Source organism: Pedosphaera parvula Ellin514 (genome assembly GCF_000172555.1).
In the GTDB taxonomy this organism is placed as follows: Bacteria; Verrucomicrobiota; Verrucomicrobiia; order Limisphaerales; family Pedosphaeraceae; genus Pedosphaera.
The window spans coordinates 1-57,671 of sequence record NZ_ABOX02000037.1 but is presented as its reverse complement, the minus strand read 5'-3'; the positions used below and the strand labels follow the sequence as shown (position 1 = coordinate 57,671).

Here is a 57,671-nt window from a genome sequence, read left to right as displayed (position 1 = left end):
GGACGTATGATCACTGGGCAGGCGAATGATCTGCAGGCGAGGCATGTTGCCTTCGGCATCAAAGCGTTTAAGCTCCGAAATAAACCGGTCGGCGCGTTTTTGATCCGAGTAATCCATATCAAAGCCGCGATACCAAAGGTCAAAATGATCTTTCAGTGCTGGGACTCGACAGATGTTGGGAGAATCAGGAGTCGGGCCGTCCAAAATAAATTCGCCAAAAGTGCGATAGGTAATGCCAGCTTCGCGTGCGCGGTCCCAGATGTAGCCATTGACTGGCTCGGCGATGGGGAACCGGCCTTCGGAGGGGTAGGTAAATTTTTTGATGCCACCGGGGCGATAGTGAAGTGGCCAGGTCTTTTCAACGAAGTCGGTGGCATAAGCTGCCATGGACCACTCGTGACCATCGGCACTCACCTCGGCATCAGCGTAGAAATTATCCAGCAGCACGAAGTCGCGGACAAGTCGGTGATGGTTGGGTGAATTCTTTTCGGGAAAGAGGCAGAGTTTCGGATCGCCGTTTCCTTGTGGCAGATCGCCGAAGACCTGGTCGTAGGTGCGGTTCTCCTTTACGATGTAAAAGACATATTTGATCGGGCTGGGATCTCCTACTCTGATGGGAATGGGATTGCCGGACTCGGGAGCGGCCTGGCTCACGCTTTTCTGCGGAGTGCAGAGAAAGGCTTGCTGCGTCCAATCCGCCAACTGGTTCTTGAACTGTTTTCCTTTCGGCAGATCGATGATGCTCAAGGAGCCTTTGAGGAATTCCGAGATTGTTTGAGTTTCAGATGTCGTTTTTTTACCTGGTCCAGGACCCTTGGGATTGGCCTTGGATCTGGTTCCTTTCGCACTGGCCACCAGCAGATGTTTGCCATCGGGGGTGACGCGGACCGAAGTGGGATACCAACCCACCGGGATGAAACCGAGCGAATGACTCTTGCGAACAACACTTACATCAAAGACCGCGATGTTGTTGTTATCCGCATTGGCGACGAACAAAAAGTTTTCGTCCGGGGACAAAGCCAGGCTGTTGGGCGTGGAGCCAGGGAGTTGATTGGGAGTGAAGGAAGAAGACAATGTTTGCAGAGTCTTGCCATCATCCGTATCGATGACGGTCACAGTATTGCGGTTGGCATTCGCGACGAAGAGGAACTTGCCGTTTTTGGTGAGCAACATTTCGTTCGGATGCTCGTCGGTGAACCATTTGGTAATGACTTCGTTATTGCGGGTATCGATGACAGCAATGCAGGCCTGGGCCCATTCGCTGACATAAAGGCGGTGACGGCGGTCATCAATGCGGCAGGCGTATGGAAAAGCTGCCTCCAGATTTTCCGGTTCCAGGAGTCCGTGATAGCGTTTGACAATCGCGGAGAAATCGGGGTCAAGCAGGCCTTTATCTTCGGGCTTAATACTGCGGTCCTGGGCGAAGGTCTTGTCCGGAGCCAGCACTATCTCAAGCAGATTTGTGCGTTTGGAAAGGTCGACTCTGGAAACGGTTTGTCCCCAGAGATTGGCCGCATAAAGTGTTTGCGCATCTCCAGAAATTGCGAGGCCGCTGGGAACCCCGCGACGACTTGGTTTGCGGAGGGGTATCGCCGGTCCTTGCTTTAACGCGCCATCGGTAAAGTCATAGACATGAACCGTTTCATCACGCGAGCCACTGCAATAAAGACGGCTGCCGGAGTGGGAAAATTCCAAACCATAGAAGGCGTCATTTACCAGCTGGCGAGAGGTGATCTTTTCCGTTTTGAGATCGACAATTACAATTTCCTGATCCTTGGTGCCACAATGCAGGATGGCAATGTAACGGCCATCCGGATGCATAGCCATGTTGACCGGAGTGTTGCCGAGTTCGATTTGCCGCCCAACTGGACGCAGTGACCATTGATTTGGCAGGAGGATTGAACCGTCCGGCTTGGGTCCGGGAAGGTCGGTGGTTTTGGACATCGGCTGCAACGCGAAGTTGGGCCATGTCGTCACACACAGGACACCGAGAAAAATGCTCGTAAAAATACTTCTCATAAACGGCAGATATTTGCGATCTGCTCCAGATTAATAAGATTGGGCAAATGAAGCCACCTCAATCGTCGTCGTCCTGCCTGGGATGAGCAAAAACAAACGAGGCCCGGACGGGAGCGGGCATGGGATTGGCCTCTCCCATGACGGCCTGCCAGATCACTTGATTGAGGAGAAGGTCATCCACTGCATCTTCCTTGTTGAAATTCATGTTGCGGGAGAGCCTGGCGGCCTTGCCGAACGGGAGATTATGTTCATGCAGCTTCACTTGAGCTGGCAGTGAGGTATAGGGTTGCAGGTCTGGTTCCGTTTGAAATGCGTTATAGAGCGGCGCGGCTGCGGCATCAAATTGGCTCATCGGCTGGAGGCCAAGTATCAGCTCCATGGTTCGCAGCATGCTGCTGGTTGAGTACATGGTGGAGTCCGTTTTGTGATGTTTGGTGTAGGGGCTGATGACGTAGACGGTGCTGCGATGAGCATCGACGTGGTCGGGACCGTTTTGGGCGTCATCTTCCACCACGAAGATGGCGGTCTGTGGCCAGAATTTTGAATGGCTGATTCCTTCCACGAGAATGCCGAGGCCAAGATCATTGTCGGCAACATAGGACGTTGGAGTCAGCGAACCGACGGTGCCGCCATGGGTGTGATCGTTGGGCAGTCGCACGACCTGGAGGCGTGGCATGTCACCTTGCGCCTCGAAACGTTTTAGTTCCTGAAGAAACCGGGCGGCGCGTTTCGTATCCGGATAATCGAGATCGAAACTGCGATATTCAGGATCGAAATGGCCTTCGAGCGCCTTGACTCGGGCGCGAGCCGGGTGACCGTCTTTGGCATTGGCGATAAACTCGCCGTAGCTACGGTAACTCACGCCGGCTTCGCGGGCGCGATCCCAGAGGTAGCCGTTGGCGGGAAAGGCGGCTGGAAAATTGCCTTCGGATGGATAGGGATATTTTCCACGGCGATTGTGGCCATAAGTCAGCGGCCAGAATTTCTCAACAAAATCCGTTGCGTAAGCGCCCATGCTCCATTCATGACCGTCGGCACTGACTTCGCTATCCACATAAAAATTGTCGAGCAGGACAAATTCACGCACCAGCTTATGTTCATTGGGTGTGACCTTTTCAGGGAAGAGGCAGAGTTTGGGATCTCCATTGCCTTCCTTTATGTCGCCCAGCACCTGGTCATAGGTTCGATTTTCCTTGATGACGTAAATGCAATATTTGATGGGAGAAGGGTCGCCAGGTTTAAGCGGGATCGGGCTGTCAGCGGGACGACTTGCGCTGACGCTGGAGTCTGATTTTAGTGGGCTGCAATGATAGGCCTGGGCGGTGTAGGCGGCGAGTTGTTCGGCGAATTTATCCCGCGATGAAGGAATTTCGATAATGCTTAAAGTTCCCGTGAGAAGCCTGGCGATGTATTGGGGATTGCCGGAGGATTTGACGCCGGGGTTTGGACCACCGGGATTCGCTTTGGGCAGGATGCCCTTGCCATTGGCGACGAGCAGGTAACGGCCATCCGGTGTGACCCGGACAGAGGTGGGATACCAGCCGACGGGGATGAAGCCGAGCGAATGACTCCTGCCCGGGTCGCTGACATCGATTACTGCCACCATGTTGTTATCGGCGTTGGCAATGAAGAGGGTTTTTTCATCCGGGGAGAGCGCGAGACTGTTGGGTGTTGAGCCGGGAGGAGTGTTGGGATAGAGGGCGGCCCAGATGGTTTCGATTGGTTGACCGGTTTCAGTATCAATAACGCTTACGGAATTGCGGGCGGAGTTGGCCACGAACAGCAGCCTGCCTGATCTGGTCAGTAACATTTCGTTGGGATGTTCCTCCGTCGGCCAGTTGGCGATGATCCTGTTTGATGCCAGGTCGATCACGGCGACTTTGGCCTGAGCCCAGAGGCTGACGTAGAGTCGATGGCGTTTTGTGTCCACGCGACAGGCGTAGGGAAATGGGTCAGTGGAAAGGACTTTATAGAGATCGGCTTCGTCGCGCTTGGTGGCGGCGGCAGTTTCGAAATCGGTGGAAGGTCGGATCTTTGGATACGCAGTCGATGCGGCGTTCGTGGTCAGTGCGAAATCGGTAACAGTGGCTTTGCCGATGAGATTGACCTGACTGACGCGCTGGCCCCAGATGTTGGCGACATAAAGGCGTTTGGCGTTGTCATCGATGGCGATGCCCGCGGGCACGCCGCGATCGCTTGAATTGCGAATGCGGATATGGTGATGATTGGAAAGATCGCCGTTGTTGAAATTAAAACAATGGATGACTTCATCACCCGCGCCGCTACTGAAAAGTTGCCGGCCATCCCTGGAAAACTCGATGCCATAGAAGGCTTCATCGAGTTTTGTGTGCGAGACGATTTTGCCATCAGGGATTTGGACAATGATGATTTCGTGGGTGCTGTAACCGGTGTTCAAAACCGCGGCGAAACGGCCGCCGGGGTGAACGGCGATGTTGATGGGCAAATCGCCGACATCCACCTGATGACCGGTGGGATGCAACAGCCATTGATTGGGCAACTGGACGAAGCCGTCGCTGCGCGAGCCGGGAAGGGGACCATGGACGGAGAGCGGAGCGATGGATTGTGCGGGTGGCATGTGAGTGGAAGGCCCACTGCAAGCCACAAGCAACAAGGGCAGAAACCAGACTGCGATTTTCAAACTACTTTGCATAAAAAACAAATTTTGACTATTCCACAGACGTCATTGCCATTTATTTATTTAAATTGCACGTGACAATTTGGTGACGGGGAGAAAGAAAGAGGTTTCTTGAGTGGGCCAATCTTGAACGTCGGGGAATTGTTTATCGAGTGGTTGGTAAAATTTTCACTGGGCCGATTTCGAAATACTGGTTCTTTCAGTAAAGGGGGGCTAAACCAGCGTATTACTGATTCAATTTAACTTCTTTCCATCGCAAAAAGGATACTCTTCTTTGAATTTCTCAAGATTCCTATCACCAGAATAGAGCAGTTCTGTGGCACGTTCAGCCATAGGAATGTTATTGTGATTTCCAATGGCCTTGGGTTTGCTAGAATCCGGTAATTCCATCCACCAAGCAATACAAGTTGCGATGGCAGGGGATTTAAGAGAAAGAAAATGTGCCGAGGAATACTAGAAGAGCTTTCGGATCAACCCTAACCTTGGAGCTATCAAATTCAAAATTATGAAAAACAACCATCGTTGTTGCCTTGTTAATACCAATTCGACTCGCCGCCTGGATTACAGATTCGGTGTAAGAATCCGACCAGGAAAAACCGTTAACCAGATTTTGAATACTTTCTGAACTTTCTTCGACGGTTGATTCAGGCAGATTGAGCTCATCCAGCAAGAAACCAAAATCCAATTCAAACTGTCCGCCTATGCTGAGATATGAATCAAAATCATCATAAGTAGCAAAATCTCCAATCCATACCGATACTTTACCGCCCTTTTGAAAGGATTTGTAATTGAGCATAAGTTATCTGTGAAAGCTACCAAAAACTGGTGTCCTCGAATCTATGGATTTCATTCCTGGATTGCAACTCAGGTGCATAAATTTATCTGGATCTTTGCTTTCAGCATATGCACTTGCAGCCGGTCAAGCGATGTTGATGACCTCGATCTTGCCATCCAAAGCGCGGCGGAAGGCATGGAGGCATTGTCCCTCACTGTTCATGAACTGAACGGTGACTGCTTTTTTGCCTACGTGCAGGTGGGTGAAGCCGAGAATTTTTTCGGTATATCCACGGCTGGATTCTTTCACATCGTAAAGCCCCGCTCCACCGGCGCCCGTGACAATGAAACTCGTCTGATAACCTTCCACCTGCAGGTGCTGCAGATTGTGATCGTGGCCTGAGAGGTAAAACGAAATGTTGTTCGACTCGAAGTAGCCGGCCCACTCCTGGATCAAGCGCTCGTTATCCGTCCGTTTGGCGGTCTCCGTGAACAGTGGATAATGACTGATGACCCAGCGCCAGGGCGCTTTGGTTTCCTTTTGGATTTCCGTCTTCAAGAATTTGCGTTGATCCAATTTCTCCTGCGGCGTCAATCCCCACTCGACCATGTTGCCGTCGAGGAAAATGATCTTCACCAATGGGTTTGCCGGGCTTGGCAGTTCCACGGAGTACCAACGATTTGGCATTTTCCACCGGGAGGCGGGATTTTGCGCTGCGTAGTCCAATTGAATCTGTGTCTTGGCGCGGCCTTGTTTGGAATCGTATTGTGGGCCGTAGTCATGATTGCCCAGGCAGGCGTAAAACGGGCAGTTCAAGTATTCCTTGGAATACATGTCTTCGAAATGGCGGCCGAAGCGTTCCGCTTCCAGCTTGCCATAGAAATTGTCGCCCAGGGCGAGGACGCCGTTCAGCGGCTTATTCAGTTTTTGCGCGAAGGTGGCCATCTGCTTTGCCACGGCCGTCTGGTTGGCATTGCCGGTGCCGTAATCTCCCAAGGCAAGCAGATCAAGACCTTCGTCGGCAAATGAAGTGGCGGGCGCAGTGGCCGCCAGGGCGGGCAGGCTGCGGATCGTCAATAGACTGCTGGCGCTGAAAAGGATCGTGCGGCGAATTGCCTCGCGTCGGGAAATGAGTGAGTTGTTCATGAGTATCAGTTACGCGATCGCCAACGCCTGGCGCGCCAGACATAATGACGTTTCTGCGGGCGTCGAGATTACAAAAGATTTCACCAGAAGGCTGCGATGTGAATCAAATATATTTTGTTGGCCAAGGCCAACCAAATGTGAAATAGGTGTTCACGGAGCATTGGAGTCGTTGGTCGCCTACGCTGGAGTGGGTGAGGGTTGAATTGGATCGCGGGCATTTTTAGGGAGCGAGCAGCAGCTCATCCTTACCCAAAACGATGGCTGGCGCATAGGATAGGTTGCCTTGGCCGCGTCCGCGGATTGGCTCGATGGACTGTGCGTAATCAGCGATGGTGTTAGAATTCCAGGTCCTTCCGCACGGGCACCAGCGTCATTCCACCAATGAATTGATTGCTGGCGCACGGAACTGGAGGCTCATTTGGAAAATGGCGCAATTCTTCTCTTTTGGTAATCTAACTGAGTGTGCCGCCTTGCCTTATGGCCTTGGGTGGGGCAGGATGAGAGCGGCTGTGGCGGAAAACCAGCCAAATTTGGTGAGTTAAAACCGCATGAATCATAACACTACATTTTCAGATTACGTCGTGCGACTGCGCGGCTTCATTCGTTATTGTGCAACGGCGGATGAGGCATTGGAATCGCTTGGAGGGGAGTTGGAAGCATCTTTTCAGCAGTTTGCGATGGAACTGTTTGCGCTTCAGTTTGTGCAGGTTCCGGCCTACCGCAAGTTTTGTGAGGCACGGAAGGTTACGCCGGAGATTGTGCGGCAATGGCAGGATATTCCTGCGATGCCAACTGCAGGGTTCAAGGAATTGGAATTAACCAGCATCCCTTCAGAGGAGCGGGTGCGCGTATTCCATTCCAGTGGCACAACGGAGCAGAGGCCAAGCCGGCATTTCCATAGTGAGGAGTCCATCTCCGGCTATGAGAGTTCTTTAATTCCGGCATTTAAGGCGCACCTGCTGCCGGAGGAGGATGGCGCAGAGCTCGAATTGATTGTGCTGACGCCACCGCCGCATTTGGTGCCGAATTCGTCGTTGGTGCATATGTTTGAAACAGTGGGGCGTGAATTTGGATTCCGCAGTTCATATTTTACCGGAGAGATTGGATTGGATGGCGCGTGGAGCCTGGAGGTGGAGAAGACGCGGGGTTTATTGAATGAGGCAATCATGGCAAATCGCCCGGTGCTGCTGCTGGGAACGGCGTTTAGCTTTGTGCACCTGGTGGATGGGTTGGGAGAGAGGAACATTACGTTGAAGCTGCCGGTGGGATCGCGAGTGATGGAGACGGGCGGGTATAAGGGGCGGTCGCGCAGCATGCCGAAGGAAGAGCTGCATCGATTGATTTCAAAATACCTCCATGTACCGGCTGAACGCATTGTGTGCGAGTATGGCATGAGTGAATTGAGTTCCCAGGCGTATGATTTGAGAGTTCCGGGGGCAAAGTCCCAGGTCCAAAGTTTACGGCGTGTCTTTCATTTTCCACCGTGGACGCGAGTGCAGATTGTTTCACCTGAGACCGGTCGCGAGGTGAAGGAGGGTGAAACAGGATTGATTCGTATTTTTGATTTGGCGAATGTTCGTTCTGTGATGGCGATACAAGCAGAAGACTTGGGCGTTCGACGCGGCGACGGTTTTGAACTGATCGGCCGCGCCGCCATGGCTGAATCACGCGGTTGTTCCTTGATGAGCCTGTAATCATGAAAAATAAATCCTTTTTAGCATTATTGCTCCTGTTCCCTTTGATAACGCTCGTAATTTGGGTGGCTTGGGGAATTTTTCATTTTCCGAAGTTGAAGCCGGGACAGATTGAATCAGCGAGTCCAACGAATGGCATTACCACAACCAACGCACCCACTGAAAAGGCACCAGGGAAATAGATGGGCGCGCAAAGGAGTCATAAAGTCAGGACGCTCTGGTTGTCGGGTGTGTTGCACGCGTTTACGCATCTGTACCAGATGGCATTGATTCCGTTGTATCTATTGATCCAACGCGATTTGAAATTGAGCGGGGTGGAGCAGGCGACACTATTGGTGACGGTGATGGGAATTTCTTATTTTCTGCCGAGTTATCCGATGGGGGTCATGGCGGACAAATTCAGCCGCAAGAAACTGATGGCGATTGGGCTGGCGATCAATGGGCTGGGATTCGTTTGTCTGGGATTGTCGCCAAATTATGCATGGGCGCTGGCGAGTGTGGTCATCGCGGGATTTGGGGGAAGTTTTTACCATCCGGCGGCGACGGCGTTGGTGGCACGATTATATCCGGAGAAGACCGGGAAGGCGTTGGGGTTGGTGGCGATTGGAGCAAGTGTGGGGTTTTTCGTGGCCCCGATTTATTCGGGTTGGCGCGCAGAGATGACGGGGAGCTGGCGGCATCCGGTGGTGGAGCTTGGGGTAATGGGCATTATTTGCTCGGGTATTTTTTATTGGTTGGCTCAGGAGGAGCAGGGTGGCGGGGTGGAGTTGGTAACGAACCGCGCGCCGCGGACAAAACTCTTTCCGACTGGAGCGTTGTGGGCATTTTTTTTGGTGATGGCGTTTGCGTTCAGCTTGCGTGATTTCGCAGGTGCGGGTATGGGCAGCCTGGGTTCGTTATTCTTGCAGAAGGCGCATGGGATGAATCCTGGAAGCACAGGCTTCATGCTATCCGGCATTTACCTGGCATCGGCGATCAGTAATCCGTTATTTGGGCATTTGAGCGATAAAGGGCGGGTGCGTTGGGGAACTGCATTGCTATTGCTGGCCATGGTGTGCATAGCTTCCTTCCCTCATGTGCCTCGTGCCTTTATGTTTGTCATGTTGAGCGCGTATGGATTTTTCTTCATGGCTTCCTATCCGGTGATCGAAGCAGCGTTGATGGAGTCGGTTCCTGACCACGTGCGCGGGCGTGTGTTTGGATTGTTCATCACTTTTGGCGGGTTGTTTGGGAACATTTCTCACTGGGCTGTGGGTGTGATGGTAAAGCATTTAGGGCCGAGAGGATCAGAGGTAAGCTCCTACTTTCCGATTTATAACTTGCTGGCGTTTATGGTGCTGGCATCCCTGGTCGGGCTGCCCTGCCTACATGCCATTCGAAAGAGGGAAGGACGGGAAAAGCAGCATGAAGTCAAGACGGCGCCAATCCTGAATCCGGAATCTCCAGTCACATGAACTTGCCAAATTATTTTTTAGCTGATCTGCCGCCCGAGGCGACCTTCAGTCACCAAATGATTGAGGACGCGTGCCGGACGTTGAAGCGGAATCGCGAGCAGTATCTGACGAATCGCAACACGGCAAGTTTGGTTCGATTGATTGCGAGTGTTTGTGATAACTGGCTGGACCCGGAATATCCGTTTCGCAAATACGCATTGCACCATGGGCCGAAGGAGACGGGGTTTTCAGCGGCAATATTGGCGGCTGGTTTGGACGGATTTTTCAAACAAGTTACGGCAGAAAGTTTGAATGCGCTGATGGTGCAGGAGTTGGGACACGCACGGCGTTTGGATGAACCGTGCGCCACGAATGAAGAATTGAAAGCGCAACGGGCGGCGATGGTGACCGGGCCGGAGCTTTTGGTGCATATCACGGGTGGATGCCTGCCGAATCCAGTGTTGACGAGCATCATCCTAGGCTTGCTGGTGCGTTCGGCACAGTTTGTAAAATGTGCGAGCGGGACTTCCTTCCTGCCGCGATTGTTTGCGCATTCGTTGTATGAAGCGGATGGAAAGCTGGGATCGTGTTTGGAGATTGCCGAGTGGAAGGGTGGGAACGCGCATCTGGAGAAAGCATTGTTTCATGAAGCGGATTGTGTGACGGCGACGGGGAACGACGAGACTTTGGCGGAGATCAAAAAACATGTGCCATCCAGGACACGTTTCCTAGGCTATGGGCATCGCGTGAGTTTTGGATATGTGACACACCAAGTGCTGTCCAGCTTTAGCTTTAAGAAAGTCGTGGCCCGGGCGGCGAATGATGTGGTGGCGTGGAACCAATTGGGTTGTTTGTCACCGCATGTGATTTATGTTGAGACTGGTGGGAGCATGTCGCCCGAAGGTTTTGCGGAGATGCTGGCCGAGGAACTGGCGAAGCGGGAGCAATCCGAGCCGAGGGGAGATTTGCCGCCGGAGTCGGCCGCGACGATTTCATCGCGGCGCGCGTTCTACGAAGTGAGAGCGGCGCATTCGCCGGAGACACGACATTGGTGCAGCGAGAATTCAACGGCCTGGACGGTGATTTATGAAGCTGAACCGAGGTTTCAGTTGTCCTGTTTGAACCGTTTTATTTATGTAAAAAGTATCACGGGATTAACGGAGGCGTTACAAAATGCCGATACGGTCCGGGGCAAGGTTTCGACGGTGGGACTGGCGGCGACGGAGGAGCGGATGCAGGAGATGGTGACGCAGTTGGCGAACTGGGGAGTGACGCGGGTGTGTCCATTGGGGAAGATGCAAGAGCCGCCTTTTTTGTGGCGTCACGATGGCCGGCCGGCGTTGGGAGACTTGGTAACGTGGACGGATTGGGAGCAGACGTGAAATTGCGAATTACAATTTTCGAATTGCGAATGAAAGGCAGGGGCGCGCGGGTTTGAAGATTTTGGTAATGATTTTTGCAGTGATAGGAAATTGATTTTGAATTTATGAAGATGGAATTGAGAAAAACTTTTCAGTTTGAAGCGGCGCATTTGTTGCCGGGATTGCCGAAGACGCACAAATGTCGCCGTCTCCATGGACACAGCTTCAAGGCGGAAATCGTGGTGTCAGGTGAAGTGGATCCGAAGCTGGGCTGGGTGATGGATTACGCGGAAATTTCAGCGGCTTTCAAGCCGATCTGGGAGAAACTGGATCATCATTATTTAAACGAAATTCCCGGATTAGAGAACCCGACGAGCGAAATTTTGGCAATCTGGATTTGGAAGAAACTGAAGCCAAAGCTGCCGCAGTTGAGTGAAGTCGTGGTGGCGGAGACGTGCACGGCGAGATGTGTTTATAGAGGGGAATAAAGGGAGTTCCAAGGTTTGATCTCAGATCGTGAAGGCGGAATTTTTAACCGCGTCAATGACCACATAGAACTACCAATTGCCGTAATAATAACCGGCATAGCTGGCGGCTTGGTTGGTTCTCATTTGGTCAATTTTCTTCCAGGCTACCGAGCCATCCAAGTAACCAATGTTTCCGCCGACGGCGCCAAGGTCCTTCGCGTTTTGGCCCACAGCAGTGTAAACAAATGCGGAACCATTGATTACCAGGGCTCCGTTTTTCCGGTGGGCAATCACATGAAAACCATCTGCAGGAGACCAATGGTTTGCATCGGCGATGATTATGTTCGTGCCAGACTCAGTAGTTTTCACAGGGGAATGCCAGGGATAATCTGCAGCACCAGGGGGAACAGCATCGCCTAAATACTGATAACCGATCAGATAACCATAATTGGCATTGTAGCGATTTAGGACGTTGGTATTGAAGACAATGTTTGGGCAATCCATTATCTGAATATTGCCGGAGTATTCAACAAGGTTGGTCCAGCCAAGAAGGGACATGCGCACGGCATGCCATGCATTTGCGTTCTTCGGTTCCCGGCCGGAAGGCACCTTGTCCTGGAAATCATTTCCGTACATGTGCAGGGCGAGAAGTGCCTGGTGCAGGTTACTCTGACACGCAGCGCGTTTGCCTTTTTCCTTGGCAGTGGCGAGCGCGGGAAGGAACAGGGAAGCCAAAATGGCAATGATGGCAATGACGACCAGCAGTTCGATCAACGTGAAGGCGACGGTCTCTAATCTGCTCTGCTTACGAATGGATCTCGAGGGCATATGGGTAAGGAGTCGAAATCTTTCGTTAATACAATCTGATTTTAAATGTTTTGAATCAACTAAAATGTGCGCCTGGCTATCACGTCAGAGTAAGATGGAGTGGACACCACGGAGGCACAGGAGGCTTGGAAGAAAAGACATGGAAACGCGGTTCCCGTATGCAGCGTCGTTTCCGCAAAAGTCTTCTGGACGAGAAGTTTACATGAATTACACTGCTTTTCAGGTAATATTATGGTTTAGACAAAGTCGTGCATGTCATAATTCTGAATGCAATATCATGGAGTTGTTATGGAGTCACTGAAGACAATTGAAATGATTCTTTGGTTTAATATTGTGGTGGCTGTTCTCTTTGGAACCCTGCTCATATTGCTGATCCGACGTCGCGACCTCTGGCTTCGCTATACTGCCTCCGAGGCAGCATTCAACCTTCGTCTTCGGTCTCCTCAACGACTCGTGGACGCAATTCGCCGTTTTGAAGAGAGCCGCGCATTCATTTGCTGCATTGGAGTCGTGCTTGCCTTCAGCCTGTTCGGTGCGGTAGTGAGCGGACGCGTCTACAAGCATACCAGCGACAGAATAAAACTTTTGCGACCAGCAAGCCGAAAGGTTTCGATGCACCAGGATGAACATTGGTTTCAAGTTGGACAGAGCAACCCCGGAGTTCGAATTTCATGAGGCTGGTTTCCTCGCCAAAGCGTGCATGTAACTCAATGTGGCATCTGTGTGCCGAATGGACACGCTTTGTCGAACCATGCATTTCATTGTCACGAGTATAAGGTAGGAAATCTCGCTGGTTGTTTTATCGCGGAGGGAAAGGGCGCATGGGACCGCGTTGGAGTTGGCTGTGGATTTTGTAGAAAGAATTGCGAATTTCCGTGATGGAGCCGACGCGGAGGTAGACGTCGTAGTCGAGAGTCATTCCTGGAGTAATGGGAAGCGTTTTGATCGGGGCGAGATAGGCGGAACCGGATTTCTTGTCTCCGACGAAATAGAAGGTTAGACGCGAGACGCCGGGCGTGTAGACACCGACACCCCAGTTATTTTCGTTGAGATAGGCGGCCCAGTTTTCGGGGATGTCGTCGTATTGGTTGATGGGGGCGGGCTTGATTCGCGTCAGCGGTGCAGCGGTCCAAGGTGCGGGGCCTTTGTAGTAGGTGAGTGTTTCGAGGCGGTGATCGAGGAAGGCGGCGGGCATTTCCTGGTCGGCAGGAGGATGAACGATGCGGCCTGTGTAATGCATTCGATAGTGGACGCGGACGATCTGGTTATCGAGACTGATCCATTCCTCCATGATCAAGTCGGGAATATCCGCGCCAGTGGCCCAATGTTTCGGGAGAGTTTTGGCGTAGAGGAAGCGGCCATAGTTTTTGAAGTCGAGGAGTTTTGAGGGTTGGCCAGTGGCGGAGCCGGCCTGGACAGGATTCCAGGACCAGGGTTTGCCGTTCCAGGTGGAACCGTCAGGACCACCGTAGAAGGATTGTTGGATGTACCGGCCGAGGTCGTAAGTGTTAACGAGGGTGTGAACCGATCCTTTGGGGGCAAGAAAGCTGATGGCTCCGCCGGCACTTGGATTGATGCCGACCTCAACGAAATTATTTTGCAGGTAATAGGCAAGCTGCGGTTGGGGAGCGGAAAAGCCCGAGGTTTGATAGCAAAACAGGAACGTAATTATTGCCAGCACCCTGATAAACATACATTTTAATATTGATATTACTTGCGAGGGTAAACTGGAATATCGTGGCGAGGTAAGCAAGTCGGGTGAATGCCCAGTAAGTGAGAGGAGATTTGCTCAACGATAAGCATGTAAATAGTTTGAATTTCGAAGTTTCGGAAAAAGTCAAAGGGAATTGGATGTAGATTCCTGAAAAAGCTCTGGAAATCAGCCGCGGCATCCTGAAAACTAGCATTATGCAGCCACCCATATTCAAACTCAGCGCGCTCATTGCGCTTGGAGGAGTTTTATTTGTTTGTCTGATGAGTTCGGCGGTGGCTGCGGAGAGAAAAGTTGATTTCGCGCATGACATCCAACCGCTTTTTGCGAAGCACTGCTATGAGTGCCACGGAGAAAGCAAACAAAAGTCGGGGCTTCGATTCGATAGCAAGGAAAGTGCTCTTCGCGGCGGTGAATCGGGCAAACCGGCCATTGTGGCGGGCAAGAGTGCTGAGAGTGACCTGATCAAGCGAGTTACTTCGAAGGATCCTGATGAAGTAATGCCAGCCAAAGGCGAGAAGTTGACGGCGGAGCAGGTGGCCCTGCTGCGAAACTGGATTGATCAAGGCGCGAACTGGCCGGAGGAGTTGAGCAAGAAAGTTGCAAACAAGCAGAAGCATTGGGCGTTCGTGCCGCCTGTGAAGCATGAGTTACCGAAGGTTTCTGACACGAAGTGGGGACGAGGTCCGGTGGATGCGTTCATTTTGGCGCGATTGGAGAAGGAGAAACTGAGGCCGTCGCCGGAAGCGGACAAGGCGACGTTGCTGCGACGGTTGAGTCTGGATTTGATTGGCTTGCCGCCAACGATTGAGGAGATCGATAACTTTGTTGCCGACAAAAGCAAGGATGCTTATGAAAAGCAGGTGGAACGATTGCTGGCCTCGCCACATTATGGCGAGAGGTGGGGACGGCTTTGGTTGGATGCAGCGCGCTACGCAGATTCGGATGGTTTTGAAAAGGATAAGCCGCGGTTCATCTGGAATTATCGTGATTGGGTGGTCAACGCATTCAATCACAATTTGCCATATAGCGAATTTGTCATGGAGCAAATCGCGGGCGACCAATTACCAAATCCAACACAGGACCAGATCGTTGCCACTGGTTTTCTACGTAATTCAATGCTCAACGAAGAGGGTGGGGTGGATCCAGAGCAGTTTCGGATGGATGCGATGTTTGATCGAATGGATGCGATTGGCAAAAGCGTTCTCGGTTTGACGATTCAATGTGCGCAATGTCACAACCACAAGTTTGATCCGTTGACGCAGGAGGAGTATTACCGGTTGTTCGCATTCCTGAACAATGACCATGAGGCATCGACGGTGGCTTACACAGCAGAACAACAGCAGCAGCGGGCCAATTTGCTGAGGCAGATACGTGATCTGGAAGAAGGGTTGCGGCATACAACGGCTGATTGGAAAGAGCGCATGGCGAAGTGGGAGGATTCGGTCAGAAATGATCAACCAGATTGGGAGGTGGTGGAGTGCCGCAATTCTTCGGGCGACAACGGTGAACGATTTTATTATTACACGGATGGGTCTATTCGCGCGGCGAGTTATGCTCCGACCAAGTGGACGGCGCATTTCAAAGGAACCAATAATCTTCCACTCATCGGAGCGTTTCGCCTTGAGCAACTGACCGACGCCGACCTGCCATGCAATGGGCCCGGTCGATCCATCAAAGGCATGTCGGCTCTAAGTGAATTCCACGTGGAAGCGGTTGATGCAAAAAACCCAACCAACAAGATGAATGTGAAGTTTGTCAAAGCCACGGCTGATTTTGCAAATGCAGAGAAGGATTTGGAATCTGAGTTTGATGATCGTTCGGGAGCAAAACGCATTTATGGTCCTGTTGAATACGCGATAGACGGCAAAGATAATACGGCTTGGGGAATCGATGCCGGGCCTGGCCGTCGCAATCAACCGCGCAAAGCGGTGTTCATTCCTGATAAGCCGATTACGTTCACAAACGGGACGATTCTAACCTTCGCGCTTAAGCAAAACCATGGTGGGTGGAATTCCGACGATAATCAGAACCATAATCTCGGCCGATTCCGATTGAGTGTTAGCAGCGCAACAAATGCGGTGGCTGACCCGATTCCAAGTGGAGTGCGGGAAATTTTTAATGTGCCGAGAGAGCAACGCACACCCACGCAGGTGGCGGCAATCTTTAGTTATTGGCGAACCACGGTTGCGGAGTTCAAAGCGGCCAACGATAAAATCGAAACGCTTTGGAAGGAATGGCCGGAAGGCACTCCAACGCTGGCTCTGGTGGCGCGCACGGGCGTTGGGAGTGATGAGAAGCGTGATACACACATATTAAAGAGGGGTGATTGGCTTAAACCTGATCGACAAGTAAACACAGGGGTTCCAGCTTTCCTGCACCCGCTGCCAGCCGATTCAGATAACAGTCGCCTGACCTTGGCGAAATGGCTCGTGGATCGTAAATCACCAACTACTGCCCGTGTATTTGTGAATCGACTGTGGCAATCTTACTTCGGGGTGGGGTTGGTCGAGACACCGGAAGATTTCGGGCTTCGAACCCCTGAGGTTTCACATCCGGAATTGCTGGACTGGCTTGCCGTGGAATTCATGGAACCTTCAATGCTGTTGGCTGCGGAGAAGTCGCGTCCTGTCGCATGGGATATCAAACACATGCATCGGCTCATCGTAAACAGTTCCACATACCGGGAGTCTTCGCGCGTTACACCCGCGCTTTACGAAAGGGATCAGTATAACCGTTTGCTGGCCCGTGGCCCTCGTGTTCGCGTCGATGCGGAAATTGTAAGGGACATCTCTCTGGCTGCTTCCGATTTGCTCAATGAGAATCTGGGCGGGCCAGGCGTTATGCCGCCAGCCCCGGCGTTCCTGTTCCAGCCCCCAGCGAGTTATGGGCCGAAAGTTTGGAATGAGGAGACAGGCTCGAACCGGTACCGACGCGCCATTTACACTTTCCGGTTTCGTTCGGTGCCCTATCCGGTGCTCCAGACATTCGATGCGCCCAATGGAGATTTTTCCTGCGTTCGCAGACTCCGTTCCAACACACCTTTGCAGGCGCTTGCTTCACTGAATGAGATTGTCTTCATGGAATGTGCGCAGGCTCTGGCATTGCGTTCGCTTGAGCATGCTAGGGATGAGCAGGAACGGATCAGCTATGCCTTTCGCCGTTGTCTCGGGCGCAAACCCAATGCTGATGAATTAAAGGAATTGCAGGCTTTGCTGCAGCGGGAGAAAGTTCATATTGGCGAGGGGTGGGTGGACATTCCGACACTGGTAACGGGAAAGAGCGAGCCGATTAAAAATTTGCCGAAAGGAACAACACCGACGGAACTTGCGGCTTATACTGTCATGTCACGAGTGTTGCTGAACCTGGACGAAACCATTACCAAGGAATGAGTTCGAGTTTCAAAGAAAGCCATTAACCATGAATTGCCAGACAAATCTATATCCCAAAGAACATCCGGTGGCGGTGTCGCGCCGTTGGTTTTTTAAACAATGCGGGGTGGGACTTGGAGCCATCGCATTGCACAATTTGCTGGGTGATTACGCCTCGGCGGCGCAGACAAGTTCTGCGTCGAACAATCCACTCGCACCGAAGCAACCGCATTTTCCCGCGAAAGCAAAAAATGTCATCTATCTTTTCATGGCAGGCGCTCCCAGTCATTTGGAGTTGTTCGATTACAAACCGCAGTTGGCAAAATTCAACGGTACCCTTCCGCCTGCCGAGTTGTTGAAGGGATACCGGGCTGCATTTATCAATCCGAGTTCGAAATTGCTCGGACCGAAATTCAGTTTTGCCAGGCATGGCCAATCTGGGGCCGAGCTTTCAGAACTGCTGCCCCATCTGGCGGAGGTGGCCGATGACATTGCCATTGTGAAGTCGATGTCCACGGATGCTTTCAATCACGCGCCAGCTCAGATCATGATGCACACGGGATCGCAGCAGTTTGGTCGTCCAAGCGTTGGGGCATGGTCGTTGTATGGGCTTGGCAGTGAGTCGAAGGATCTGCCTGGATTCGTCGTGTTCAGTTCCGGAGCGAAAGGGCCGAGCGGCGGAGCATCGAATTGGGGTTCGGGTTTTCTGCCGACCGTTTACAACGGCGTGATGTTCCGCAGCCAGGGCGATCCAATTCTCTACCTATCCAATCCAAAGGGGGTGGATGACCAGATTCAGCGTGATACTTTGGATTCAGTTCGGAATCTGAATCAAAAACATTTGGACGTGGTTGGGGATCCGGAAATTAGCACGCGGATTAACTCCTACGAAATGGCTTACCGGATGCAAACCAGCGCACCGGATCTCATGGATCTCTCAAAGGAACCGAAACATGTCCTCGAGATGTACGGGGTCGAGCCAGGCAAGCCATCGTTCGCGATGAATTGTCTGCTCGCACGACGATTGATTGAGCGAGGTGTCCGGTTCGTTGAGCTGTTTCATGAGTCATGGGACCAACATGGAAATCTTAAGGCGGACTTGACAAAAAACTGCAAGCATACCGACCAGGCTTCGGCAGCTTTGGTGAAGGATTTGAAACAGCGCGGCCTGCTTGATGACACCTTGGTTATCTGGGGCGGCGAGTTTGGACGAACACCGATGGTGCAGGGCGGCGACGACGGGCGCGACCATCATCCGAATTGCTTCACCATGTGGATGGCCGGCGGTGGGATAAAGCCCGGTATCACCTTGGGCGAATCTGATGATTTCGGGTTTAACGTGACGAAAGACAAGGTTCATGTGCATGACCTGAATGCCACAATTCTGCACCTGCTCGGTTTTGATCATACCAAATTAACCTATAGGTTTCAGGGACGTGATTTCCGCTTAACGGATGTGCATGGCGAACTGGTGACCAAGTTGCTTGCATGATTTGAGGTCGGAGTTTGAAATGAAAAACGCAGAGCATCGGGTGACGCTCTGCGCTTTGTGAACAAGATTAGCTTTTAGAACTTATTCTTGCGATAGGCTCCCAATCCGGGTGCCTCAGGGTTCACTTCTGGTCCGAAGTAACGCAGTACCACGAGCGGTTCGACGTCCGAGGTGTTTTCGAAGGTGACACCGGCTTTGGCGGCATCCTCGGTGCAGAACACTTCATCTTCAGTCAGTTCATGGAAACGAATCAGTTTTGGGCAATCCAGGTTGAGCTTGTTCATCTTGCCTTTGCCCTGGACAGTGATAAGACCATAAGCCCCATTGTCCTTGATCGTGCATTTGGCACCGGGTTCAACAGTTAATTCCTTGGCTGTGAAGAGTTGCTCGTCATGCACTTTCCCGTAAACAATCCAACGATCCACGTAACCCTCGCTACGGGTATCAGCCACAGGAACCGGTTCGAGATAGTGATTATCTTTAAACTTGGGATCTACGTTGGCTTCCCAGTCGAGTTGATCAACAATGAAGTCCAAGTCCTTGTGCTTGCTCTTGGGCATGTCCTTAACTAGGAGAGACCAGGGAACTTCGCGTCCTTCAACCAAGGATTGGTACATGCCGAAAACATCAGAGCCCCATTGCGGCTCATAGGTGCAAAGGGAACCAGGCGCGTGTAGAATGCAAGGCCCGATCAACCAACCGGTGCCGGGCTTCAACCGATAAGCGCGTGAGAGGTCGAGTATTCCGTTGTCACCCTTGTTCCAATTCTCAAGGCACTTGCGAACCTGTGCCTTTGTGGTGCCGAGCTCAAGTCCCATGAAAGTGTAAGGGAAATTGTTGCCAACGTTGTTGTGCTGGGGCGGGAAGTAGTAGGATTCCGGTTTGCCTTCCTGTCCGACCAGACGCGCTTGCTTTTGGCTCTGGTGCATGTGGTGTGGAATCGGTCCCATGTTGTCGAAAAACTTCGAGTAAACGGGCCAGCGCTTGTATTTGTTCCAGATCTTCCTACCAATGAGTTCAGCACCGCATTCAGCAACCGCTGCCTGCAGGGTGAAGCGGCTCCTTCCAGCAACGACGTAGCTCAACCCTTCATCTGGTGTACGGTTCTCGTTTGCCGCCGGTGTGGTGGAGGCAAACCAACGTTCATCGATGCCACCGCGGTTCAAGCCAAATGCATAGAGGTCGTCGGGATGAAGCTTGAGGCGTTTACCGGGTTGCAGGAAGGAACGAGGAACCCAGCAAGGTGCCAGACGGAGCAGGCCGCCGCTTTCCTCCAGGGCGCTTTCTACCAGATTGCGGACTTTTTTGTTTACTGTTTTCAGATTCTTGACTGATTTCATGCTCATAGTTGTTTATTTCAAATCCCGTGATCTACACGTGTGCAGATTACAGGTCTGTGATGCCAAATGGATTACTTCGTCTCAAAAGCAGCTGTGGTTTGCTTTCCGCCGGATTCGATGTAGGCCAGCAAATCAAGAATTTCATCCCTGGTCAAAATATTTACAAGGCCTTCCGGCATGGGCGAAAGCTTTGAGGCATCGCGTTTTTGGATGTCCGCTTTCAAGACTTCAACTTTAGTTTGTGTCAGCGGGTTGGTGACAACGACGATCTTCGTATCGTTCTCTTCAATGATCCGACCGGTCACATCATCGCCATCCTTCTTGGTGACAGTTGTATTTTGATACTGTTCGGACACCACTTTTGATGGCAGGAGAATCGACTCCAGAACATCTTTGCGGGCAAAGCGGCTTGAAACCGCAGTCAGTTCAGGGCCAACCGCGCCACCTTCATTGTTGAAACGATGGCATTGGATGCACTGAGCCGCAGTGAACGCCTCCCGGCCTTTGGCGAAAGACCGGCCTTTGGAGGCCTTATCAAGATCGGCCAAAAGATCTTCCATTTTCCAGTCTTGAACGAACTTGTGTTCAACAGTTGGCTTCTTGGGCTCGGCTTTCTTTTCGGTGATGAGCGATGCCAGTTCCACACGTTCCTGGTCGTTCAGTGATGCCACTGCGTCCTTCCGGAAGTTTATCATGAATTTTGGAAAACTCGAACCGTCGCCGTAATCGCGCTCGGCATCGGTGAACCATTTAAGCAACTCGGCAGAGTGCTGAGGTTTGTAACCCGCGCGTTTCGACCAGGGATAATACCCTGCGCCCTTGTGATAGGTCGGGTCTCCGGGCTCGCCTTCATGCTCACGATTAAACCAGCTGAAGTAGTGTTCACGCTGTTCCATCGTCCAACCCGTCTTCAGTGCGCGCAACTGGAAGATGTAATAAATTTGTTCCTCTTGCGTAGTGGCTGCATCGAGTAATGCCAGGGTTTTAGCAACCACATCAGGGGCTTGCAGATAAACCAGGAGCTGGCAGAGCTCACGGTTGAGCGCCTGAGATTTGGCCGGATATTGGCGGTCCAACTTTTCGATCGCCATTTTGGCAATCTGCTGATCTGGTTTGCCTTGTCGAATGAAGCTCAGTTCGATCACGCGCAACTTCTCAAGTTTCTGAGATTCGCTTAAACCATCGATCGGGAACTTTGCCAGGGCACGCAGCAGTGGCCCCTGAGTGTCTTTAGCACCGAGACGAGCGAGCGCGAGCAGACCATTGATGCCCGCATTAGTGTGAGTCTCTGACAATGCACGATCCTTCCATGATTCGACGGGTTGGCTTTCAATCGCAATCCGAGCCGCATAGCGAAGGAATCGGTCGTCGCTGTTCAAGTAAGGCCAGGCAAATTCGACAGCCTTGGCATCCGTATGGCCGTGGAAGCTCTCCAATTTATGACGCACTTCACGTGCGGTCTTGGCAGCTTTTTCCTGTGCAACTTCGTCCCTGGATTTTTTGGGTTCCTTTTGGGGTTCGCCAACGTAGCTTACGCGATATAGTCCGGACTGGGTTCCACGCCCACCAGTGAGAAAGTACATCGCGCCATCCTTGCCAAATTCCAGATCGGTAACATTAAGCGGCTTGCCTTTGACGAAGTTTTCGAAGGTCGCATCATAACTCGCTCCGTTAGGAGTTAAATGAACGGCGAAAATGCGGCCGTAGGACCAATCCATGGCAAACAAGGCATTTTTATATTTCTCCGGATAGTTGCTGGCAGTACCAAATTTCAGGCCAGTTGGCGAGCCGATACCTACGTCTACCGTGCTGGGCAGGCTGTCCGGATAATATTTTGGCCATTTGCCGGTACCTTCGCGAAAACCATAATCCCCACCGGAGACCAAATGGCAGATACGAATCGGGCGATACCACGGCATGCCCCAGTCCCATTCCATATCGCTGTCAAAACCAAATATCTCGCCCTGCGGACTGAAAGCGAAGTCGTAGGTGTTACGCATTCCGGCGCAATACAATTCCCATTTCTTGCCGTCTTCATCAGTGCGCAAAACAAAACCACCCGGAGGTTCAATGCCATTTCCGAAGCCGTTGCCATCCTGACCACGGGGAAGAAGCTGATCTTCGGCGTAATGCTTGTGCTGGGAATCCGGAGCGATGTCTTTCGGCACCTTCGTGAAATTGCCGCTGATAATGTAAATATGATTGTCCGGCCCCAGAATTAGCCCATGGCTGCCATGCTCGCCGGAGGCCCCTTCAATTTTTTTGATTAACTTTACGGAATCATATTGGTCATCGTGATTGGTATCACGCAGGCGATAGAGGCCCAGGCCTTCAGGGCCGGTGCCATTTACGTAAAGACTGTCGAAGGCATAAAGCAGGCCCATGGCTGAGCCGACTGGCAGGTTGATTTTCTCGATCTTTTCAACCTGTCCCGTTTTGGTCAAAGTGATCCGTAGGAGGTTCCTGGTGCCTTCCTGAGGAGAAACAATCAGCCGTCCCTTTGCATCCACGGCCATCGAAACCCATGAACCTTCACCGGGTTCAGCCGAACGAAGCAGTTCAGCTTTAAAGCCGGGGAGCAAAGTCAAATCGGAGGCTGGAGTAGCTTTGGGCAAGCTTAGAACATCGCCCCAAGGTTGAACCCCCAGCTTTCCCAAGCTTACAGGCTTGGTCCAATTGCTGTCGTTATAGTTCGTGGTATACCAATTATCGACTCCGGTATCGGATGAAAGCCAGCTCTTGTCCGTGAGCAGGTATTGTTTTTGACGTTTGGGAAGCTGCATTTCCACCATGGCAATCACTGCCGCCGGACCAGAGACGTTGCGTCCACGAATGGCAATCAGGTTTTCACCGGGATGAATGTGCTTGGTTACATCGGCATGGGAGCCCTTGCTCCAACCGCTCCCTTCCAGAACCATGTTTCCGTTGATAAAGACCTGGATTTCGTCATCCGCTGCTGCGGAAAGCGTGGCGTTGCTCACCTTCCCGGTCACGTTAAAGGTCTTGCGGAAGTAGCGTATTTCTCCATTGGCAGGCTCCTTGCCTTTGTTGTCATGCCATATCCAGTCCGGTGCATCAGCACGAACGACGTTCATGAACAGTGAAACCCAGAGCAAAAGGGCCAGACGAAGTAGATTCGATCGATTCATTAGCATTCAGTTATTACCTACGGATTAGGCCGCAGGGTTATTCATTTAAGTATTGTTGTGCAAACGGAAAGAGCAAGGAGTTTTTCCTATGCTTTACCACTGAACCTCCTCGTCACTTTGAGACGTAAGGCTTATTATTTGCAATGGCCTGAACGTGCAAACCGAAGGCTTCATGGACTGGTTGCTTGCCGGTTGATGCTCGAGTAGTAAAGCAATCTCTGGTAATGTCGGTGGGCATGCCGACCTGGTAATCCTCTGATGCCTGGTAGGAATAAGCAGGCAGGCAAGTGGCTTGCGATTTGGGGAAGATTGAGCTAAGCATTGCTCGTGAGCAAAGCTGATTTCTCGGATGCGGCGCTGGTGCTGGTGGGACATGGATCGACGTTGAACGCCGAATCCAGCGCGCCGACGTACCAGCACGCCGATGAAATTCGCCGACGACACCTTTTTGGACAGGTGGTGGAATGTTTTTGGAAACTGGAACCGGGCATTGCCGGTGTTTTGCGGGGTGTCTTCGCTCCGAGAGTATTCATTGTTCCTTTGTTCATCAGCGAAGGCTATTTTACCGAGCAGGTGGTTCCGCGCGAACTTGGTTTTTGCAGCAATGATCAGAAGGATTTTCCGCGCATCCAAAAGCGGGGAAATCAAACGCTTTATTATTGTGGACCCGTCGGCACGCATGAAAGCATGACCGAAGTGCTGCTTGCCCGAGCCCGGGAAATTGTAGAGAAATTTCCTTTTCCACGCCTGCCCAAGCCAAAAGACACCGCCCTCTTCATCGCCGGGCATGGCACGGGAAATAATGAGAATTCGCGCAAGGCCATCGAACGACAGGTGGAGATCATTCAAAAGCGCAATCTATATGCCGAGGTTTATCCTTTGTTTATGGAAGAAGAGCCGCGCGTGGGTGACTGCTATAAGATGGCTTCAGTTAAGAATATCGTAATGGTACCTTTTTTCATCAGCGACGGCCTGCATTCCTACGAAGACATTCCCGAAATGCTGGGTGAACCGAAGCAAGTCGTGCAGGAACGGTTGAAAAGCGGCCAGCCAACCTGGCGAAATCCGACAGAGCGTCAGGGCAAGCTGCTTTGGTATAGCCCAAGCATCGGCAATGAACCGCATATTGCGGATGTCATTTTAGAGCGGGTGCAAGAGATTTCACTGAAGGCAGATTAACCGCTTGTAACTTGTTTTTTCTTTAAGATTTCCAGCTTTACGCCGGTCTCCTCCTGAAGTCCCGCAGTGCGGGACGGAAAATCAAAAGGAAAGTCCATATATGCGGAAATTTATTCTACTGGCTGCTTGCTCCCTGATAGTGTCACAACTTCGTGCTGACCCTGAATTGAAAGGAACTCCCAACGAACTTACCCAATTTCTTACCCGGGTTCCAAAGGCTGCCCAGGTAACAGGCGAGGGCGAGCTGAAGGTTCAAGCCGACCGGGCGATCATCACGCTGAAAATCACCACTGAGAGTAAATCATTACAGGGAGCCCTGCGGTTAAATCAAGAGATGCGAAGCAAGCTGATTAACTATTTGAAGGGGCAGGATGTACCGGTCGACAGGGTGCAAGCTTCAAGATTTTCTTCGACCCCGAAATATGGAATGTTCAGCGACAATGCAAAGAGTTATCGGGTGGAAAATTTTATAAAGATAACGGCCCAAGGTGAGAAGGAATTTCAGGCCGCCAGCGGAGCAGTGGATTCGTGGCCCGAAGTGCAATACCAGGGCATTGAGGTCGAACAGGACAACAAAGAAGAACTGAAGAGGCAGGTGATTGCCAAAGCTTGCGATAACGCAAATGAACGGCGAAAGATTTATGAGGAGAAATTTGGCGTTCGACTCGTTCCAAAATGGTTTTCTCCGGGTCTGACGGGGCTGAAATCTCCTCAACAGGCATCCGACAAGCAGTATGACAGAAGCTATTCATCGTCCCCAACAGGGGCATCACTGCCTGTTGGAGGATTGGTGGAAGTTCAGGAAACGGGCTCATCCTTCGGTGAACTGACGTTCACAGCGCAAGTAACCGTTGAATACTCAGTTGAAGCAAAGTAACCCGCCCTTCCTTTCTAACAGGGTCAGGGAGATGGCACGGCTGCCCTCATGGGTGACTGGGATGCAAGCAGGAAAAAGCCGTATTTGGCAACTTGCCACTTGAAACCTGAAACTTGAAGCCCGAAACTCACACTCGTGCATTGGCAGAAAGTCACTCTGGTTGGTGTTGGCTTGCTGGGCGGCTCCTTGGGGCTGGCCCTCAGGCAGCGTCGACTGGCGACCAAGGTGGATGGTTACGTCCGCCGCTCCGCCAGCATTGGTGAATGTGAAAAGATCGGCGCAGTGGATCACGCCACTCGTGACCTAAACCGTGCCGTTGAGAACGCGGATTTGGTCGTTCTCTGCACACCATTGGGCCAGATGCGGGAAATGACCGAGAAAATGCTGCCCGCACTTAAAAAAGGAGCCATTGTCACGGATGTGGGGAGTGTCAAGGAGACAGTTGTTGAAGAACTGGAGCCTTTGGTGGCGGGAGCGGGAGCTTTTTTCGTTGGCAGTCATCCCATGGCAGGAGGAGAAAAAATGGGGGTTGCTGCTGCGCGTGAAGATTTATTCAATAATGCTATTTGCATAGTAACACCCACGCAGAATTCTGATAAAGATGCTGTCCGAAGGGTCGAAGAGCTTTGGAAGTCGGTTGGATCAAGACCGGTTACCATTTCTCCCGTCGCGCATGATGACCTGGTCAGCCGTTCCAGTCATTTGCCACATGTGGTGGCTGCCGAACTCGCCAATTATGTTTTAAGCCCGGCTCATCCAAAGGAGCAATCGCTGGTTTGTGCGAATGGTTTTCGCGATACCACCCGAATTGCCTCGGGTTCGCCTGAAATGTGGCGGGACATTTCCATGGCCAATAGAAAAAACCTGAGCCGCGTGCTTGGCGTGTTCATTGAAGACCTGACTGAGTTCCAACTTGCGCTGGATAATGGCGACGTAAAAGCCATTGAAGAATTTTTTGAGAAGGCCAAACAGCGACGTGATGCCTGGACAGATCAGAAAGGTGCATCGTCCGAGTAAACTATGAGCGCACCATCAGAATTCACTGAAAGCGGCAATCCTGTTTACAGGCACAAGCCGCGCGAGAAGCCTTTCGAGATGGCGTTTGGTGAGGCGGGACATATAAAATTGCTGGAACAACATTATGAGAAGCATCTGGGCAAAGTGGACTGGGTTTTTCACGAATTAGTTTCCGACTTGGTCCATATCGATATTCATATCATTGCACCAGGTCCCGACCGGAATTTTTACACGCTGCTCACCACGGGGATGAGCGCTCGCTCCATGAAAACGCCGGAAGGCGCGGAGGATTATTCGTATGGGGAACTGATGCTCTGTCTGCCGCCGGATTGGCCTCTTAAGCAAGAGGACTTCAAGAACGAGAAGAATTATTGGCCGGTAAGGTTGTTGAAAGTCCTGGCGAGAATGCCGCACGAATACGATACATGGCTTTCATTCGCGCATACAATCCCGAATGGCGATCCAGCCGAGCCGTATGCTCCGGGAACGAAATTTTGTTGTGCGATGTTGGCAGCACCTCTCACCGCAAAACAGGAGTTCTGGGAATTCAAGGTAACTCCGGAGATGACGATTCACATTTATTCTGTGCTGCCGCTGTACCAGGAGGAGGCAGATTTAAAATTAAAAATGGGAGCCAAGGAAATATTTGATCGCTTTGATAAGCAGAAGTTCACCGAGTTGGTGATAATGGGAAGAAAGAATGTGGCTAAAAAGTTATTCGGAATTTTCTGATGTTACCTGACACAATAGAAATAGTGCCACTGGAAGGAGGCGTGCGTGCTGAGATTACAGTGCCAGGATCCAAGAGCATCACCAACCGTGCGTTGATTCTCGCCGCCTTGGCCGATGGCAGGACTATATTGCACGGAGCACTTTGGAGTGAAGACACGCAGGCGATGGTTGATTGCCTACAACGTCTCGGTTTTGACGTTGAAGTTGGGATCGATCCTGAAGAAAGCTCCGACCGCACCATTGCTGTTCAGGGTCTGGGCGGGAAAATTCCAAGTGCTGGTTCGGCCAATGAACCTTTGGATCTTTTTGTTGGCAATGCTGGCACGGCAGCTCGATTTTTGTCGGCCTTCGTTTGTCTGGGGCAGGGAACCTACCGATTGCACGGTGTCAAGCGAATGCATGAGCGTCCGCAAGCGGCTTTGTTTCAAGCCTTGCGGGAACTCGGCTATCAGGTTGATTCGCCCAATAACAAGTTACCGGTAATCATCCATGGAACCGGGCCAAAAAAGGGCACGTGCAGTGTAAGCATAGGGGAAAGTTCTCAATTTGCCTCGGCATTGTTGCTTTGCGCTGGCAAAGGGAGATGGAGCGTCAAGATAGTTGGCGAGAACACCGAGGAATCGCCATATGTGGTCATGACTTCGCGCCTTGTCGAATCCTTCCCACAGCACGGCAGCGAATTTCATATCGAGCCAGATGCCTCCAGTGGCAGTTATTTCTGGGCCGCGGGTAAAATTTTGAGCCCCGACGCAAAGAACCCCACCGTGTCCGTCAAGGAATGGCCGACCAGCGGTTGGCAAATAGACGCTGAATTCTCAAAATGTTTGGATTTGCCTGAAACTATTTCGCGCGAGGGACAACTCGGCGATAGTATAATGACAGGAATTGTTATGGCACCCTTAACTTCCACGCACCCGGTCCGCTTTACTGATCTCGGCCGTCTGCGCGTACAGGAATGCGAACGTGTCCATGCTTTACGCACCGAACTGGCCAGGTGCGGCGCCAAAGCGATTGAGACGGGCGACACGCTGGAGGTTTTCCCGGGAACACTTCACGGCGCGGAGATTGAGACGTACAATGACCATCGCATGGCAATGTGTTTTGCAATTCTGGGATTGAAAGTTTCCGGGATAAAAATCAAAAATCCGGCGTGCGTGAAAAAGACATTTCCAGATTTTTTTCAAAAACTCGCTGCGCCTGCGCCCCATGGACTGGGGGTGACGATTCTTCACGGCCGCACGCACAAGCCTTTGAACGGAGAGGAACTATTTGCAGACTAAACTAATAAACCTGGAGTCCGGAAAAGTGAATTCATCCATTGTCATCGCGATTGATGGCACCAGCGCCAGCGGCAAGAGCACCAATGCCAAAATGGTTGCCAAGGCACTCGGCTATATCTACGTGGATACCGGTGCCATGTATCGCACCTTTGGCTGGCATTGCCTAAAAAACAAAGTCAACTTGGATGACGAAAAGGCCATTGCGTCGGCCTGTAAAAAGTGGAAAACGTCGCTGGAACGCGTGGACAATCATGTTCACCTGCTCGTCGATGGATACTATCCGGCGAGGGAGATTCGCACGGCCGAAGTCAGCAGCGCCACTTCACTTATCGCAGCGGTTCCCAAGGTTCGGGAATGGATGAAGAAAAAGCAGCGTGAATGCATCCAGTTCGGCAACCTGGTCATGGAAGGTCGCGATATTGGTACCAATGTTTTTCCGGAAACCGACTTCAAATTTTATCTCGATGCCTGCCTCAACGAACGTTCGAAACGTCGACTGGCGGAAGGTGTGCAGGAAAACCTGGCCGCCCGTGATCAACGTGACAGCCAGCGTGCAGCTGCGCCTTTGATGGTCGCGCTGGGAGCCAAGGTGATTAACAATTCGGGCATGACTGCGGAGGAGACGAGCAAGCTCATCATCGAAGAGATACAAAGGCGCCTGGCTCATTCAAAATGAACCGATCGTAAGGTCTTTGTCGCATGAACCCGGTTTATTTTATTGGTTGGACTTTTTATCGAACGCTTTTCGCGACGTATTTTCGCTGGCGCGTTTATAATCCTGAACATGTCCCATTAAAAGGCGCGGTCATTTTGGCCTCCAACCACGCCAGCTTTCTCGATCCGCCACTGGTCGGTTCCGGTGTGAAACGGGACATCAACTATCTTGCGCGTAAATCGCTCTTTCGTTACCCGGGTGTGGGCTGGATTCTTCGCACGGTAAATGCCGTGCCGGTGGACCGCGAAGGCGGAGGTGCGGCTGGATTGAAAGCCATCATGGATCGGCTCCATAATGGCGGTGCCATCATTTTGTTTCCCGAAGGCACGCGGTCCACGGACGGCAATTTTCTTCCCGCCCGCTCGGGCATTGGCCTTACCGTTATCAAATCAGATGCACCTGTCGTGCCCGTTCGCGTATTTGGCACCTACGATGCCTGGGGGCGACATGTTAAAATTCCCAAACCCCGGCACGTCGCCATCAAATACGGCACCCCCATGCATTTCGAGCAACTGCGAGCCGAAGCCAGGACTTGTACCAAGGAACGGCTCAAGCAAATTTATCAACAAGTAGCCGATGAAATCATGGATGCCATTGCCAGGCTCGAGGCAAAGGCCGATTAATCATTTTCGATCCGCTCTGCAGATTTCCTGAAACTCCCAGAGTGGATTTATGCGAGAAATTCTGGGGAGAAAAAAGCCGACACCTTTGGAGATGTCGGCTGGTTGTAAAACTAAGTTGCGCGGACTCGACTAGCTGGAAAGGTCTTTCGTGACCTGGCTTTCCAACTGGCTGGCGGCTTTGTCATCAAGGCCGGTCGAAGTCCAGACGATGTTGTTCTTTTGGCGCGCGTAGTAAATGGTGCGGCTTACACCTTTGACATCATAGGCTTTGTCCCAATCCTTTTCCACCGCTACAACGACGGGGAATTTGATGCCGTGCTTTTCGGCAGCGGCCTGGATGGCCTTGCTGTCCTTGGAATCAATCACCTGCGCAAAGACGCCGAGCTTGGGATTATTGTCGGCGATGGTCTGAAGTTTCTTGAGGTCGGACCAGAAGGCTTCGTCGCCGAGCTTGCCGAAAGAGACGATCTTGCCGGACTTGGTTCCATAAGCGCAGACCTGGCAGTATTCCTTGCCACTGGAGACGTTATGGATGGTGTATGGGCTCAGGCTGTCACCGGGCTTGAGGGCAGCCTGGCTGAGTGTGGCAAATGAAAGTGCAGCTAGAAGCAATGCGATCTTTTTCATATATGATTTAATTTTCGTTACGATTGTCGCTACTTTAATACAGACCTCTGCCAAAGGCAAACCGTTACATGAATCATTGAATTGGAAATACTTTCTTCAAGGCGGGAACCCAATCGCCAGTTTGATCGCGGCATACTCAGGATGCACATGGCCATTTCTCTGCCGAATAATCAACGCAGGTTCGACCCACGTTTGTTTGCGAAATGAAGGTGGTAGATGATCCGAACGCATCATGCCAAACAGTGTAAGGAGGGGTTCATTGCCCTCGAGAAGTATAATGGGGCGCCGACGAACGATGGTTAACTCAGCATTCTTCGCCGCAGCCTCAACACGTTCCAGTTGTTCAGTAGGGAAGACACAGGCAAAGAATCCTCCCGGAGCAAGATGCTTCGTCGCCATGGCACAATAATGGGAAATGTCACCCCGGACTTCAAAGCGGCAGGCAATCTTTTGCGGATGATCGCCTTCAATCCCGGACCCCAATGGAAAGTAAGGCGGGCTGCCGAGAACCAGATCGAACAATTCATCGTCCCGTAGGATATTAGGATCACGGAAATCGCCATGACGGATCTCATATCGTGCTTCGAGACCGTTGAAGCGGGCAGATTTGCGGGCAAGTCGAACGCTTTCATCCTGCGCTTCGATGGTGACAAACTGCGCGCCAGGCAGTCGCCAGGCCGCAATCATGCCGACGGAACCAATTCCACTGCCGAGGTCAAGAGCCTTGCACGCAGTCGGACACCATGAAGTGCCATACCAGGCAGTCAGCACGTCATCGGTGGAGAAGCGATGGCCGTTCTTCAGTTGGTAAAGCCGAAAATAACCACTGATGGCATCGAGCGTTTCCCCATCTGGAACTTCGACAACATCATGTCGGGCACCAGGCGGAATGGGACCGGGTTTGGCCCACCCCTTAAAGCATGGATCGCAGAAATTGTTAGCGGCCTTGGAAGGATCGCTCATGTTGTGAGTGTCGGGAGAAAGTTGCGAAAAACCAAATCTACTCTATCCTGAGCAGAATCAGAACCGGCTCTGCCGGAATAGGTTGATTTATTATTTAAGTAGTTCAACTTTGTAGTGGATACATTAACAGAAAGATGTCTCATGGATAAGAAGAAATTCCCGCCGTTCAGTCTCACTCGTTTGCTCAACACGGTTTTCGCTCCCAAAGCAGGTGAAAGCGTGGCGATTTTAATTGATCTGCCGAATCCCAGGGACATCAAGGATTTCAAGTTTCTGAAAGAAGAGACCCTCACCATCCAACGCTATGCCTATACTGTGTTCTATGAAGGCTTAAAGGCTGGGGGCCTGGCTGAATTAAAGCTGAGTGGGGGAGAAATGTTCGCGTATCAGATTACTGGTGGCAGCAACCTCGATCTGCCTGCCACTGGTTACGATTCGGATGGGCGCGAAGTGCTCTTGGAATCAGAAGTTTATACTCAATATGACATTATTCTTTGCATCTCGACTTATTCGGCTACTGCGCCACTAACCGCTTTTGCAAAGCAATTTGGCTTTCGCGGGGCGACGCTGCATGGTTTGAACGAAATCATTTTAAACACCGGTCTCTCTGTGGATTACAACGAAGTCAGTCGTAATGGCGAGAAGTTGCGGCTGGGTTTGACCAAAGCGGATTTCTTCGACATTGATTACGAAGTGGACGGAAAGAAATACACATTGAAGTTGCTCACCAACAAGCAGGAAGCGCAGAAGAGTCATGGATTGTGTCGCGGCGAGAAGCCTGACGTCGCCAACCTTCCAGCCGGTGAAATCTATTTTGTTCCGGAAAGCGCAGAAGGCGTGTTTCCCATGCGTTATGAAGATGGAACCCTGGGCCTCATGGATGTATCAAAGGGCAGGGTGCAGCGAGCGAAATTGCTGCGGGGAAAACAGACCACAATTGATGAGCACAACCGAAAGCTGGCATCTGATCCAGTGACGGGAGAAATTGGAGAGTTGGGATTTGGCACACAGGAACTGCCACCATCGGGACGTGATATTCAGGACGAAAAAATATTAGGAACGTTGCATGTGGCTACCGGCCGCAGCGATCATCTCGGGGGACATCTGACACCGGAGAAGTTTGCAAACGCGAAGAATGCCACTCACGATGATATTTTGTTTTCACCGACAAAAACTCCGGAAATTCACGTGACTCAGGTGCGCATGCATCGGGATGGCAAACAGGAGGTTGTCATTGAGCATTATCAACCTTCAGAATATCTCCGACAGTTGCTGGCTCGGTAAAAGCGAGTAAGTTTATAGGAAAATATGGCTGGCAACTTTTATGAATCCGACCGGGCGCTGGTGGAATATTTGCTTTTTCACTATGGTGCGCCCGACGAGTTGTTGCCGGAAGGTTTTCCGAGGGAGAATATCCTCCATTTCCCCGTTCGTTGTGTAACCGAATGTCTTGACGTAAAACGTATTCCGGAAAAAGCCCGGGCTTTGGACCTGGGCTGCGCGGTTGGTCGCGCCACATTTGAACTGGCTCGTTGGTGTTCCTCGGTCATCGGTATCGATTATTCTGAGCGCTTCGTCACCATTGCCGGTCATTTGAAGAAGAATGGTTCGTTTCTGTTCGGCTGCATTGAAGAGGGAGATTTGACTCATCCTTGCCAGGCGGTTGTGCCTCCGGATATCGATCGCAGTCGCGTCGTATTTGAGCGTGGTGATGCACTTAACCTGCGAAAGGATTTAGGCAGGTTTGATGTCGTGTTGATGGCGAACCTGATCGATCGCTTGAGTAATCCTCGTTACTGCCTGGAAAAAGCCGCCGATCTGGTTAACCCCGGTGGCCATCTCATTCTCACCTCGCCTTACACATGGTCAACGGACTACACCCCACGGGAGAACTGGTTGGGCGGATTTGAACGGGATGGCGCTCGTATAAGGTCCTTCAACGTCATCAAGGAAATTCTTTCACCCAACTTTGATCTGGCTACCCGCAAGGACCTTCCTTTTCTCATTCGGGAACATGCCCGGAAGTTTCAACTCGGCGTATCGGATGCGACTGTGTGGATTCGCAAGTGAATTCGTTCGACATTTCTGTTTGAATTTTCGAAACTTCCCCGCAATGCAGGCCATCATAGCTCTTTGCTTAATGGTCTGGCAGAAGATGCAACACGCCACGAAAAACGCCTTCATAATTTGCCTTGCGGTCATATGCTTCATAACTGCCGGTTGCTCGCAGAAAGCTCATGACAAGCTCATTGTGGGAATGGAACTTTCCTACCCGCCATTTGAAATGACCGATGAGAAAGGAAATCCTGCGGGCATCAGCGTCGATTTGGCACAAACTCTGGGCAAGTATCTCAATCGTGAAGTTGAAATCCAGAATACTCCCTTTGACGGTCTCATTCCGGCACTAAAGACAGGGAAGATTGATTTGATTATCTCTTCGATGACCGCCACCCCAGAGCGCGCCCAATCGATTGACTTCTCTGATCCGTACCTCAGGACCGGTCTCTGTTTGTTGGTTAACAAGAACTCATCCATTCAATCGATTCAGGATCTGGATCAGCCCGGAAAAACCGTCGCAGTCAAGAAGGGAACCACGGGACATACCTACGCGACTGGTAACATGAAGCAAGCCAAGGTCCTGGTGCTGGACAAGGAATCTGCATGCGTGTTGGAGGTCGTTCAGGGCAAGGCGGACGCTTTTATTTACGACCAAATGTCTACCTACCAAAATTGGAAGCACAATGAAGAAACGACTCGCCCCATTTTGAAACCATTCAAGGAAGAGTCGTGGGCTGTTGGCATTCAAAAGGGAAACACCGAACTCCAGAGCAAGGTGAACCAATTTTTGAAAGACTTTAAGAACAGGGGCGGCTTCGAAGAACTGGGTGACAAGTATTTGAAGGACCAAAAAGAGGCTTTCAGAAAACTGGGTTTTCCCTTCTACTTCTAGACGTGAGTTTGGCCAAATTCTTCACTGCTTCGAATATTCCGGGGGCAACACCACCACCAGTGTGGGTGCGTGCGCTCAACTTTTTCATAGCATTTCTCCTGGTGGCTTTGATTTTCTTCTTCTCGTTTCATCAGGTGAATTATCACTGGAACTGGAGTTCGATCTACAAATACCGTCAGAAGTTCTTCCAAGGCTGGGTGACTACCATCCTTATTTCGTTGGCATCGCTCGGCCTGAGCACGTGCATCGGTTTCATCTTTGCCCTGGGCCAGCGAACCCGCTTCCTGCCATTCCGCTATTTCAGCAAGCTCTATATTGAGATTGTCCGCGGCACACCTTTGCTCGTTCAGATTCTTATTTTCTTTTATGTGGTGGCGAATGCCTTCCGGGTTGAAAATCGTTATTTGGTGGGAATCCTGACGCTTTCGTTCTTCAGCGGAGCCTACATTTCGGAAGTGATTCGCGCCGGAATTGAAAGCGTTGGAAAATCCCAAATCGAATCAGCCAGAGCGATCGGCTTGACGCGCGCTCAGACCTATCGTTACGTCATTGTTCCGCAGGCAATCCGCCAATCCTTGCCTCCACTGGCGGGACAATTTGTATCGCTCATTAAAGATTCCTCACTGCTTTCCATCATTTCCATCAGCGAATTCACGCTGAACGCGCAGGAGGTTAATTCCTATACTTTCAGTACTTTGGAAAGCTATATTCCACTTGCAGTCGGCTATCTGGTTCTAACGCTGCCGATTTCGATCTGGACCCGTCATTTGGAACAGAAGCATCGATATGAGACTTAGGATCGATCAGCTCTCCAAAAGCTTCGCTGGCCATGCCGTGCTGAACCAGGTATCACTCCATCTGGAGAAAGTCCATACGCTCTCCCTGATTGGTCCATCCGGTGGTGGAAAGTCCACACTGTTGCGCATTATCGCTGGACTGGAGTATCCGAACTCCGGTGAAGTGGAGATAAACGGAGAGCGCATTTCTTTTCAGGACGAACAGGCGCTCCTAACGCACCGCCGCACCGTCGGCACGGTCTTCCAGGCGTTTAATCTTTTTCCACATCTGACTGCACTTCAAAATATCACACTGCCCCTGGAAAAAGTTCATCATTACGCCCCGGCTGAAGCTTCCGAGATCGCGCAACAATTCCTGACCCGTTTCAAGCTGGAAAAGCATTCTTTCAAAAAGCCGGCTGAACTCTCCGGTGGACAACGCCAGCGGATCGCAATCGCCCGCGCCGTTGCCATTAAACCCAAACTCCTGCTTCTCGACGAGCCGACATCCGCCCTCGATCCCGAAATGACTGCTGAAGTGCTCGACATGATTGAGGAACTGCGCGAAGAAGGCCGTGACTTTGTCCTCGTAACGCACGAAATGGGTTTTGCCCGGAAGGTAGCTGACCAGGTGGCTCTGATCGCCGAAGGTCGGATCGCCGAATGCGGACCCGCTGAGCAGATATTCGAACATCCCGAAAGCCAGCAAACGCAGGACTTTCTGGCCAGGATTCTGAAATACTAATCAGTGGGTCTGTTGTTCAAGATGCAACCGGGTTTCTGCCAAATCCAGGTCTCGTTCAATCCTGCGCATGACTTCATCGTTGATGACGCGTTGATTTCTTAGGTTCAGGATAACCTGCCTTTCCACCTTGAGGGCTTCATCTTGCAAACGCAGATAGGGTGACAGGCCTGAAGTTGGTCGTTCTTCAGGTGCTTCCAGGCTGCACACATGCAATTCTTTGATCCTATCCTCATACTCCCTATGCAAACGATCCACCAATTCATTCGGCACGGAGTCCTCCTTCCCCAATTCCTTCAGTCGCGTCATGGCCGCCTGGTTGGCTTTTAACCGGGCCTCTCTTTCCTCCTGCTCGGCCAAGTTGTCACTGCTTACCTTCAACGCGCGTATCAAGGCAGGAAGGGTTAATCCTTGAAACACCAGCGTCGCCACTATCACACAGAAGGTAAAAAAGATAATTGAGTCCCGCCCCGGAAATGGTTTCCCATTCGCTAACGTAAAAGGCAACCCAAGTGCTGCAGCCAGCGAAACAACCCCGCGCATCCCCGTCCATGCAACGATAGACACATTTCTCCAGCCTGGATAAGGGTCTCGTTGCCTTAAAGCCTGACTGAAGTAACGGGGCAGATAAGTTGCCGGAAACACCCAGACGATACGCACGAGAATTACCGCCAGGCTTAGTAGTGCGGCCTGCCCACAGAGTTTCAGCATCGACTGTCCTTCCAGAGTCTGGAGCACCTCGGGAAGTTGAAGGCCAATCAAAAGGAAAATTATTCCGTTCAGCAGGAAAACGACCATCTCCCAAAACGGATAGGCCAGCAACCGGGTCTTCGCGTCGCTGATTTCCGGCATATGCCAGCCTACATAAAGTCCAGCTGTAACCACTCCAAGCACACCCGACACTCCCAAACGTTCTGCCGACAGATACGCAGCAAATGGAGTTAATAAGGAGATAATGATTTGCACGGGCGGATCATCAATCCACTTGGAAATTTTTACCGACACCCATCCAATGCCCAACCCGATTGCTATCCCACCCATGCTCACCAGTACAAAGGCCCCGCCAGCCTGAACAAGTGAAAACGAACCGCTGACCATGGCGGCGACGGCGAAGCGTAACGCCACAAGCGCAGAAGCATCATTGACCAGACTTTCGCCTTCCAGAACAGTAACAATCCTTCGCGGCATCCCGAGTCTTTGTGCAATAGCGGTGGCTGCGACCGCATCAGGAGGAGAAACGATCGCGCCAAATGCGAATGCTGCCCCCAGAGGCAAACCTTCCACTAAATAATGTGCAAGAAAGCCGACCACCACAGTGGTGAAAATCACCAACCCGACCGCCAGAAGACTGATCGAGCGTATGTTCGCATAAAAATCACGCCATGAGGTGAACAGCGCGGCGGGAAATAACAGAGGCGGTAGGAAAAGAAAAAACACCAGATCGGGTCGCAATTTCACTCTGGGCAAACCTGGTATTAATGCCAGCAGCAACCCGCCAATAACGAACAGGATGGGAAAGGGGACTTTGATTTTGCGGGCGAGCACTGTCAATGCTGCCACCGCAACCAACAATCCTAATAGCAAATCAACGTGCTCCATGCTGCGCCCAATGTAGTTGTATCAATGCTTTTTACAAATCAACCAGGTTCAAACAAATTGTCCGGCTGCGAAGCCAGATGCCCAAGCCCATTGAAAATTATAGCCACCCAGCCAACCTGTCACATCTACAATCTCTCCGATGAAATAAAGCCCGGGCAATTTGCGCGCTTCCATGGTTTTTGAAGAGAGTTCTCCAGTGTCCACCCCGCCAAGTGTAACTTCCGCCTTGGCATAACCTTCAGTGCCGGATGGAAGAATTTCCCAATGCTGAAGGCGTTGAGCAATGGCCTCGAGTTCCACATTGGAATAGCGGTGCATCGGTTTTGAAGGTGCGAACCGGGTGCACCATTCCTGTGTAAACCGCTGTGGCAGGTGTTCAGCTAATAAATTTTTCAATTCCTTGGCTGATTGTCGACTCCTTAACAGCAGTTCTTTCACATTCACCTCGGGAAAAAGGTTGATCGCGATTCCACCTTTTTCCTGTTGATAACTCGACACCTGTAGAATGGCCGGTCCGCTAAGCCCGCGATGCGTGAAGAGAATATTCTCGCGAAAGCTCACGTCTTCAGCGATGGCAATGGCATCAATGGATATGCCGCTTAACTGACCAAAGACAGATTGTTCGTCACCTTGGAAAGTCAGCGGCACCAGTCCGGGACGCGCGGGCACCAAATTAATTCCAAACTGTTTTGCGATGCGATATCCAAAATCCGTTGCTCCAATTTTCGGAAACGAAAGTCCCCCCGTCGCGATGACTAATGCATCTGAACTGAATGATCCTTGATTGGTGGCCAGTTGGAATTCCGCATCTTTCGCAACCTGCTCAACCCGGCAATTAAGGCGGATTTGAACACCAGCCTTTTTGCACTCTGCGTCCAGCATCTCAACTATCTGGCGTGAACTAAAATCACAAAAGAGCTGGCCTAGTTTTTTTTCGTGATAGGCAATCCCATGCTTCTCCACCAAGGCAATAAAATCGGCAGGCCGATATCGGGCAAAGGCCGACTTGCAGAAATTTGGATTGTTGGAGAGATAGTTTTGCGGGGTTGCATTGACATTGGTGAAGTTGCATCGCCCTCCGCCCGAGATAAGTATCTTTTTCCCTAGTCTCTCTGCATGGTCCAAAACAACAACGGAACGGCCTCGTTTGCCTGCCTCGATGGCACACATCAGTCCCGCGGCTCCTCCTCCGATTACAATTACGTCAAACTTCATCGGGCAGGGTTCGCTTCTGGAGGCCTGGCTTGCTTGCCGTTCGACACCGAAGGTTCTTTTCGTTCATCGGAGGCTAGTTTAGAGGAAGGCTCTGCTTTTTCAATTCCCCAAACTTTTCCGAGAATTTCATATATCCTGGGATCCTGTTGTTTCAGTTCGGAACGAACAAAAGGATAAAAATCATTCACTCCAAAATAGGCTTCAGTAGATTCGGCAAAATATTCCTGATCATTGCTCAAAGCATAGTGTCGTAGGATCTGTCCATTGATATGCATTATGCTTTCATACTTTCTGGAGGCAACGGCTGCGTCAAATGCTGACTTGATTTCCGCGTTGTCATAACCCAGTACGCGGTGATGGTAGCTGTGAGCCATTTCATGTAACACCATCCATGGCTGCTCCTTCGTCCACGTTAGGAAGTTTTTGGCATTGGCAATTTCAACCCCGCAAGCTTTCTCAGGATTCATATCGTGCTCTCGCAGCCAATCTGGTGAAGGGTGATAACACATACATGGAAACTTCGGGTCATTCAATTCGATCCATATGGGGACTTCGCGAAGCTTCGTGAGCGCCGGGGATGGCACTGCTCTCGTTATTTGATACAGCTGAAATTCCAACAGCCGAACAACCTGTTGTGACAAATTAGTATTCAGCAATAAGTCTTTATGGATGCGTAAGCCCCAACCCTCCAACTTTCGAACCTCGTATTTGTCAGTTGTATCGTAAGCTTCGGCCTTTGATGATGTAAGGAGCAGTAGGAAACCGCATGCCAGCAGGATACTGAAAGAGATGGCTCTTTTCATAAATGCTTCAACCAGCAGCATTGGAATTTCCTGTCGCTTGTTCGATTTATCAGGAAACTTAAGGTCATTCCAGTTGCTGGCCTTGCGAGCGATTAATCGCCTGAGACTGATATTCTTCTATCAGTTCCTTGATGCGTTGCGCATCAGCCTTCCGATGGCCATGACTGGCCAGTGGATCGCTCCCTCCGGAAGACTCTATCAAAATGTTCGACCAGACCATCCCGGTTTGAATATGAACAGAAGCCACTTTATAAATACTTATACTGATCTCATCACTGCGAAACCATGATCGCTTGTGACGGATTACCGCCCTGTCCGTCACCTCAATGATGGTGGGGAAGAGCAAGTTTCCACTGGTCCAACGACTGGCCTTAAATACCTCAGATGGCATAATATGAAGTTTGTTATCCGATGCTTCGAAAAAGCAATCTATTTTCCCTCCTGCATGACCAAAACTGCCGCACCTTTGATCTTTCCATGCTTTAGCTGGTCCAACGCTTCATTTGCTTGTTCCAGTGGAAAAGGTTGTATCCTGGTAATTATCGGAACCTTGGGAGCCAAAGGTAGGAACTCCTCCGCATCCTGCCGCGTGAGATTGGCTACGGAGCAAACGGCTCTTTCCTCCCACAGCAGATCATAAGGGAATGAGGGGATGTCGCTCATATGAATTCCACCACAAACCACGATGCCGCCTCGGTCCAGTGCCTTGAGCGCCAATGGCACCAATGGTCCAGCCGGCGCAAAAATGATTGCCGCATCCAAAGGCTCGGGCGGAATTGTTTCAGAATCTCCCGCCCACACTGCGCCCAGCGAGAGGGCAAACCTTTGTCCCTCAAGATCTCCTTTCCGGGTGAATGCGTAAACTTTGCGTCGCTGGTATATTGCGACCTGGGTAATGAGATGAGCTGCCGCGCCAAAACCATAGATTCCCAATCGCTCAGCATCTCTTGTCATTCGCAGTGAACGATACCCAATCAGACCAGCGCAGAGCAGGGGGGATGCTTCGGCATCGGCGTAAAGTGATGGAATTGGGAAGCAGAATCTCTGGTCAGCCACGGTATATTCCGCATATCCGCCATCAATCGTATATCCGGTGAACCTGGCATTTTCGCAGAGATTCTCGCGGCCAGAGCGACAATACTTGCAAACTCCATCCGTCCAGCCAAGCCAGGGGATGCCGACCCGGTCACCTATTTGAAATCGTGTTGCTCCTTCGCCTCTATCCGCAATGGTCCCCACGATCTGGTGCCCGGGTATGACAGGCAGCTTTGGATGGGGTAATTCCCCGTCGATCAAATGCAAATCGGTGCGGCACACAGCACAGGCATGAATTCGCACGAGCACTTGCCCAGCGTCTGGCTTGGGTATTGGCAAATCTACCGCCACCAGAGCCTGCCGCGGTTTTTCCAGTAACATGGCACGCATAGAATAATTGACTCTTCGCAACGATACTGGTCAAGGGCGCGGATTCCCTATTGCTTCGAACTGGCATAGTTCAGCAGGACGTGTCATTGTTTGGCGGGATTGACCAACAGTGTTTTCTATGAAAATTGCCATCGGAAGCGATCACGCAGGGTTTCAATATAAGGAACAAATCAAAGATTTTCTGAAGCAGCTCGGCCACGAGGTGCGCGACTTCGGGACCAATTCGGATGCGTCCGTGGATTACCCACTGTTTATTCGCCCCACGGCCCTGGCTGTGGCGGATGGAGAATGTGAACGTGGAATTGTTCTCGGTGGCTCGGGCAACGGCGAAGCCATCGTCGCCAACCGGGTCAAAGGCGTGCGTTGTGCATTGTGTTGGAATGTCGAATCCGCCCGTCTGGGCCGGCAGCACAATAATGCCAATATGATCTCCATCGGCCAGCGTATGATGACGATCGAAACCGCTTTTCAGATTGTGCAAACCTGGCTGGACACTCCCTTTGAGGGTGGCCGACATCAGCGGAGGATTGAAGAAATCGATCAGGCGACACCTGAAGGATGCGCCCGCTCATAGTGCTTGGCTATTAGAAAAATTTCATTGGGAAAAATGTCAGGAATCAGTAAAACATTCTCTTATGAGCAATGATTTCAGAATAGAAGCCGATTCAATGGGTGAAATGAAGGTGCCTGCCAGCGCTTATTACGGCGCGCAGACGGCACGTGCAGTGGAAAATTTTCCCATCAGCAATCTGCGGTTTTCCCGTCAATTCATCAAGGCTTTAGGATTAATCAAAAAGCACGCGGCCGTAACCAATGCGGGGTTGGGCTATGTGCCGGCGAAGGTGTCAAAGGCCATTCAGGAAGCCGCTCAAGAGGTTATTGAAGGCAAGTGGGACCATCAGTTCGTGGTGGATATTTTCCAAACTGGTTCCGGCACCTCGACCAACATGAACACCAACGAGGTGATCGCCAATCGCGCGAGTGAGCTGCTCGGTGGCAAGCGTGGTGACAAGTCGGTTCATCCAAATGACCACGTCAACTGCGGGCAATCCAGCAACGATGTGATTCCCACTGCCATCCATCTTGCGACTCTTGATTCCATCGTCCATGATCTCATCCCCGCCTTGAATGAATTGCACGAAGCTTTGCTCGCAAAAGCCAAGGCCTTTGGAGATGTTTTAAAAATCGGCCGCACACATTTGCAGGATGCAACACCTATTCGCCTGGGCCAGGAATTCAGCGGCTATGCCAGCCAGGTGGAGCATGGCATTAATCGCCTCTGGGCAGTTGAAGCAAATCTTGGTGAACTCGCCTTAGGTGGCACTGCCGTAGGCACAGGGATCAACACGCATATCGATTTCTCTGGCCGAACCATCGAAGGCATTTCAGATGAAACCGGGCTCAAGCTGAGGGAAGCCAAGAATCACTTTGAGGCTCAGGGCGCTCGGGATGCCTGCGTCGAAGCCAGTGGCGCTTTGAAAACTGTCGCAGTGAGCTTGATCAAGATTGCCAATGATATCCGTCTCCTCGGCTCTGGGCCTCGTTGCGGAATTGGTGAGTTGAAATTGCCTGCGACTCAACCTGGCTCTTCGATTATGCCCGGCAAAGTGAATCCTGTAATGTGCGAGATGCTCATCCAAGTGGGTGCACAGGTGATTGGCAATGATGCAGCCATTACTTTTAGCGGCACGTTTGGGAATTTCGAACTGAACGTCATGCTGCCCGTAATTGCCCATAATCTTCTCCAAGCCATTGAGTTGCTCACCAGCGGCAGCCGGGTATTTGCGCGCCGCTGCATCACTGGACTCGAAGCCGACGTTGCCAAGTGCGAGGGCAACATTGAAAACAGTCTTGCCATGTGCACTTCACTGGCGCCGGTCATCGGATATGATAAGGCGGCGAAGATCGCCAAGCAGGCTTACGAGAGCGGCAAGACCATTCGCCAGGTCGCATTGGAAGTCTCAGGTTTGGACAAAGCCAGGATTGATCAACTGCTCGATGCGAAGAGTCAGACTGAACCTGGCACTGGTGCGGGTGGCAGTGCAGGAGGTTAATGCGCGTTCCCAATATTAGATATTGATTGTCCGGTTATCGACGGCGAGGGCAGCCTCACGAAGCGCCTCGCCGAGTGTTGGGTGGGCGTGACAAGTCCTGGCCAGATCTTCACTGCTCGCTCCGAAATTGATTGCAGTGGCCGCCTCATTGATCAAATCCCCAGCGTGCGCAGAAATAATGTGCACACCGAGAATGCGATCAGTCTTGGCATCTGCCAGCACCTTGATCTTCCCTTCCGTAATGCCCATGCTGCGAGCTCGTCCATTGGCCAACATCGGGAAAAGACCTTTTTTGTATTGAATGCCTTCGGCCTTGAGCTGCTCTTCGGATTTACCCACAGTCCCAATTTCAGGTTGTGTGTAAACAATGCCGGGTATTGCATCGTAATTCACGTGGCTATGGCCGGTCGCAATTTGTTCCACACAGGCAATCCCTTCTTCTTCAGCTTTATGAGCGAGCATGGGGCCGCGAATGACATCTCCAATGGCATAGATGCCGGGCACCGAAGTGGCGAAATGTTTGTCCACCTCAATTCTCTTTCGTGAATCCAATTTGATTCCAACCGAATCCAAGCCAAGTTCATCTGTGTTCGGTACACGCCCTACGCACAGAAGAACGCGATCACAGGTAGTTGGTTCATTACCGTCCGACTCCACCACACATTCTTTTCCTTTCACCTTGGCACTCGTCACTTTGGTGCCCAGGCGAAATTCCATTCCTTGCTTTTCAAAAATCTTTTTGGCTTCGGCGGCAATCTCATCATCCAGTCCGGGCAGGATGCGATCCAGAAATTCCAGCACCGTCACCTTTGCCCCCAACCGCTTCCAGACAGAACCCAGTTCCAGTCCAATGTAGCCAGCTCCGATCACAACCAAATGTTTTGGCACTTCCGGATATGCGAGAGCCTCTGTACTGGTGCCGATGCGATCACCTTCCAACTGCACTCCGGGAAGCAGACTCGATTTGCTTCCTGTCGCAATCAAGATGTGTTTGCCTTCAAGATCAATGGACTCGTTGGAACTCTTCACTGTCACCTTGCCTTGGCCGATGATGCGTGCATGACCGGCGTAACGAGTGATCTTATTCTTCTTAAAGAGTCCGGCAACACCCTTGGTCAATGTATCGACAACCTGATCCTTTCGCTTCAGCATGGTTGCGAGATCGAGCTTTACCTCAGGTACAAGAATTCCATGGCCCTTAAATTTCTCCCTGGCCTCCCAGAATCGCTCACTGGACTCCAATAACGCCTTGCTGGGAATACAGCCGATGCGCAGGCAGGTGCCGCCCAGTGCTGGTTCCTTTTCGATACAGGCGACATTCAATCCAAGTTGAGCGGCCCGTATGGCGGCAGTGTAGCCACCAGGTCCTGCTCCGATGACAATTAAATCATGCTGAGGCATAAGAAATTCCCTATTGGTTGCCGAAAATAATCGGCCTAAACTTCGAGAAGCATTCGCGTGGGCGCTTCAACAATCTCCTTGATGCGCTTTAAAAAGGTCACGGCTTCACGACCATCCACGATGCGATGATCGTAGGTCAGGGCAATATACATCATCGGACGGATCACGACCTGACCTTGAAGAGCTATCGGACGTTCCTGGATCGCGTGCAGTCCAAGTATTCCGCTTTGGGGTGGATTTACAATCGGGGTGGAAAGCAGCGAACCATAAACACCGCCGTTGCTAATGGTAAAGGTTCCGCCTTGTAATTCATCCGGCTTGAGCTTGTTGTCCTTGGCGCGCTTTCCAAATTCAGCAATCGCCAACTCTATTTCTGCAAAGCTGAGACGTTCGGCGCTTCGTATGATGGGAACCACCAATCCTTTGCCTCCACCGATGGCGACCCCAACATCAAAATAGTTGCGGTAAACAATGTTGTTTCCACGAATCTCCGCGTTTACCTGCGGAACCAGTTTGAGCGCATCGATTGAAGCCTTCACGAAAAAGGACATGAAACCCAGTTTGATGCCATATTTCGCCTGAAAAGTTTCCTGATATTCCTTGCGGAGTAACATGACAGCACTCATGTCGACCTCGTTGAAAGTAGTTAGCAGGGCGGCGTTCTGCTGTGCTTCCACCAAATGCTTTGCCACCGCGCGCCGCAATGGCGTCATCGGCACAACTTCCTCTTCACGACCGCCTGCTGGCGCAGGCTGAGGTGCTGAAGGCTTTTGCGGCTCCGGCTTCGGTTGTCCGGCAGCCCATTGGACATCCTCTTTCAAAACCCGCCCGCCAGGGCCAGTTCCTTTGACCTCTTCCGGTTTCAAATGCTGAGCTGCCATCTCTCTCTGGGCAGCAGGCATTACGAAGGGTTTGGTTTCACGTTCAGCACTCTTCTGATGCCCGTTGCCAGTGGATTCCTTCGCCGGTGCAGGTTTTGCTTCTGGCGCCTTTGCCGGTCCCGCGGCAACTTCGTCCAAGTAACCGATGACTTCACCCACTGAAGCAGTCTCTCCCTTCTGCTTCAAAATTTTGGTGATTTTGCCAGTAACAGGCGAGGGGAGTTCAACTGTGGCTTTTTCAGATTCCAACGTAACAACGTTTTCATCTTTGCCCACTGTCGCCCCTTCAGGCTTCAGCCACTCGCCTATTTCCACTTCACTAATCGATTCCCCTACCGCCGGAACTTTCAGTTCAATCGACATATTTCTCTCTTTGTTGCTTGATCACAGTTAAACCGTTCTTACGACACTTTAGCTTCTGAAAAAGCTTCCGCGAGCAATTCCTTTTGCTCGATTTTGTGAGAATTCATCGAACCCGTTGCCGGACTTGCTGATGCAGGCCGATAGATTCCAGAAAAAGGAAATTTCTTGAAAAGCGTCTCTCCAAACTTTGCCCTCAGATAACGCCAGGCTCCCATATTCTCAGGTTCCTCCTGCACCCAAAATGCGGACGTCCCTTTCGGATATTTCCCTAAAATGGATTCAAAACCTTCCAGATTGATTGGGTAGAGCTGCTCCAGGCGAATGATCGCAACATCATTGCGTTTCAAATCGGTCCGTTGCTTCTCAAGCTCGTAATAAATTTTCCCGGTGCACAACAGGATGCGTTTAACGGCTTGAGGAGGCATGGGGTCCGGAATGATGCGTTGAAACTTGCCACGAGCCAGTTCTTCCAAGTTGGAAGCCACGCGTGGGTCACGGAGCAAGCTCTTCGGCGTCATCACAATCAAGGGCTTTCGCCAATTGCGTTTCACCTGTCGTCGGAGCATGTGAAAATATTGGGCCGCTGTCGTGGGGTAGACTACTTGAATGTTGTCTTCTGCAGCCAGTGCCAGAAATCGCTCCAATCGTGCACTGGAATGTTCCGGTCCACTGCCTTCGAACCCGTGCGGCAGGAGCATGACCAGTCCGGAAAGCCGATGCCATTTGTCTTCAGCACTTACAATGAATTGATCAATGATAACCTGGGCAGCATTTACAAAATCGCCAAATTGAGCTTCCCAGAGCACTAAGCCATTCGGACAATCCAAACTGTAACCGTAATCAAATCCGAGAACGCCCGTCTCTGAAAGAGGGCTGTTAATGATCTCCACTTTGGCTTGATCCGGACTAAGATGCTGCAGAGGGATAAAAGAATTCCCGTTATTGTAATCGTAAAGCACGGCGTGGCGATGACTGAATGTGCCGCGTCCGCTATCCTGGCCGCTCAGACGTACGCGGTGCCCGTCAGCGGACAAACTTGCAAACGCCAATGCTTCCGCGGCAGACCAATCGATTGGGTGCTGACCCTTGGCCATCTCTCGACGACTTTCAATAAAGCGCTCGATTTTTGGATGCGCATGGAAATCTGGAGGCAGATTGGTTTGCTTTTCCAGCAGAGAGGAAAGTTTTGACTTATCAATACCGGTGTCAGGCTCGGCGCTCGTCGCATCCTCTCCACCGACGTACCCGCTCCATAGTCCGTGAAGGCTCTGGTCCACGCGCTTGAATTCCGGGCTGCTCGAAGCCGATAATTCCTTTTCCAGACGCTCGCGCCGTTCAGCTGCAATCTTGTCCGCTTCCTCGCGCTTGATGCCTTCCAGCTTTAACAGGTGTTCCAAATAACCTTCACGAACAGGCTTGCGTTGCTCGATCGCTCTATAAAGTACCGGCTGAGTAAAGGTTGGCTCATCTCCTTCATTATGACCGAGACGACGGTAGGCGTACATGTCAATGAAGACATCGCGCTTGAATGTATGCCGGAACTCCATCGCGAGATGAACAACCTGTGCCACCGCCTCGGGATCTTCGCCGTTTACATGAAATATCGGGCTTTGCAACATCTTGGCCACATCGGTGGCGTACAAGCTGGAGCGAGACTCCTTTGGGGAAGTGGTGAATCCAATCTGATTGTTAACAACAATATGAAGCGTACCCCCCACAGCGTACCCGGGTAATAGGCTTAAATTTAGTGTTTCCTGAATGACACCTTCACCTGGAAAAGCAGCGTCACCATGAATCAAAAGATTCATTCCTTGATTGCGTTCAGTATCGGCAGCGCGATCCTGCTTGGCCCTTGTACGGCCCATGGCCACTGGATTTACAAATTCCAGGTGGCTGGGATTAAAACAGAGCGAGAGATGGATCTGCTTCCCTGCCTCGGTGGTCCAATCGCCGCTGTAGCCAAGATGGTACTTCACATCACCACCACCGCGATATAGTTCAGGATCCTTGTCCGCAAATTCGCGGAAAATTTCGCGTGGATTCTTGCCGATGATGTTGGCCAGCACGTTTAGGCGGCCGCGATGGGCCATGCCAAACACGATTTCCTTGATGCCTTGTTCACCCGCCTTCTCGATGGCCAGGTCCAGCAATGGAATGAGACTTTCCGAGCCTTCCAGGGAAAAACTTTTCGCACCAATAAATTTGCGGCGGATAAATTCTTCGAGTGTCACTGCATCCGTAAGGCGGGTCAGAATTCGCAGTTGAGCCTGGCGACTCAGTTCCAATCGGTTTGCTGTTCCCTCCATCCGCTTTTGCAACCACCGGCGGATAGCCAGGTCATCAATGTGCATGTATTGAACGCCGATGGATTTGCAATAGGTGCTCTGCAGGCGCTCAATAATTTGGCGTACGGTAAGCGGGCCATCACATTGTAACGTTTCAATCGGCAGCGAGGTGTTTAGTTCGGACTCCGAGAAGCCGTACAGGTAAACATCCAATTCAGGCGGGCAGGGGCGTGATTGCCCAAGTGGATCAATCTGCGCAATTCGGTGTCCCCGCACCCGAAAGTTGCGAATCATCTGGATAACGCGTTCCTGTAGATTTCCAGTCTGTACTACCGTAGCGGTGGTTTCGCCACCTGTCACTTCACGGGCAGGAGGATTAAATAAACTTCTGGTCTGAAACGACGGGCCAAGGCGCGAGGTGGCAGTCTTAGCCTCTCCATTCAGGAAGTTGTGAAAATAATCCTGCCACTCTGGCGAAACGGAATTTGGATCTTGAAGATAATCGGCGTAAATGCCCTCTAGAAAAGCAAGATTACTGCTGGCTGGTGATGGTTCAGGCTGGTTCATGATCAATAATTAACTCTCGCGAACACCGGAAAATGTAAGCATAAAGTCGGCCATTTAGCCGCCTTTGACCTGCAAAGTGGATTCAACTTTCTTTACTCCTTGAGTATCCATTGTCAATAAAATGGCCTTTTGAATATTCTCAGTCGAAGAAACGGTTCCAGATAGCGTGACCACCCCGGCAGTCGTGTTCACGGAAATACCCAAGGCAGATAGATCCCGATCAGCGACTAATTTGGCTTTGATGGCGGCAGTGATCCGGGCGTCAGCACTAGCGTCGGCAATTTGTTCACTCACTTCACCGGTCTTCTGCCGAACCACCTTTCCCGTGCGGGCAAGTTCTTCCTTAATGGTCTCCGGGTGCAAGTTCCAGGAATCCAACTTGCTCTGAACCGAGTTCTTCACATCGGAGGCGGTCGATTGAATCTGGCTTTTTGCGCGCTCTGCATCAGGATTTTTGCGTACATCAGCATAATACCATATGGCCACACCAACAAGAATCAGTGCGAAAAACGAACCAAGTAAAAAATTCTTCATTCCGTTACCCTCAAATCAGGTAAACCGCGGAGTCGAAAAAGTCAAATGAACAAAGTAGGCTGCAAGCCGTTGTCAGTAGCAAAGTTACTAAAACCTGAGGTTCCACTCATCGGTCGAATATTTGTTCAATACGAGGTCTGCCGTCTGCTCCTGCGGCCAATCGGTCAACGGCTCAGTTACGGCCCATGTTCTTTGTATGGCGTGTTTCACTGTCTCTACAGGCAGGTTTAGATTGGTCAGGAAATCCGAATGCCGACGGTTCTGACGGTAATCCGGCTGTTTCGAAGGCATCGCAAGCAGGTTTTCGATGAGCGGCAGGTCAAAATTCAATAGGATCGTTCCATGAAAAATTAGAAAGTGGCGTTTACGTCGTTGGGCATTTCCGGAAAACTTGACGTTGTTGATCGCCAAATCGGTATGCCCCTGCACGCTGCTGGAGGTTGACAACAAGGGCTGTAAGGCCTTGAGTTGTTGCTTCATTATGTAAGTATTGGTGTCCGAAATGGTTGCCAGCGCAGACCCTCTTTGAATCCGGAGCACGAGAGAATAATTCAAGCATCCCGGGCCTTGGAGCACTGTTCCGCCTCCACTGCACCTTCTTAGAACTGGAACCAGGTTGGTTTCACAGGCCTTCAGATTCACTTCCGTCGCCGCCTTGTTGGCGTATCCCAGAACAACAAAGTGTTGCCGTGGTTCCCAAAAGCGGAGCAACTCCTCTTCCCGGCCCTGTTCGCAGTAGTCCAGCAGTGCTTCTTCGCACGCCAGGTTCTCCGCGGGTGTTGGCAAAGTAAGATCGAGGTATTTCATTTACTGATGTGGAAGTGTGCTAAGTTATTTTTCGTGATGCGTGATGCCAGGAAATTGTTGGGCTGAGTGTTCTGCAGCACTTCAGGTAGCAATTAATCTTCGTTTGGACAGTCACGATTCAGAATAATCATCAAGACTTGCATAACAAAGTGAAATTGAAGAGCGAAAATTCTGACGAGCGGGCAGCAGCGACTCAATCTCATGGACACGCCGTGTCTGCGACTGGCAAACCCGGTGTTCAGGATTGGGTCGAGCCACTGGAAGCAGCCTTGGAGCTGATTTTGAGGAGCCAGGAGCCCGAAAAAATTACACGCTTTCTGCAAAGACTTGCCGAACGTCTAAGTGAATCAGGAGTCAAGGTTCCGCCGATCGTAAACACACCCTACATTAACACTATTCCTGTAGAACGACAGCCCGCCTATCCCGGAGATTGGCAAACGGAGGTAAAAATCAAAAGCTATATCCGCTGGAACGCCATGGCCATGGTGGTGAATGCGAACCGACTACATGACGGTTTGGGGGGACATATCTCAACATTTGCATCCTCGGCCACCCTGTACGAGGTGGCTTTCAACCATTTCTTCCGCGGCCGAACGGGGGATTTTCCAGGGGACATGATTTATTTTCAAGGTCACGCCTCGCCCGGTATTTATGCCCGTGCTTTCCTGGAGCATCGTTTGGACGAAAGGGATTTGCAAAATTTCCGTCAGGAACTCGCGGAAGGTGGCGGCCTGCCCTCCTATCCTCATCCTTATTTGTTGCCGAATTTTTGGCAGTTCCCAACGGTCTCGATGGGACTTGGTCCAATCTGCTCAATCTATCAGGCTCGCTTTAACAGGTACCTAAGAGCGCGTGGTTTTTTGAAGGATGAAGAGCCAAAGGTCTGGTGTTTCATTGGCGATGGCGAAACCGATGAACCGGAAACACTCGGACCTCTTACCTTGGGGGCTCGTGAAAATTTGGACAATTTGATTTGGGTCATCAATTGCAATCTGCAGCGATTGGACGGGCCGGTGCGTGGCAATGGCAAAATCATTCAGGAACTGGAAGGATTGTTTACCGGAGCTGGCTGGAACGTGATCAAAGTCATTTGGGGTTCCGATTGGGATGAATTGCTGGCCAAGGATAAAACCGGCTTGCTGATCAAACGCATGGACGAAGTGGTGGATGGCGATTATCAAAAGTACTCCGTCGAACCCGGCAGTTACACACGCAAACATTTCTTTGGCAAATATCCTGAATTGCTGCCATTGGTTAATCACCTGAGTGACGAGCAAATTCGCAAGTTGCTCCGTGGAGGTCATGACACTCGCAAGATGTTCGCCGCCTACAGGGCAGCGATGGAGCATAAGGGATCGCCTACTGTAATTCTGGCCAAGACCATCAAAGGCTACGGTTTGGGTGAAGCTGGTGAAGGCAGAAACATCACTCATCAGCAGAAAAAGCTGAACGAAAAAGAACTGCGAGAGTTTCGCACACGCTTCAAGATTCCGATAAATGATGAAGAAGTGGCCGAGGCTCCATTCTATCGGCCCGACGTGGAAAGTTCCGAGCACAAATATTTGATGGAACGTCGGAAGGCACTCGGCGGTTTTCTGCCTCAGCGGCAGGTTTCAGCACCGGCTTTGGAGGTTCCCAAACAGGAGTTTTTCGTTGAACTGCTCAAAGGCGGAAGTTCCAACAGCACCACCAGTTCCTTCGGACGTATTCTGGCGATGTTACTGCGCCATAAGTTAATTGGTAAAAACATTGTTCCCATTATTCCTGACGAAGCGCGCACATTCGGGTTGGACGCCCTTTTTAAGGACATCGGCATTTATTCACCCAAGGGGCAGCTTTATGAGCCGGTGGACAAGGATTCGCTGCTCTATTACCACGAAAGCCGGGACGGACAGATTCTTGAGGAGGGAATTACTGAAGCGGGTTCGATGTCTTCCTTGATTGCAGCTGGCACCGCGTACGCGAGCCTCGGCGTGAACATGATTCCATTTTACATTTACTATTCGATGTTTGGATTCCAGCGTGTTGGGGATTTAATGTGGCTCGCCGGAGATATCAGGGCCAAGGGCTTTCTGTTGGGTGCGACCTATGGTCGAACGACGTTGAACGGTGAAGGCTTGCAACATCAAGATGGTCACAGTCTCTTGTTGGCCAGCACCATCCCAACACTCCTGGCCTATGATGCAGCTTTCGGTTATGAAGTGGCCACTATCATCACTGAGGGCCTTCATCGGATGTATGAAAAGGGGGAGGAGATTCTATATTATCTTACCCTTTATAATGAGAGGTATCCGATGCCAGCGATGCCGGCAGGCGTCCGGGAAGGAATTCTCAAGGGACTTTATAAATTCAAAACCGGTCCTGAAAAGCTGAAGCACAAGGCCCACATTTTTGGCAGTGGTCCCATTATTAATGAAGCTTTGCGTGCCCAAACCATTTTGGCCGATGACTACAATGTTTCGGCCGATGTCTGGAGTGCAACCAGTTATAAGTCCTTACGGAACGATGCATTGGGAGTGAAGCGTTGGAACATGTTGCATCCGGCTGAAAATCCGAAGCTCTCCTATGTTGAGAATGTGCTGGTGAATGAAAAGGGTCCCTTTATAGCTGTATCGGATACCATGAAGAGTGTTCCCGATCAGATCGCTCCATGGGTGCCTGGCGGATTGGTGACATTGGGCACTGACGGTTTTGGTCGCAGCGATACGCGTGCCCGTCTGCGCCGGTTTTTCGAAATCGATGCAGAGTTGGTGGTGATCGCAACTCTCCATGCGTTAGCCGGGAAAGGTCTGATTGAAAAAGGGTTGGTTGCGCAGGCGATCAAAGATTTAAATTGTTGATCCGGAAAAGATGCATCCGGCAGTCGTCGTCTAAGAAAGTCCAAAAGAACCGTAGCGTTTTGATGCAGAGAATTATGGATGTTAAATTACCTAACTTGGGCGAGGGGGCCGATTCGGGCACCGTGGTTAATGTTTTGGTAAAGGAAGGCGATAAGGTTGAAAAGGACCAACCCCTCATTGAATTGGAAAATGAAAAGGCTGTTGCAAGCATCCCATCCTCGGCATCGGGTGTAGTAAGTAAAATCTTCGTTAAGAGCGGTGACAAGATCAGCATCGGCGCCAGATTGGTTTCATTGGACGTCGGGGGCGGAAGCGGCGCAAGGGATACAACTCCAGTTGCGAAACCGGCCAAACAAGCTCCAGTTCCTCCACCTGCTTCGGCGCCTGAGCCTGAACCAATGGAGGAACCGGCAGCAGAGCCGGTCGAGGAATTAGCCGAGCCGGGTGCGATCGATAATTCTGAAGTCGCCGCGTCTCCCTCCATCCGCAACATGGCAAATGATCTGGGGATTGATCTTCGACGAGTAAAGGGAACTGCGCGTGGCGGTCGGATCATCATTTCTGATGTTCGTGCTTATATTCAACGGCTGATCAAGTTGGCGCGACAACCGAAGCCTGCTTCGGTCAGGCCTGAGACTCCGGCCAGGCGTGCTCCTGAGCAGATCGATTTTTCCAAGTGGGGTGAAATTACCAGGAAGCCGATGACACCCCTTCGCAAAGTAATCAGTCATCGCATGCTGGAAAACTGGAATACCATTCCGCATGTGACCCAATTCGATGAGGCAGACGTATCCGAGCTGTTGGAATTGCGAAGGAAGTATGTCTCGGTTTATGAAAAGAAGGGTGCACGCCTGACGTTGACTTCTTTCATTTTGAAGGCAGCGGTTATTGTGTTAAAAAAGCACGCCATCTTCAACGCCAGCCTTGATGAGTTAAACGGGGAGATAATTTACAAAGAGTATTATCACATCGGCATCGCGGTCGATACCGAAGCAGGACTGATGGTGCCTGTCATCCGCGATGTGGATAAAAAAGACCTGCTTCAACTGTCAAAAGATATTGAAGAACTCGCAAGGAAAGCTCGCGACCGCAAGGTCACGGCAGAGGAATTAAAAGGTGGCACCTTTACAATCTCGAACCAGGGCGGCATCGGCGGCTCATTCTTTACACCAATCGTAAATAAACCCGAGGTAGCGATTCTTGGACTGGGCAAAGGCTCTCTGAAACCCGTGGCCAGAAACAACATGATCGAACCACGGATGATGTTGCCCATCGGGCTTTCGTATGATCATCGGCTGATTGATGGCGGAACTGCGGCACGATTCACCGTGGATTTGATCCAGGCAATCGAAAACTTCAACGAGAATGAAGTTAAAGTTTAATTGACCAGGCATTAAAGAATCCAACGAACATTGGTGGTTTTTCATGGAACCGATCAAAACTGATATTGTGGTTATAGGCGCAGGACCAGGTGGCTACACTGCCGCTTTCTACGCCGCTGATTTGGGGAAGAAGGTCATCATGATCGAACGCGATAAGCAGTTGGGAGGTGTCTGCTTGAACCGTGGGTGTATCCCTTCGAAGGCACTGCTCAATGTGGCTCATACCATTAGCCTCGCCCGCGAGTCGGGGCACCGTGGAGTTGTCTTTCAACCACCAACGATCGACACGGGTAAACTCAGAGCCTGGAAGGATGCGGTGGTTCAAAAACTTTCCGGCGGTGTTGCCGCTCTGGCGAAAGCTCGTGGTGTACAAGTGATCCAGGGACGAGGTCACTTTGAAGATTCCGAAACGCTCCGAGTTGAAACGGAGGAGGGACAGCAGTTTATCAAATACGAAAAGGCAATCATTGCGACTGGATCGAAAGCAGCGATGCCGAAAGCATTTGATCTTGGAAACCCACGCGTCATGACCTCAACCGGGGCTTTGGAAGTTGAGGAGATTCCGGCAAATCTATTGGTCGTTGGTGGCGGTTATATCGGTATGGAATTAGGCACCCTGTATGCCGCTCTGGGGAGTAAAGTCGTAATGGTGGAAGCCCTGGAATCGATTTTGTTGGGCGTCGACGCGGATCTTGTCCGCCCGGTAGTTGCTTATGCCAAAAAGAATTTCAAGGAACTTCGGCTGAAGGCAAAAGTTTCGGTGATGGCAACGAGCGGCAAGCAGATTAAAGTGAAGATGGAACATGAGGGCAAGCAAGCCGAGGAACTTTATGACCGTGTTCTGGTTGCAGTCGGGCGCGTTCCAAATGCTGATGATTTAGGTTTGGAAAATACGAAGGTTGAACGCGATGAAAAGGGTTTCATCAAGGTGAATAATCAGCAGCAAACCGCTGACGAGATGATATATGCAATCGGAGATATTGCTGGCGGCATATTGCTGGCACATAAAGCCTTCCGCGAAGCCCGTAACGCTGTCGAAGTTATTGTCGGTGAATCCACGGCACCCGCGAAGTTTGTGATTCCGGCTGTTGTGTTTACAGACCCGGAGGTTGCGTGGTGCGGGTTGACTGAACTGGAAGCGAAGGAGCAGGGCATCGAAGTGCAGGTCGCCAAATTCCCTTGGGGAGCCTCCGGGCGCGCATTAACGTTTGATCGGACAGACGGGCTGACCAAATTAATTATTGAGCCGGGCACCGAGCGCATCCTGGGTGTGGGCATTGTTGGGGTGGGGGCAGGCGAACTGATTGCAGAATGTGTCGTAGCGGTGGAGATGGGCGCAACAGCCAAGGATCTGGCCCTAAGCGTGCATCCACATCCAACCCTTTCCGAGACAATTATGGAAGCTGCTGAAGTTTTTTATGGACATGCTACGCATACAATGGCTCGGAAGAAGGTTGAACAATCGGCTTAAACGATAATTTTTTACTCGAAAGTTGTTGAATTCAGATTTTTAGGGAATAGTATTTCTCACCTTACCTGGCTTCACGGCCGGGAAGAATGGTTCGGGACGTAGCGTAGCTTGGTAGCGCGTCTGAATGGGGTTCAGAAGGTCGTGAGTTCAAATCTCACCGTCCCGACCATTGAATTTTTCTTTTCTGCCTCCCTTTTCACCATTTTTGAAAATACGACCTATTTGCCTAAGGTCGCACGCTTTCTGGAAATGGGTGAATCCCAGTGTCCGAAGCGGTCTTTGGGAATCTTGGTTTCTTCAGGGTAAATGAGATAGATCGCATTCTTGGTATAAGCCATGGCCTCGATTAGATTTTTGCGGGGAAACGTTTTCTGAACGTTCAGCGTCGTGCCTGGATCATTCAAGACTACATCGCCATCCTTGGTGAAGCCGACACAAACCACTAGATGTCCAACCGGGGCACCGGGTCTTCCTCGCAGGCGATTGTACGAAATGGAAAGTCCCACGGGTATGCCACAGGCGATCCAATCTTCAAGCTCGGATATGTCACTCAGCCGTGCAACGTAGGCCCGCATTTTTGGGTAGGAGCCAGCATAAGCGGTGTTGAAGGGCCAATTGCCAGTGCCGTCCCATTTGGCATCAAAGACTTGATTTACAATCTCCGGCACATCGAGGTCCATCTCCGGGCGGTGAAGTTGTTTTGACCAGTAGTTCATTATCATTGAAACGGTTGTGGGACTGCACCAAACATTGCCTCCGGGATATATCATCTGAGATCGTTCAATCGCTGGAATAATCTTGCCCCATGCGGTTCGATTAGGTTTCAGCATGCTGACTTTAGCCGTTGTGTCGAGCAGACAGAGACCAACAAATTTAAGTTGGGGCTTGCGATTTTCACAGTCACTCAGCGTCAGGCGAATTTGCAATTTATCGCAATTATGAGTCAGGATGAGAGTGTCAGTATTTACATCGCCGTTTTCGTCTTTTTGATTAGGCACACTCTCGCGCGGAGATAGCTTCGGGTCCGCCGACCAGAGTCCCATTGTGTAATACTTTGTCGCGTGATCCCCATAAACAGCTCTGGCTTCGATTTTGAGACTGGTTCCTGTAGGAACTTCAACATTCCAGGATGCAACCAGCTCGTTCCATTGAATGCGGGAAATTATTTCAGGTGATTCCAATACGAGTTCACCAGGGCGCTTGCCTTGAGATTTTCGAAACCTGGAGAACTCTTCGAATCCAAGGAATTGGCCACCTCGATTATCAAAAGCATAGGTGATGGACGAGGTGAGCAGGAAGCCCAGGAGAATCAGGCAGTTAATTTTAGTAACGCGCACGCCAGGTTTCAGCTTCGTCGCTTTCATCGGCCAAGTCTTATAGTATTCACGGAATTTAAGGAATTAATTTTGCCCGCAGCAATGCCAGGGTCCAGGTGAGTCCAAGGGTTAATCCAAGAAGAACACCACTGATTACATTGGCAGTGGTGTTTTGCGCAGCATTTGGTCGAAAAAATGTTAAGGAAGCGCCAATCAGCAGACCCGCGACAAATCCACCAAAATGGGCCACCATGTCAGTTCCCGGCGTCATGCCGAACAAGGCAAAAAGTAGCACTCCAGCCGCCAAACCGGCGATCAGAAACCTTTTGGGCCTGTGGCTGATTTTCGCCCACGTAAAGGCTTGAGCCGCGAGCAGCCCCAACGCTCCCATAACCATGCCGGATGCTCCCAGGCCGTGAAAAGGCTTGGAATACATCAAAAAAGAGGCGAGATTGCCGCCAATGCCCGCCAAATATGCCGCTAATAATCCCACTCCCGTGCCATAGCGCCCCATGGTTAACCCAAGGAGAAGTATTCCGATTGAGAGATTTCCTGCCAGATGGGCAAGGTTGGCGTGAAGTTCCATTGCAGTAAAAAGACGCCACCATTGTCCTTTTGCAACCGCCTGCGCGTCCAGCCAACCGGCATTCCTAAGCACATCATTACTGCTGCTGATTCGGTAAAACAGGATGAGAATGACGGCCCAGATTACGCTAAACCAGTCGAAACGAACTTCTGGCCAAGGCAATGTTTGTTGCCAGGGCGGCCAGTTACGATTCTCAAGTTTGTACTGTCGGAGTATTTT

General features: G+C 51.2%; 46 protein-coding genes and 1 tRNA gene (1 of these 47 running past the window's edge). 25 read left to right on the top strand and 22 right to left on the bottom strand.

The genetic code is table 11. The features are described from left to right. From CFLAV_RS22765 to CFLAV_RS22750, 4 genes are all read right to left on the bottom strand, one after another. Positions 1 to 2,019, bottom strand: partial view of a beta-propeller fold lactonase family protein gene (locus tag CFLAV_RS22765; protein ID WP_007417199.1) — the 5' portion only. 573 nt of this gene lie to the left of the window's left edge; the window shows 2,019 of its 2,592 coding nt (coding positions 1-2,019); it begins with the start codon at positions 2,017 to 2,019; the stop codon falls past the left edge of the window. Between the two features lie 58 nt (positions 2,020 to 2,077). Beyond that, positions 2,078 to 4,690 (bottom strand): bifunctional YncE family protein/alkaline phosphatase family protein, encoded by a 2,613-nt coding sequence (locus CFLAV_RS22760; protein ID WP_007417198.1) that lies wholly within the window; start codon positions 4,688 to 4,690, stop codon positions 2,078 to 2,080. Between the two features lie 409 nt (positions 4,691 to 5,099). Further along, entirely contained in the window at positions 5,100 to 5,471 is a 372-nt protein-coding gene (locus CFLAV_RS22755) for an immunity 22 family protein (RefSeq protein WP_007417196.1), read from the bottom strand. A 123-nt stretch (positions 5,472 to 5,594) separates the two neighbouring features. Next, positions 5,595 to 6,596, bottom strand: a complete 1,002-nt coding sequence (locus CFLAV_RS22750; RefSeq protein ID WP_007417195.1) for a metallophosphoesterase — start codon at positions 6,594 to 6,596, stop codon at positions 5,595 to 5,597. A 548-nt stretch (positions 6,597 to 7,144) separates the two neighbouring features. Between CFLAV_RS22750 and CFLAV_RS32890 the strand changes: the two genes are divergently transcribed. The 4 genes from CFLAV_RS32890 to queD all read left to right on the top strand — a co-directional run bounded on the left by CFLAV_RS32890 (position 7,145) and on the right by queD (position 11,572). Then, on the top strand, positions 7,145 to 8,290 hold the full coding sequence (locus tag CFLAV_RS32890; RefSeq protein WP_007417193.1) for a LuxE/PaaK family acyltransferase: 1,146 nt from the start codon (positions 7,145 to 7,147) through the stop codon (positions 8,288 to 8,290). Positions 8,291 to 8,472: 182 nt separating this feature from the next. Further along, positions 8,473 to 9,744: an MFS transporter gene (locus CFLAV_RS22725; protein WP_007417191.1), complete on the top strand. Its 1,272-nt coding sequence runs from the start codon at positions 8,473 to 8,475 to the stop codon at positions 9,742 to 9,744. Next, positions 9,741 to 11,105: an acyl-CoA reductase gene (locus CFLAV_RS22720; RefSeq protein WP_007417190.1), complete on the top strand. Its 1,365-nt coding sequence runs from the start codon at positions 9,741 to 9,743 to the stop codon at positions 11,103 to 11,105. The genes CFLAV_RS22725 and CFLAV_RS22720 overlap by 4 nt, the downstream gene beginning before the upstream one ends. A gap of 104 nt (positions 11,106 to 11,209) precedes the next feature. Further along, positions 11,210 to 11,572 carry a 6-carboxytetrahydropterin synthase QueD gene (gene queD, locus CFLAV_RS22715; protein ID WP_007417189.1) on the top strand — a complete coding sequence of 121 codons (363 nt, stop codon included), beginning with the start codon at positions 11,210 to 11,212 and terminating at the stop codon, positions 11,570 to 11,572. A gap of 69 nt (positions 11,573 to 11,641) precedes the next feature. Here queD and CFLAV_RS32885 read toward each other — a convergent pair whose 3' ends face one another. Further along, positions 11,642 to 12,379, bottom strand: coding sequence for a type II secretion system protein (locus CFLAV_RS32885; protein WP_007417188.1), 738 nt, complete (start codon positions 12,377 to 12,379; stop codon positions 11,642 to 11,644). A 312-nt stretch (positions 12,380 to 12,691) separates the two neighbouring features. On the opposite strand from CFLAV_RS32885, the gene CFLAV_RS22705 reads away from it, so the two are divergent. Continuing rightward, on the top strand, positions 12,692 to 13,054 hold the full coding sequence (locus CFLAV_RS22705) for a hypothetical protein (protein ID WP_150107546.1): 363 nt from the start codon (positions 12,692 to 12,694) through the stop codon (positions 13,052 to 13,054). 124 nt (positions 13,055 to 13,178) lie between these two features. On the opposite strand, the gene CFLAV_RS22700 is transcribed toward CFLAV_RS22705, so the two are convergent. Beyond that, positions 13,179 to 14,072: a hypothetical protein gene (locus tag CFLAV_RS22700; RefSeq protein ID WP_007417186.1), complete on the bottom strand. Its 894-nt coding sequence runs from the start codon at positions 14,070 to 14,072 to the stop codon at positions 13,179 to 13,181. 215 nt (positions 14,073 to 14,287) lie between these two features. On the opposite strand from CFLAV_RS22700, the gene CFLAV_RS22695 reads away from it, so the two are divergent. Together CFLAV_RS22695 and CFLAV_RS22690 are read left to right on the top strand one after the other, a co-directional pair. After that, positions 14,288 to 17,482: a PSD1 and planctomycete cytochrome C domain-containing protein gene (locus tag CFLAV_RS22695; RefSeq protein WP_007417185.1), complete on the top strand. Its 3,195-nt coding sequence runs from the start codon at positions 14,288 to 14,290 to the stop codon at positions 17,480 to 17,482. A 28-nt stretch (positions 17,483 to 17,510) separates the two neighbouring features. Further along, entirely contained in the window at positions 17,511 to 18,953 is a 1,443-nt protein-coding gene (locus tag CFLAV_RS22690) for a DUF1501 domain-containing protein (protein ID WP_007417184.1), read from the top strand. Positions 18,954 to 19,027: 74 nt separating this feature from the next. On the opposite strand, the gene CFLAV_RS22685 is transcribed toward CFLAV_RS22690, so the two are convergent. Together CFLAV_RS22685 and CFLAV_RS22680 are read right to left on the bottom strand one after the other, a co-directional pair. Then, positions 19,028 to 20,293 (bottom strand): cupin domain-containing protein, encoded by a 1,266-nt coding sequence (locus CFLAV_RS22685; protein ID WP_040549829.1) that lies wholly within the window; start codon positions 20,291 to 20,293, stop codon positions 19,028 to 19,030. A gap of 71 nt (positions 20,294 to 20,364) precedes the next feature. After that, complete coding sequence (locus CFLAV_RS22680) at positions 20,365 to 23,442, bottom strand: c-type cytochrome (protein ID WP_040549828.1); 3,078 nt, start codon at positions 23,440 to 23,442, stop codon at positions 20,365 to 20,367. A 327-nt stretch (positions 23,443 to 23,769) separates the two neighbouring features. Here CFLAV_RS22680 and CFLAV_RS22670 point away from each other — a divergent pair, with 327 nt between their 5' ends. The 7 genes from CFLAV_RS22670 to CFLAV_RS22640 all read left to right on the top strand — a co-directional run bounded on the left by CFLAV_RS22670 (position 23,770) and on the right by CFLAV_RS22640 (position 29,865). Then, entirely contained in the window at positions 23,770 to 24,621 is an 852-nt protein-coding gene (locus CFLAV_RS22670; protein WP_007417180.1) for a CbiX/SirB N-terminal domain-containing protein, read from the top strand. Positions 24,622 to 24,721: 100 nt separating this feature from the next. Next, the gene (locus tag CFLAV_RS22665) at positions 24,722 to 25,498 is read left to right on the top strand and encodes an SIMPL domain-containing protein (RefSeq protein ID WP_007417179.1); all 777 of its coding nucleotides are present in this window, start codon (positions 24,722 to 24,724) and stop codon (positions 25,496 to 25,498) included. A 135-nt stretch (positions 25,499 to 25,633) separates the two neighbouring features. Further along, positions 25,634 to 26,515, top strand: a complete 882-nt coding sequence (locus CFLAV_RS22660; protein WP_007417178.1) for a prephenate dehydrogenase — start codon at positions 25,634 to 25,636, stop codon at positions 26,513 to 26,515. Positions 26,516 to 26,518: 3 nt separating this feature from the next. Further along, positions 26,519 to 27,247, top strand: coding sequence for a suppressor of fused domain protein (locus tag CFLAV_RS22655; protein WP_007417177.1), 729 nt, complete (start codon positions 26,519 to 26,521; stop codon positions 27,245 to 27,247). Then, positions 27,247 to 28,527, top strand: a complete 1,281-nt coding sequence (locus tag CFLAV_RS22650; protein WP_007417176.1) for a 3-phosphoshikimate 1-carboxyvinyltransferase — start codon at positions 27,247 to 27,249, stop codon at positions 28,525 to 28,527. The genes CFLAV_RS22655 and CFLAV_RS22650 overlap by 1 nt, the downstream gene beginning before the upstream one ends. 25 nt (positions 28,528 to 28,552) lie before the next feature. Continuing rightward, on the top strand, positions 28,553 to 29,203 hold the full coding sequence (cmk, locus tag CFLAV_RS22645) for a (d)CMP kinase (protein ID WP_063816454.1): 651 nt from the start codon (positions 28,553 to 28,555) through the stop codon (positions 29,201 to 29,203). Between the two features lie 23 nt (positions 29,204 to 29,226). After that, positions 29,227 to 29,865, top strand: a complete 639-nt coding sequence (locus CFLAV_RS22640; RefSeq protein WP_007417174.1) for a lysophospholipid acyltransferase family protein — start codon at positions 29,227 to 29,229, stop codon at positions 29,863 to 29,865. Between the two features lie 129 nt (positions 29,866 to 29,994). Here CFLAV_RS22640 and CFLAV_RS22635 read toward each other — a convergent pair whose 3' ends face one another. Both CFLAV_RS22635 and CFLAV_RS22630 read right to left on the bottom strand, forming a co-directional pair. Next, complete coding sequence (locus CFLAV_RS22635; RefSeq protein WP_007417173.1) at positions 29,995 to 30,492, bottom strand: TlpA family protein disulfide reductase; 498 nt, start codon at positions 30,490 to 30,492, stop codon at positions 29,995 to 29,997. A gap of 96 nt (positions 30,493 to 30,588) precedes the next feature. After that, complete coding sequence (locus CFLAV_RS22630) at positions 30,589 to 31,455, bottom strand: tRNA1(Val) (adenine(37)-N6)-methyltransferase (RefSeq protein ID WP_007417172.1); 867 nt, start codon at positions 31,453 to 31,455, stop codon at positions 30,589 to 30,591. A gap of 141 nt (positions 31,456 to 31,596) precedes the next feature. Between CFLAV_RS22630 and CFLAV_RS22625 the strand changes: the two genes are divergently transcribed. From CFLAV_RS22625 to CFLAV_RS22605, 5 genes are read left to right on the top strand one after another with little or no spacing between them, the layout of a single operon-like run. Then, complete coding sequence (locus CFLAV_RS22625; RefSeq protein ID WP_007417171.1) at positions 31,597 to 32,739, top strand: M29 family metallopeptidase; 1,143 nt, start codon at positions 31,597 to 31,599, stop codon at positions 32,737 to 32,739. A 24-nt stretch (positions 32,740 to 32,763) separates the two neighbouring features. Beyond that, the gene (locus CFLAV_RS22620) at positions 32,764 to 33,525 is read left to right on the top strand and encodes a putative 4-mercaptohistidine N1-methyltransferase (protein WP_007417170.1); all 762 of its coding nucleotides are present in this window, start codon (positions 32,764 to 32,766) and stop codon (positions 33,523 to 33,525) included. A 43-nt stretch (positions 33,526 to 33,568) separates the two neighbouring features. Continuing rightward, positions 33,569 to 34,405, top strand: a complete 837-nt coding sequence (locus tag CFLAV_RS22615) for a transporter substrate-binding domain-containing protein (RefSeq protein WP_007417169.1) — start codon at positions 33,569 to 33,571, stop codon at positions 34,403 to 34,405. Positions 34,406 to 34,407: 2 nt separating this feature from the next. Further along, complete coding sequence (locus tag CFLAV_RS22610; RefSeq protein WP_007417168.1) at positions 34,408 to 35,202, top strand: amino acid ABC transporter permease; 795 nt, start codon at positions 34,408 to 34,410, stop codon at positions 35,200 to 35,202. After that, a complete protein-coding gene (locus CFLAV_RS22605; protein ID WP_007417167.1) occupies positions 35,192 to 35,926 on the top strand; it encodes an amino acid ABC transporter ATP-binding protein in 735 nt (244 codons plus the stop codon). Before CFLAV_RS22610 ends, CFLAV_RS22605 begins: the two co-directional genes overlap by 11 nt. On the opposite strand, the gene CFLAV_RS22600 is transcribed toward CFLAV_RS22605, so the two are convergent. The 5 genes from CFLAV_RS22600 to CFLAV_RS22580 are packed head-to-tail and all read right to left on the bottom strand — an operon-like array spanning position 35,927 to position 40,965. Beyond that, positions 35,927 to 37,522: a Na+/H+ antiporter gene (locus CFLAV_RS22600; protein ID WP_007417166.1), complete on the bottom strand. Its 1,596-nt coding sequence runs from the start codon at positions 37,520 to 37,522 to the stop codon at positions 35,927 to 35,929. Positions 37,523 to 37,570: 48 nt separating this feature from the next. Then, a complete protein-coding gene (locus CFLAV_RS22595) occupies positions 37,571 to 38,737 on the bottom strand; it encodes a BaiN/RdsA family NAD(P)/FAD-dependent oxidoreductase (RefSeq protein ID WP_007417165.1) in 1,167 nt (388 codons plus the stop codon). Beyond that, positions 38,734 to 39,561 (bottom strand): M90 metallopeptidase family protein, encoded by an 828-nt coding sequence (locus CFLAV_RS22590; RefSeq protein WP_007417164.1) that lies wholly within the window; start codon positions 39,559 to 39,561, stop codon positions 38,734 to 38,736. The genes CFLAV_RS22595 and CFLAV_RS22590 overlap by 4 nt, the downstream gene beginning before the upstream one ends. A 43-nt stretch (positions 39,562 to 39,604) precedes the next feature. Further along, a complete protein-coding gene (locus CFLAV_RS22585) occupies positions 39,605 to 39,931 on the bottom strand; it encodes a hypothetical protein (protein WP_007417163.1) in 327 nt (108 codons plus the stop codon). Between the two features lie 38 nt (positions 39,932 to 39,969). Continuing rightward, positions 39,970 to 40,965 carry a zinc-dependent alcohol dehydrogenase family protein gene (locus CFLAV_RS22580; protein WP_007417162.1) on the bottom strand — a complete coding sequence of 332 codons (996 nt, stop codon included), beginning with the start codon at positions 40,963 to 40,965 and terminating at the stop codon, positions 39,970 to 39,972. A gap of 118 nt (positions 40,966 to 41,083) precedes the next feature. On the opposite strand from CFLAV_RS22580, the gene CFLAV_RS22575 reads away from it, so the two are divergent. Continuing rightward, positions 41,084 to 41,539: a ribose-5-phosphate isomerase gene (locus CFLAV_RS22575; protein WP_007417161.1), complete on the top strand. Its 456-nt coding sequence runs from the start codon at positions 41,084 to 41,086 to the stop codon at positions 41,537 to 41,539. A gap of 61 nt (positions 41,540 to 41,600) precedes the next feature. After that, a complete protein-coding gene (locus CFLAV_RS22570) occupies positions 41,601 to 43,019 on the top strand; it encodes a class II fumarate hydratase (protein WP_040549812.1) in 1,419 nt (472 codons plus the stop codon). Positions 43,020 to 43,034: 15 nt separating this feature from the next. Here the strand turns inward: CFLAV_RS22570 and lpdA (CFLAV_RS22565) are convergent, their stop codons facing one another. The 5 genes from lpdA (CFLAV_RS22565) to CFLAV_RS22545 all read right to left on the bottom strand — a co-directional run bounded on the left by lpdA (CFLAV_RS22565) (position 43,035) and on the right by CFLAV_RS22545 (position 49,857). Continuing rightward, positions 43,035 to 44,420: a dihydrolipoyl dehydrogenase gene (gene lpdA / locus CFLAV_RS22565; protein WP_007417159.1), complete on the bottom strand. Its 1,386-nt coding sequence runs from the start codon at positions 44,418 to 44,420 to the stop codon at positions 43,035 to 43,037. 35 nt (positions 44,421 to 44,455) lie between these two features. Continuing rightward, positions 44,456 to 45,664 carry a 2-oxoglutarate dehydrogenase complex dihydrolipoyllysine-residue succinyltransferase gene (gene odhB, locus CFLAV_RS22560; RefSeq protein ID WP_007417158.1) on the bottom strand — a complete coding sequence of 403 codons (1,209 nt, stop codon included), beginning with the start codon at positions 45,662 to 45,664 and terminating at the stop codon, positions 44,456 to 44,458. Between the two features lie 38 nt (positions 45,665 to 45,702). Continuing rightward, positions 45,703 to 48,516 carry a 2-oxoglutarate dehydrogenase E1 component gene (locus tag CFLAV_RS22555; protein ID WP_007417157.1) on the bottom strand — a complete coding sequence of 938 codons (2,814 nt, stop codon included), beginning with the start codon at positions 48,514 to 48,516 and terminating at the stop codon, positions 45,703 to 45,705. Positions 48,517 to 48,570: 54 nt separating this feature from the next. Beyond that, on the bottom strand, positions 48,571 to 49,050 hold the full coding sequence (locus tag CFLAV_RS32880; RefSeq protein WP_007417156.1) for a BON domain-containing protein: 480 nt from the start codon (positions 49,048 to 49,050) through the stop codon (positions 48,571 to 48,573). 87 nt (positions 49,051 to 49,137) lie between these two features. Continuing rightward, entirely contained in the window at positions 49,138 to 49,857 is a 720-nt protein-coding gene (locus tag CFLAV_RS22545) for a lipoate--protein ligase family protein (protein WP_007417155.1), read from the bottom strand. A 149-nt stretch (positions 49,858 to 50,006) separates the two neighbouring features. Between CFLAV_RS22545 and aceE the strand changes: the two genes are divergently transcribed. The 4 genes from aceE to CFLAV_RS22525 all read left to right on the top strand — a co-directional run bounded on the left by aceE (position 50,007) and on the right by CFLAV_RS22525 (position 55,719). Beyond that, entirely contained in the window at positions 50,007 to 52,697 is a 2,691-nt protein-coding gene (gene aceE / locus CFLAV_RS22540) for a pyruvate dehydrogenase (acetyl-transferring), homodimeric type (RefSeq protein WP_007417154.1), read from the top strand. Between the two features lie 74 nt (positions 52,698 to 52,771). Next, the gene (locus CFLAV_RS22535; RefSeq protein WP_040549811.1) at positions 52,772 to 54,079 is read left to right on the top strand and encodes a 2-oxo acid dehydrogenase subunit E2; all 1,308 of its coding nucleotides are present in this window, start codon (positions 52,772 to 52,774) and stop codon (positions 54,077 to 54,079) included. A gap of 43 nt (positions 54,080 to 54,122) precedes the next feature. Next, positions 54,123 to 55,550: a dihydrolipoyl dehydrogenase gene (gene lpdA / locus CFLAV_RS22530; protein ID WP_007417152.1), complete on the top strand. Its 1,428-nt coding sequence runs from the start codon at positions 54,123 to 54,125 to the stop codon at positions 55,548 to 55,550. A 92-nt stretch (positions 55,551 to 55,642) separates the two neighbouring features. Further along, positions 55,643 to 55,719: transfer RNA gene (locus CFLAV_RS22525), tRNA-Pro, on the top strand. Positions 55,720 to 55,768: 49 nt separating this feature from the next. On the opposite strand, the gene CFLAV_RS32875 is transcribed toward CFLAV_RS22525, so the two are convergent. Both CFLAV_RS32875 and CFLAV_RS32870 read right to left on the bottom strand, forming a co-directional pair. Continuing rightward, complete coding sequence (locus CFLAV_RS32875) at positions 55,769 to 56,914, bottom strand: C39 family peptidase (RefSeq protein WP_007417151.1); 1,146 nt, start codon at positions 56,912 to 56,914, stop codon at positions 55,769 to 55,771. A gap of 28 nt (positions 56,915 to 56,942) precedes the next feature. After that, the coding region (locus CFLAV_RS32870) for a rhomboid family intramembrane serine protease (RefSeq protein WP_007417150.1) at positions 56,943 to 57,671 on the bottom strand (729 nt) is incomplete at its 5' end.

What these genes read in the sequence shown, in the direction of transcription:
- CFLAV_RS22535 (WP_040549811.1), top strand. Translation starts at nt 52,772, where the DNA reads ATGGATGTTAAATTACCTAACTTGGGCGAGGGGGCCGATTCGGGCACC.
- CFLAV_RS22590 (WP_007417164.1), bottom strand. Translation starts at nt 39,561, where the DNA reads ATGCTGCTGGTTGAAGCATTTATGAAAAGAGCCATCTCTTTCAGTATC.
- CFLAV_RS22640 (WP_007417174.1), top strand. Translation starts at nt 29,227, where the DNA reads ATGAACCCGGTTTATTTTATTGGTTGGACTTTTTATCGAACGCTTTTC.
- CFLAV_RS22620 (WP_007417170.1), top strand. Translation starts at nt 32,764, where the DNA reads ATGGCTGGCAACTTTTATGAATCCGACCGGGCGCTGGTGGAATATTTG.
- CFLAV_RS22755 (WP_007417196.1), bottom strand. Translation starts at nt 5,471, where the DNA reads ATGCTCAATTACAAATCCTTTCAAAAGGGCGGTAAAGTATCGGTATGG.
- CFLAV_RS22700 (WP_007417186.1), bottom strand. Translation starts at nt 14,072, where the DNA reads ATGTTTATCAGGGTGCTGGCAATAATTACGTTCCTGTTTTGCTATCAA.
- CFLAV_RS22595 (WP_007417165.1), bottom strand. Translation starts at nt 38,737, where the DNA reads ATGAAGTTTGACGTAATTGTAATCGGAGGAGGAGCCGCGGGACTGATG.
- CFLAV_RS22635 (WP_007417173.1), bottom strand. Translation starts at nt 30,492, where the DNA reads ATGAAAAAGATCGCATTGCTTCTAGCTGCACTTTCATTTGCCACACTC.
- CFLAV_RS22615 (WP_007417169.1), top strand. Translation starts at nt 33,569, where the DNA reads ATGCAGGCCATCATAGCTCTTTGCTTAATGGTCTGGCAGAAGATGCAA.
- CFLAV_RS32875 (WP_007417151.1), bottom strand. Translation starts at nt 56,914, where the DNA reads ATGAAAGCGACGAAGCTGAAACCTGGCGTGCGCGTTACTAAAATTAAC.
- CFLAV_RS22570 (WP_040549812.1), top strand. Translation starts at nt 41,601, where the DNA reads ATGAGCAATGATTTCAGAATAGAAGCCGATTCAATGGGTGAAATGAAG.
- CFLAV_RS22655 (WP_007417177.1), top strand. Translation starts at nt 26,519, where the DNA reads ATGAGCGCACCATCAGAATTCACTGAAAGCGGCAATCCTGTTTACAGG.
- CFLAV_RS22625 (WP_007417171.1), top strand. Translation starts at nt 31,597, where the DNA reads ATGGATAAGAAGAAATTCCCGCCGTTCAGTCTCACTCGTTTGCTCAAC.
- CFLAV_RS22725 (WP_007417191.1), top strand. Translation starts at nt 8,473, where the DNA reads ATGGGCGCGCAAAGGAGTCATAAAGTCAGGACGCTCTGGTTGTCGGGT.
- CFLAV_RS32890 (WP_007417193.1), top strand. Translation starts at nt 7,145, where the DNA reads ATGAATCATAACACTACATTTTCAGATTACGTCGTGCGACTGCGCGGC.
- CFLAV_RS22680 (WP_040549828.1), bottom strand. Translation starts at nt 23,442, where the DNA reads ATGAATCGATCGAATCTACTTCGTCTGGCCCTTTTGCTCTGGGTTTCA.
- CFLAV_RS32885 (WP_007417188.1), bottom strand. Translation starts at nt 12,379, where the DNA reads ATGCCCTCGAGATCCATTCGTAAGCAGAGCAGATTAGAGACCGTCGCC.
- CFLAV_RS22705 (WP_150107546.1), top strand. Translation starts at nt 12,692, where the DNA reads ATGATTCTTTGGTTTAATATTGTGGTGGCTGTTCTCTTTGGAACCCTG.
- queD (WP_007417189.1), top strand. Translation starts at nt 11,210, where the DNA reads ATGAAGATGGAATTGAGAAAAACTTTTCAGTTTGAAGCGGCGCATTTG.
- odhB (WP_007417158.1), bottom strand. Translation starts at nt 45,664, where the DNA reads ATGTCGATTGAACTGAAAGTTCCGGCGGTAGGGGAATCGATTAGTGAA.
- CFLAV_RS32880 (WP_007417156.1), bottom strand. Translation starts at nt 49,050, where the DNA reads ATGAAGAATTTTTTACTTGGTTCGTTTTTCGCACTGATTCTTGTTGGT.
- CFLAV_RS22685 (WP_040549829.1), bottom strand. Translation starts at nt 20,293, where the DNA reads ATGAAATCAGTCAAGAATCTGAAAACAGTAAACAAAAAAGTCCGCAAT.
- lpdA (WP_007417159.1), bottom strand. Translation starts at nt 44,420, where the DNA reads ATGCCTCAGCATGATTTAATTGTCATCGGAGCAGGACCTGGTGGCTAC.
- CFLAV_RS22665 (WP_007417179.1), top strand. Translation starts at nt 24,722, where the DNA reads ATGCGGAAATTTATTCTACTGGCTGCTTGCTCCCTGATAGTGTCACAA.
- CFLAV_RS22690 (WP_007417184.1), top strand. Translation starts at nt 17,511, where the DNA reads ATGAATTGCCAGACAAATCTATATCCCAAAGAACATCCGGTGGCGGTG.
- CFLAV_RS22575 (WP_007417161.1), top strand. Translation starts at nt 41,084, where the DNA reads ATGAAAATTGCCATCGGAAGCGATCACGCAGGGTTTCAATATAAGGAA.
- CFLAV_RS22630 (WP_007417172.1), bottom strand. Translation starts at nt 31,455, where the DNA reads ATGAGCGATCCTTCCAAGGCCGCTAACAATTTCTGCGATCCATGCTTT.
- CFLAV_RS22600 (WP_007417166.1), bottom strand. Translation starts at nt 37,522, where the DNA reads ATGGAGCACGTTGATTTGCTATTAGGATTGTTGGTTGCGGTGGCAGCA.
- CFLAV_RS22555 (WP_007417157.1), bottom strand. Translation starts at nt 48,516, where the DNA reads ATGAACCAGCCTGAACCATCACCAGCCAGCAGTAATCTTGCTTTTCTA.
- CFLAV_RS22695 (WP_007417185.1), top strand. Translation starts at nt 14,288, where the DNA reads ATGCAGCCACCCATATTCAAACTCAGCGCGCTCATTGCGCTTGGAGGA.
- CFLAV_RS22605 (WP_007417167.1), top strand. Translation starts at nt 35,192, where the DNA reads ATGAGACTTAGGATCGATCAGCTCTCCAAAAGCTTCGCTGGCCATGCC.
- CFLAV_RS22545 (WP_007417155.1), bottom strand. Translation starts at nt 49,857, where the DNA reads ATGAAATACCTCGATCTTACTTTGCCAACACCCGCGGAGAACCTGGCG.
- lpdA (WP_007417152.1), top strand. Translation starts at nt 54,123, where the DNA reads ATGGAACCGATCAAAACTGATATTGTGGTTATAGGCGCAGGACCAGGT.
- CFLAV_RS22585 (WP_007417163.1), bottom strand. Translation starts at nt 39,931, where the DNA reads ATGCCATCTGAGGTATTTAAGGCCAGTCGTTGGACCAGTGGAAACTTG.
- CFLAV_RS22760 (WP_007417198.1), bottom strand. Translation starts at nt 4,690, where the DNA reads ATGCAAAGTAGTTTGAAAATCGCAGTCTGGTTTCTGCCCTTGTTGCTT.
- CFLAV_RS22580 (WP_007417162.1), bottom strand. Translation starts at nt 40,965, where the DNA reads ATGCGTGCCATGTTACTGGAAAAACCGCGGCAGGCTCTGGTGGCGGTA.
- CFLAV_RS22750 (WP_007417195.1), bottom strand. Translation starts at nt 6,596, where the DNA reads ATGAACAACTCACTCATTTCCCGACGCGAGGCAATTCGCCGCACGATC.
- CFLAV_RS22650 (WP_007417176.1), top strand. Translation starts at nt 27,247, where the DNA reads ATGTTACCTGACACAATAGAAATAGTGCCACTGGAAGGAGGCGTGCGT.
- CFLAV_RS22720 (WP_007417190.1), top strand. Translation starts at nt 9,741, where the DNA reads ATGAACTTGCCAAATTATTTTTTAGCTGATCTGCCGCCCGAGGCGACC.